General features: G+C 53.6%; 48 protein-coding genes and 3 pseudogenes. 27 read left to right on the plus strand and 24 right to left on the minus strand.

Features of this window, described 5'->3' with window-relative positions:
* Nucleotides 1–901: 901 nt before the first annotated feature.
* Nucleotides 902–2,104: a hypothetical protein gene (locus YA0848_RS10380; RefSeq protein ID WP_156115285.1), complete on the plus strand. Its 1,203-nt coding sequence runs from the start codon at nucleotides 902–904 to the stop codon at nucleotides 2,102–2,104.
* Complete coding sequence (locus tag YA0848_RS10385) at nucleotides 2,105–2,518, plus strand: hypothetical protein (protein ID WP_052392130.1); 414 nt, start codon at nucleotides 2,105–2,107, stop codon at nucleotides 2,516–2,518.
* A gap of 187 nt (nucleotides 2,519–2,705) precedes the next feature.
* On the opposite strand, the gene YA0848_RS10390 is transcribed toward YA0848_RS10385, so the two are convergent.
* Nucleotides 2,706–2,987, minus strand: coding sequence for a helix-turn-helix domain-containing protein (locus YA0848_RS10390; RefSeq protein WP_041476950.1), 282 nt, complete (start codon nucleotides 2,985–2,987; stop codon nucleotides 2,706–2,708).
* Nucleotides 2,988–3,071: 84 nt separating this feature from the next.
* Here YA0848_RS10390 and YA0848_RS10395 point away from each other — a divergent pair, with 84 nt between their 5' ends.
* From YA0848_RS10395 to YA0848_RS10415, 5 genes are all read left to right on the plus strand, one after another.
* A complete protein-coding gene (locus tag YA0848_RS10395) occupies nucleotides 3,072–3,518 on the plus strand; it encodes a hypothetical protein (protein WP_198731269.1) in 447 nt (148 codons plus the stop codon).
* A 103-nt stretch (nucleotides 3,519–3,621) separates the two neighbouring features.
* Complete coding sequence (gene istA / locus YA0848_RS10400; protein ID WP_198731296.1) at nucleotides 3,622–5,121, plus strand: IS21 family transposase; 1,500 nt, start codon at nucleotides 3,622–3,624, stop codon at nucleotides 5,119–5,121.
* Nucleotides 5,114–5,917 carry an IS21-like element ISPst3 family helper ATPase IstB gene (istB, locus tag YA0848_RS10405; protein WP_198731270.1) on the plus strand — a complete coding sequence of 268 codons (804 nt, stop codon included), beginning with the start codon at nucleotides 5,114–5,116 and terminating at the stop codon, nucleotides 5,915–5,917. The genes istA (YA0848_RS10400) and istB overlap by 8 nt, the downstream gene beginning before the upstream one ends.
* Nucleotides 5,918–6,573: 656 nt before the next feature.
* Complete coding sequence (locus YA0848_RS10410; protein WP_198731271.1) at nucleotides 6,574–6,921, plus strand: hypothetical protein; 348 nt, start codon at nucleotides 6,574–6,576, stop codon at nucleotides 6,919–6,921.
* Between the two features lie 3 nt (nucleotides 6,922–6,924).
* Entirely contained in the window at nucleotides 6,925–8,967 is a 2,043-nt protein-coding gene (locus tag YA0848_RS10415; protein WP_198731272.1) for a DUF3883 domain-containing protein, read from the plus strand.
* 780 nt (nucleotides 8,968–9,747) lie between these two features.
* Here YA0848_RS10415 and YA0848_RS10420 read toward each other — a convergent pair.
* Nucleotides 9,748–11,130: an IS1380 family transposase gene (locus tag YA0848_RS10420; RefSeq protein ID WP_034018616.1), complete on the minus strand. Its 1,383-nt coding sequence runs from the start codon at nucleotides 11,128–11,130 to the stop codon at nucleotides 9,748–9,750.
* 200 nt (nucleotides 11,131–11,330) lie between these two features.
* Here YA0848_RS10420 and YA0848_RS10425 point away from each other — a divergent pair, with 200 nt between their 5' ends.
* The 4 genes from YA0848_RS10425 to YA0848_RS10440 all read left to right on the plus strand — a co-directional run bounded on the left by YA0848_RS10425 (nucleotide 11,331) and on the right by YA0848_RS10440 (nucleotide 14,774).
* Nucleotides 11,331–12,056 carry a hypothetical protein gene (locus YA0848_RS10425; protein ID WP_198731273.1) on the plus strand — a complete coding sequence of 242 codons (726 nt, stop codon included), beginning with the start codon at nucleotides 11,331–11,333 and terminating at the stop codon, nucleotides 12,054–12,056.
* Nucleotides 12,057–12,317: 261 nt separating this feature from the next.
* Nucleotides 12,318–13,673, plus strand: coding sequence for a Fic family protein (locus YA0848_RS10430; RefSeq protein WP_041476653.1), 1,356 nt, complete (start codon nucleotides 12,318–12,320; stop codon nucleotides 13,671–13,673).
* 61 nt (nucleotides 13,674–13,734) lie between these two features.
* A complete protein-coding gene (locus YA0848_RS10435) occupies nucleotides 13,735–14,538 on the plus strand; it encodes an inositol monophosphatase family protein (RefSeq protein WP_041476671.1) in 804 nt (267 codons plus the stop codon).
* Nucleotides 14,535–14,774: an AbrB/MazE/SpoVT family DNA-binding domain-containing protein gene (locus tag YA0848_RS10440; protein WP_041476652.1), complete on the plus strand. Its 240-nt coding sequence runs from the start codon at nucleotides 14,535–14,537 to the stop codon at nucleotides 14,772–14,774. Before YA0848_RS10435 ends, YA0848_RS10440 begins: the two co-directional genes overlap by 4 nt.
* 371 nt (nucleotides 14,775–15,145) lie before the next feature.
* Here YA0848_RS10440 and tnpC (YA0848_RS10445) read toward each other — a convergent pair.
* A pseudogene (tnpC, locus tag YA0848_RS10445) lies at nucleotides 15,146–16,263 on the minus strand (IS66 family transposase); the annotation flags it as partial.
* Nucleotides 16,264–16,468: 205 nt separating this feature from the next.
* Between tnpC (YA0848_RS10445) and istA (YA0848_RS10450) the strand changes: the two are divergent.
* Both istA (YA0848_RS10450) and YA0848_RS10455 read left to right on the plus strand, forming a co-directional pair.
* Nucleotides 16,469–17,215: pseudogene (gene istA, locus YA0848_RS10450) on the plus strand (IS21-like element ISPpu23 family transposase); the annotation flags it as partial.
* Between the two features lie 174 nt (nucleotides 17,216–17,389).
* Nucleotides 17,390–18,268 (plus strand): 3'-5' exonuclease, encoded by an 879-nt coding sequence (locus YA0848_RS10455; protein ID WP_198731274.1) that lies wholly within the window; start codon nucleotides 17,390–17,392, stop codon nucleotides 18,266–18,268.
* Here the strand turns inward: YA0848_RS10455 and YA0848_RS10460 are convergent.
* The 5 genes from YA0848_RS10460 to YA0848_RS10480 form a co-directional block, all read right to left on the minus strand.
* On the minus strand, nucleotides 18,259–18,630 hold the full coding sequence (locus YA0848_RS10460) for a hypothetical protein (protein WP_198731275.1): 372 nt from the start codon (nucleotides 18,628–18,630) through the stop codon (nucleotides 18,259–18,261). The two genes, YA0848_RS10455 and YA0848_RS10460, sit on opposite strands and share 10 nt — an antisense overlap.
* 450 nt (nucleotides 18,631–19,080) lie before the next feature.
* Nucleotides 19,081–19,977, minus strand: coding sequence for a DsbA family protein (locus YA0848_RS10465; RefSeq protein WP_198731276.1), 897 nt, complete (start codon nucleotides 19,975–19,977; stop codon nucleotides 19,081–19,083).
* 94 nt (nucleotides 19,978–20,071) lie between these two features.
* Nucleotides 20,072–20,647, minus strand: coding sequence for a hypothetical protein (locus YA0848_RS10470; RefSeq protein WP_198731277.1), 576 nt, complete (start codon nucleotides 20,645–20,647; stop codon nucleotides 20,072–20,074).
* Nucleotides 20,648–20,688: 41 nt separating this feature from the next.
* On the minus strand, nucleotides 20,689–21,342 hold the full coding sequence (locus YA0848_RS10475; protein ID WP_198731278.1) for a hypothetical protein: 654 nt from the start codon (nucleotides 21,340–21,342) through the stop codon (nucleotides 20,689–20,691).
* 107 nt (nucleotides 21,343–21,449) lie between these two features.
* Nucleotides 21,450–21,854: a TraR/DksA family transcriptional regulator gene (locus YA0848_RS10480; RefSeq protein ID WP_198731279.1), complete on the minus strand. Its 405-nt coding sequence runs from the start codon at nucleotides 21,852–21,854 to the stop codon at nucleotides 21,450–21,452.
* Between the two features lie 217 nt (nucleotides 21,855–22,071).
* Here YA0848_RS10480 and YA0848_RS10485 point away from each other — a divergent pair.
* Both YA0848_RS10485 and YA0848_RS35975 read left to right on the plus strand, forming a co-directional pair.
* A pseudogene (locus YA0848_RS10485) lies at nucleotides 22,072–22,995 on the plus strand (recombination-associated protein RdgC); the annotation flags it as partial.
* Nucleotides 22,996–23,055: 60 nt separating this feature from the next.
* Complete coding sequence (locus YA0848_RS35975; RefSeq protein ID WP_269837040.1) at nucleotides 23,056–23,247, plus strand: DNA translocase FtsK; 192 nt, start codon at nucleotides 23,056–23,058, stop codon at nucleotides 23,245–23,247.
* Nucleotides 23,248–23,295: 48 nt separating this feature from the next.
* Here the strand turns inward: YA0848_RS35975 and YA0848_RS10490 are convergent, their stop codons facing one another.
* Entirely contained in the window at nucleotides 23,296–23,778 is a 483-nt protein-coding gene (locus YA0848_RS10490; protein WP_198731280.1) for a thermonuclease family protein, read from the minus strand.
* A gap of 64 nt (nucleotides 23,779–23,842) precedes the next feature.
* Nucleotides 23,843–25,015: a hypothetical protein gene (locus YA0848_RS10495; protein WP_198731281.1), complete on the minus strand. Its 1,173-nt coding sequence runs from the start codon at nucleotides 25,013–25,015 to the stop codon at nucleotides 23,843–23,845.
* A gap of 168 nt (nucleotides 25,016–25,183) precedes the next feature.
* Between YA0848_RS10495 and YA0848_RS10500 the strand changes: the two genes are divergently transcribed.
* Nucleotides 25,184–26,271, plus strand: a protein-coding gene (locus tag YA0848_RS10500) for an IS3 family transposase (RefSeq protein ID WP_198731282.1) whose coding sequence is annotated in 2 segments (ribosomal slippage) — nucleotides 25,184–25,436 and nucleotides 25,436–26,271 — 1,089 coding nt in all. Because the reading frame shifts where the segments join, the coding sequence is not laid out codon by codon here.
* Nucleotides 26,272–26,607: 336 nt separating this feature from the next.
* Here YA0848_RS10500 and YA0848_RS10505 read toward each other — a convergent pair.
* Both YA0848_RS10505 and YA0848_RS10510 read right to left on the minus strand, forming a co-directional pair.
* Nucleotides 26,608–26,922 (minus strand): hypothetical protein, encoded by a 315-nt coding sequence (locus YA0848_RS10505; protein ID WP_198731283.1) that lies wholly within the window; start codon nucleotides 26,920–26,922, stop codon nucleotides 26,608–26,610.
* A gap of 206 nt (nucleotides 26,923–27,128) precedes the next feature.
* Nucleotides 27,129–28,040, minus strand: a complete 912-nt coding sequence (locus YA0848_RS10510; RefSeq protein WP_198731284.1) for a hypothetical protein — start codon at nucleotides 28,038–28,040, stop codon at nucleotides 27,129–27,131.
* A gap of 62 nt (nucleotides 28,041–28,102) precedes the next feature.
* Here YA0848_RS10510 and YA0848_RS10515 point away from each other — a divergent pair, with 62 nt between their 5' ends.
* Nucleotides 28,103–29,089 (plus strand): hypothetical protein, encoded by a 987-nt coding sequence (locus YA0848_RS10515; RefSeq protein ID WP_198731285.1) that lies wholly within the window; start codon nucleotides 28,103–28,105, stop codon nucleotides 29,087–29,089.
* A 441-nt stretch (nucleotides 29,090–29,530) separates the two neighbouring features.
* Here the strand turns inward: YA0848_RS10515 and YA0848_RS10520 are convergent, their stop codons facing one another.
* Together YA0848_RS10520 and YA0848_RS10525 are read right to left on the minus strand one after the other, a co-directional pair.
* Nucleotides 29,531–30,100 (minus strand): hypothetical protein, encoded by a 570-nt coding sequence (locus YA0848_RS10520; RefSeq protein ID WP_198731286.1) that lies wholly within the window; start codon nucleotides 30,098–30,100, stop codon nucleotides 29,531–29,533.
* 290 nt (nucleotides 30,101–30,390) lie between these two features.
* The gene (locus YA0848_RS10525; protein ID WP_198731287.1) at nucleotides 30,391–31,251 is read right to left on the minus strand and encodes a SprT-like domain-containing protein; all 861 of its coding nucleotides are present in this window, start codon (nucleotides 31,249–31,251) and stop codon (nucleotides 30,391–30,393) included.
* A gap of 139 nt (nucleotides 31,252–31,390) precedes the next feature.
* Between YA0848_RS10525 and YA0848_RS10530 the strand changes: the two genes are divergently transcribed.
* Together YA0848_RS10530 and mvaT are read left to right on the plus strand one after the other, a co-directional pair.
* Nucleotides 31,391–32,059 (plus strand): hypothetical protein, encoded by a 669-nt coding sequence (locus YA0848_RS10530; protein WP_198731288.1) that lies wholly within the window; start codon nucleotides 31,391–31,393, stop codon nucleotides 32,057–32,059.
* Nucleotides 32,060–32,116: 57 nt separating this feature from the next.
* Nucleotides 32,117–32,485, plus strand: coding sequence for a histone-like nucleoid-structuring protein MvaT (mvaT, locus tag YA0848_RS10535; protein ID WP_198731289.1), 369 nt, complete (start codon nucleotides 32,117–32,119; stop codon nucleotides 32,483–32,485).
* 667 nt (nucleotides 32,486–33,152) lie between these two features.
* Here mvaT and YA0848_RS10540 read toward each other — a convergent pair.
* Both YA0848_RS10540 and YA0848_RS10545 read right to left on the minus strand, forming a co-directional pair.
* Nucleotides 33,153–33,959, minus strand: a complete 807-nt coding sequence (locus tag YA0848_RS10540; protein ID WP_198731290.1) for a hypothetical protein — start codon at nucleotides 33,957–33,959, stop codon at nucleotides 33,153–33,155.
* A 200-nt stretch (nucleotides 33,960–34,159) separates the two neighbouring features.
* Nucleotides 34,160–34,384: a hypothetical protein gene (locus tag YA0848_RS10545; RefSeq protein ID WP_232925089.1), complete on the minus strand. Its 225-nt coding sequence runs from the start codon at nucleotides 34,382–34,384 to the stop codon at nucleotides 34,160–34,162.
* A 195-nt stretch (nucleotides 34,385–34,579) separates the two neighbouring features.
* Here YA0848_RS10545 and YA0848_RS10550 point away from each other — a divergent pair, with 195 nt between their 5' ends.
* On the plus strand, nucleotides 34,580–34,849 hold the full coding sequence (locus YA0848_RS10550) for a hypothetical protein (RefSeq protein WP_198731291.1): 270 nt from the start codon (nucleotides 34,580–34,582) through the stop codon (nucleotides 34,847–34,849).
* Between the two features lie 5 nt (nucleotides 34,850–34,854).
* Entirely contained in the window at nucleotides 34,855–35,388 is a 534-nt protein-coding gene (locus YA0848_RS10555; protein WP_198731292.1) for a hypothetical protein, read from the plus strand.
* Nucleotides 35,389–35,533: 145 nt separating this feature from the next.
* Here the strand turns inward: YA0848_RS10555 and YA0848_RS10560 are convergent, their stop codons facing one another.
* Nucleotides 35,534–35,824 (minus strand): hypothetical protein, encoded by a 291-nt coding sequence (locus tag YA0848_RS10560; RefSeq protein ID WP_198731293.1) that lies wholly within the window; start codon nucleotides 35,822–35,824, stop codon nucleotides 35,534–35,536.
* 95 nt (nucleotides 35,825–35,919) lie between these two features.
* Between YA0848_RS10560 and YA0848_RS10565 the strand changes: the two genes are divergently transcribed.
* Nucleotides 35,920–36,654 carry a hypothetical protein gene (locus tag YA0848_RS10565; protein WP_198731294.1) on the plus strand — a complete coding sequence of 245 codons (735 nt, stop codon included), beginning with the start codon at nucleotides 35,920–35,922 and terminating at the stop codon, nucleotides 36,652–36,654.
* Here the strand turns inward: YA0848_RS10565 and YA0848_RS10570 are convergent.
* The 3 genes from YA0848_RS10570 to sppA form a co-directional block, all read right to left on the minus strand.
* Nucleotides 36,611–38,128: a helicase HerA-like domain-containing protein gene (locus YA0848_RS10570; RefSeq protein ID WP_198731295.1), complete on the minus strand. Its 1,518-nt coding sequence runs from the start codon at nucleotides 38,126–38,128 to the stop codon at nucleotides 36,611–36,613. The genes YA0848_RS10565 and YA0848_RS10570 overlap by 44 nt on opposite strands.
* A 128-nt stretch (nucleotides 38,129–38,256) precedes the next feature.
* Nucleotides 38,257–38,715, minus strand: coding sequence for a hypothetical protein (locus YA0848_RS10575; RefSeq protein WP_065085831.1), 459 nt, complete (start codon nucleotides 38,713–38,715; stop codon nucleotides 38,257–38,259).
* Nucleotides 38,716–38,778: 63 nt separating this feature from the next.
* Nucleotides 38,779–39,714: a signal peptide peptidase SppA gene (gene sppA / locus YA0848_RS10580; RefSeq protein WP_065085832.1), complete on the minus strand. Its 936-nt coding sequence runs from the start codon at nucleotides 39,712–39,714 to the stop codon at nucleotides 38,779–38,781.
* Between the two features lie 194 nt (nucleotides 39,715–39,908).
* On the opposite strand from sppA, the gene YA0848_RS36650 reads away from it, so the two are divergent.
* The 5 genes from YA0848_RS36650 to tnpC (YA0848_RS10605) all read left to right on the plus strand — a co-directional run bounded on the left by YA0848_RS36650 (nucleotide 39,909) and on the right by tnpC (YA0848_RS10605) (nucleotide 47,990).
* Nucleotides 39,909–40,565 carry a 3'-5' exonuclease gene (locus YA0848_RS36650; protein WP_065327856.1) on the plus strand — a complete coding sequence of 219 codons (657 nt, stop codon included), beginning with the start codon at nucleotides 39,909–39,911 and terminating at the stop codon, nucleotides 40,563–40,565.
* 57 nt (nucleotides 40,566–40,622) lie between these two features.
* Nucleotides 40,623–41,006 carry a hypothetical protein gene (locus tag YA0848_RS10590; protein ID WP_065085833.1) on the plus strand — a complete coding sequence of 128 codons (384 nt, stop codon included), beginning with the start codon at nucleotides 40,623–40,625 and terminating at the stop codon, nucleotides 41,004–41,006.
* Between the two features lie 527 nt (nucleotides 41,007–41,533).
* A complete protein-coding gene (locus YA0848_RS10595; RefSeq protein WP_065085834.1) occupies nucleotides 41,534–44,083 on the plus strand; it encodes an autotransporter family protein in 2,550 nt (849 codons plus the stop codon).
* Between the two features lie 533 nt (nucleotides 44,084–44,616).
* Nucleotides 44,617–47,631 carry a Tn3 family transposase gene (locus YA0848_RS10600; RefSeq protein ID WP_003111042.1) on the plus strand — a complete coding sequence of 1,005 codons (3,015 nt, stop codon included), beginning with the start codon at nucleotides 44,617–44,619 and terminating at the stop codon, nucleotides 47,629–47,631.
* Nucleotides 47,628–47,990, plus strand: coding sequence for a Tn3 family transposase post-transcriptional regulator TnpC (gene tnpC, locus YA0848_RS10605; RefSeq protein ID WP_003111043.1), 363 nt, complete (start codon nucleotides 47,628–47,630; stop codon nucleotides 47,988–47,990). Before YA0848_RS10600 ends, tnpC (YA0848_RS10605) begins: the two co-directional genes overlap by 4 nt.
* A 179-nt stretch (nucleotides 47,991–48,169) precedes the next feature.
* Here the strand turns inward: tnpC (YA0848_RS10605) and YA0848_RS10610 are convergent, their stop codons facing one another.
* The 4 genes from YA0848_RS10610 to YA0848_RS10625 all read right to left on the minus strand — a co-directional run.
* Nucleotides 48,170–48,634 (minus strand): GNAT family N-acetyltransferase, encoded by a 465-nt coding sequence (locus YA0848_RS10610; protein WP_003120171.1) that lies wholly within the window; start codon nucleotides 48,632–48,634, stop codon nucleotides 48,170–48,172.
* Between the two features lie 7 nt (nucleotides 48,635–48,641).
* Nucleotides 48,642–49,547: an EamA family transporter gene (locus YA0848_RS10615; RefSeq protein WP_003120172.1), complete on the minus strand. Its 906-nt coding sequence runs from the start codon at nucleotides 49,545–49,547 to the stop codon at nucleotides 48,642–48,644.
* Nucleotides 49,544–50,272, minus strand: a complete 729-nt coding sequence (locus tag YA0848_RS10620) for a hypothetical protein (protein WP_003111046.1) — start codon at nucleotides 50,270–50,272, stop codon at nucleotides 49,544–49,546. Before YA0848_RS10620 ends, YA0848_RS10615 begins: the two co-directional genes overlap by 4 nt.
* A gap of 15 nt (nucleotides 50,273–50,287) precedes the next feature.
* Nucleotides 50,288–51,744 (minus strand): saccharopine dehydrogenase NADP-binding domain-containing protein (locus YA0848_RS10625; RefSeq protein WP_332874075.1); only part of this gene is annotated, 1,457 nt, incomplete at its 5' end.

A 51,744-nucleotide genomic window follows, 5' to 3' on the forward strand; every position in this document is an offset into this window, starting at 1 on the left:
CCATGGCTATGCGGCATGATGCTCCAGCTTCAATTCAATAACCGTGTTGCACTCAGCTCCTGAAACCGCCGGGCATCCACTACGACTTCTTGGTTCAATCCGGTTATATTTCATGAAAGCTTCTGTAAGACTTAGCATTGCTCTTAATAGCAGCGCCATGCCGGATGTCTTTCGACAGTCCGATGGTGCGTTCGAATTCCCAAGCGACGATTTTGTAATAAGCCGCGACTCTTCAGGGAATGTCGTATCTCGCTTCGGGAACGTTATCTGGAACCTCACGTCTTACTCGAACACTGGACCATGCACGTTCAACTGGACCTCATGGAGCGATGAGGATTCAGAACTAAAGAGCTCGATAGATCTAGAACTAAAGCGCCTGTGCTTCGGGATTCTATATTTCTCAAGAAAGCGTGTAACTGCAGGTACGCTACGGTCTACCGTTAGTGATTTAAGGCGACTGGCAAGTATTGCGTTAGATTCCGGTTGCACACTCTCTAATTCCTCGGAATCTCTGAAGTTTCAACAAAGGTTGAAATCATCTCTATCTGCTAGTAAACGCTCCGCACTTGAAGATCTACACTCAACTTATGTCAAGCTGTTAGACATTCAATATAGGCATCCGAAGCTTTGCTTCTCCTTCACATCCACTCCCTTGAAAATAGTACTTAGCCTATTAGAAATAACACCCAAGTCCGGCAAGCAAGTCCCTATAGTTCCGACCAGACTTTACTCAAAACTAATAGCTAACCTCATCAAGGTCATCAACGATTTTCTAGCGTCATCAGCAGCAATTCACGAAATTTTCCATACTCGACACAGTAAGGACCCATCTTATGGACTAAACAAGATAACCGCACGAAGCAATGGCAGTCTTCACTGTGGCTCTAAGAGCTTTGAAGATGTGGCCAAGGAGTTGTCGCTAGAATCATATTTCTCAAGCAATAACATTGTGGATAACCGGAATCTCATTTCCCACTTATCAACTATTCAACTTGCCTGCAAATGGTACATCCATATTTTTAGCGGGATGCGTGACACTGAATGCAGGACCCTTCCCCTTGACGCTCTTGAAACGATAGACTCCCCTTCAGGGTTAGTTCATATTCTAAATGGCTACACATCAAAACTTACTGGTGATGGTCAAAAACGAACCTATTGGATTACCTCCCAAGAGGTCGTACCCGCACTTAAATGCGCGCAAGCTATAGCAGAAATAAATTATATTCGACATGACGTAACGCTATCAGATCGCAAGCGATTACCTCTTTTCCCCGCAGTCCGTTTTGATATCGGGATGGAGCACCCAGGATATGGAATTCCGCTTGCGAAGCTAGCTGCCGCCTTGACACCAATCCTTCTGAATCGCTTGGATGTTCTGATTGAAGAACGTGACATCGAAGAACTGGAACTATTTGACGGCTTCAGAGATTGGCGATCTGAAGATAAATTTGGCCTCGGAAAGGCATGGCCATTCACTTCACATCAGGCCCGCCGTTCGCTAGCTGTATACGCGGCTCGATCAGGTCTAGTCTCAATCGGAGCACTCTCCCTACAACTGAAGCACTTAACCATAGCCATGACAAGCTACTACATGAATAATGCCTCGTTCGCAGAGAACTTTGTTTGCACTGACAGTCAAAAAGAGCTCGTTGCAGAGCTGAATACACAACGAAAGATTGCCGAGTTCATTGCCTACGACAACAATGTCATAAATACAAAATCAACTCTGTTCGGTGGAGAGGGCACAAGAATTCAGCGCATAAAGGACAGAACGGAAGTAAGTATTGAGCTAGACCGAAAGCACACTCAGAGAAAATTCTTTAATGGCGAGATGTCTTATAGACCGACCATTATCGGTGGCTGCTCACTAAACGCACCATGTTCAAAAATCTCTTTTACCAATGTATTAACCTGCACAGGGTGCGCTCACAGCATACTAGATGAAAGCAGCATTCCTCGCATCGAGAACGCCCTGCATTCTTTAGAAAGAAAGAAGATTCTTTTTTCGTCGAACAGCGCAAGCTATCAGCAACTAGAGAATGAAGAGTCAGCGCTTAGAGATTTCCTCATGCGTAGTAAGAATTCTATTTCGAGGAAGAGCTGAATGTCTGTTATCACGGAATACCGAGCAGCGCTACAACGCTTGATCGCGGGAAATCCCACCATCGTCCCTAGAGAAAGCAAGATAAACAATGACTCGGTGGCACTCGAGGCTGGCCGAAAACGAGGCTCCATCAAGAAATCTCGCGGCGAGTTCTTGCCTCTAATTAGAGAGATAAGAGAGGCAGCGGAAGATTCTGCCAAGGGCCGGACCGTTAACAAACACGATGAAGCCATCACAAGGATCGATTCGTTAAAGCTCGAACTCTCGCAACTCAAGCAAGAACATGAAGCATTACTTGTAAAGTATCTATCACTACTTCATTACAACCATCAGCTTCAGCAAGAAAACAAAAGGCTAGGCGGTTCTGAAAATCTCATCGGCGAAAGTATAAAACTTGGCAAGGAGCGCTCGTAGGTGACGAGTATGTGGATACGCACTTTTCCATAGCCAGCCGTGACAAAGCCGCATTCAGATCGGGCCGGTTTCAGCCCTAACAAGCACAAGGGACGGCACCGGAATTATGGACATCGCACTGTCGCTGGGTAGGTTTACTGTGTGCCCCTCGGCCGTTGCACTGACAACAGCCTTCAGCCCCCGAATGCTAGAGGCCAATTTCGCTCAGCTCGCTACGGATTCTCGCAAGTACCTCGTCCGACTCTGCTGCAGACTCACTCGAGAGATAGCCAGCAAGAATGACGCTGACGGGGTGTACACCGAGCACAGCCGACATCTGCTCAATCTTGTCCAGCGACGCGCTCCACCGACCGGCTTCGAGATTGCTGATGTAGGGCTGGCTCGGCCCCATGCTCTCCTGAGAAATGTTTCGTTTCAGTCGGTACGACTTGATCGCCGCGCCAAGGGCTCGCTTGAGTTCCGATCGCATTTCAACAGCTCGCAAAAGGAACGATGAAGCCGTTTCAATGCACTTTGATCTATACTATGAATAGTATATTTAGAGGCCCGCCCCATGTTCCTGACCCACCAGCACGCGAAAATCGACAAAGCCGGACTCTTTGGAGACGACCCCACGGCATGTAGCTTCGTGGAGCACAATATTCATCGTCCCTGGTTCTACGTCGCTACAAAGGAATCGTCAGAGGACTTCGACGTTCATCCGATGCTGATGCTGAGTAATGAACGTCTTCTCCAGTCACTCGTGTCAGAGCAAGGACACGGCCTCCTGATGGAAGGGGTGCTATTGGTCACCCCTGATCACGTGAACCAATCGGGGCGATGGATGATGGAGCCGCTCGAATCGATCGAGCGCTTTGAGTCCGCAGAAGGTGTTGCTTACGCTTACCTGGTTCAAGGCGATGTAACCTACATCTATGGCGATGCGGAAATCACAAAGCAGCAGGGCGCACAACGGGAAACGCTATTCAGCAGCACGGTGATGTCGGGTTGTTGCCGCTGACCGAAAACTGACCCAGTAGAGGCTGTTCTGCCGACTGAAAACTGACCCAGGTGTTCAACTGCTTCTGCTCAATTATTGAGCAGGAGAACACAGGGTGATCAGTATGGAAATGATGGGCAAAATTCGGCGGATGTATTTCCGCGACAAGCTGTCGCTGCATGAGATAACCAAGCGTACCGGGTTGGCGCGCAACACCATCCGCAAGTGGGTCAGGGAACCGGAGGCCAAGCAGCCGGTGTACCAGCGACGCGTGGTTTTCAACAAACTCAGCCCTTTTCACGCCACGCTGGAGCAGGCGCTAAAAGCCGATTCGCTGCGGCCCAAGCAACAGCGGCGCAGTGCCAAGGCGCTGTTGGCGCAAATCAAAGCCGAAGGTTATGACGGTGGCTACAGCCAGCTCACCGCGTTTATCCGTGCCTGGCGAGGGGGACAGGGCAAGGCGTCGCAGGCCTTTGTGCCGCTGACTTTTGCTCTTGGCGAGGCGTTTCAGTTTGACTGGAGCGAGGAAGGCTTGCTGGTCGGCGGCATTTACCGGCGTATGCAGGTGGCACATCTGAAGCTGTGTGCCAGCCGTGCGTTCTGGCTTGTGGCGTATCCGAGCCAGGGCCATGAGATGTTATTTGACGCCCATACACGCTCGTTCGGCGCCTTGGGCGGCGTGCCGCGCCGGGGCATCTACGACAACATGAAGACCGCCGTCGACAAGGTCAATAAGGGCAAAGGCCGGGCGGTGAATGCACGCTTTGCGGTGATGTGCGCGCATTACCTGTTCGATCCGGACTTCTGCAACGTCGCCGCTGGTTGGGAAAAGGGCATCGTTGAAAAGAACGTGCAAGACAGCCGCAGGCGTATCTGGCTAGACGCCCAGGACTGCCAGTTTCACTCCTTCGAGGAACTCAATGCCTGGCTGGGCCAGCGCTGCCGCGCGCTTTGGAACGAGCTGACGCACCCTCAATACAGCGGGCTGAGTGTAGCCGAAGTACTGGAGTTGGAGCGCGCTGAACTGATGCCTGTGCCAGCGCCATTCGACGGTTACGTCGAGCGGCCTGCGCGGGTCTCCAGCACCTGCCTGGTCAGCGTCGGGCGCAACCGCTACTCGGTGCCATGTGAGTACGCGGGTAAGTGGGTCAGCAGCCGTTTGTATCCGACGCGAATCGAGGTGGTGGCTGACGACGCGCTGATCGCCAGCCATGTCCGCTTGCTGGATCGCGACCAGGTCAGCTATGACTGGCAGCACTACCTCCCGCTGATCGAACGCAAGCCCGGTGCGCTGCGCAACGGCGCGCCCTTTGCTGATCTGCCGGCGCCGCTGCGTCAGCTTAAGCACGGTCTGGGGCGTCATGCCGGCGGTGACCGGATCATGGCGCAAGTTCTGGCTGCCGTACCGGTCGCCAGGCTCGATGCGGTGCTGGTGGCTGTTGAGCTGGTACTGGAAAGCGGCAGCCTGAGCGCCGAACACATCCTCAATGTCGTGGCGCGCCTGGCCGCGACCGAACCACCACCCAGCGTCGAAACCCACTTGTCGCTCAAGGAAGCCCCCGTCGCTAACACGGCGCGCTACGACCGCCTGCGTGGCCAGACCGAGGAGATCGGTCATGCGTGATTTGATGGCGGAACTCAAGGAGCTGCGCCTGCACGGCATGGCCACGGCCTGGGCGGAGTTAACTGCACAGGGTGAGTCGAACACAGCCTCGTCCAAGTGGCTGCTCGAACACCTGCTGGAACAAGAGCACACAGATCGCGCCATGCGCTCGGTGAGCCACCAGATGAACATGGCCAAGCTGCCGATGCACCGCGATCTGGCCAGCTTCGACTTCAGCGCCTCCAGCGCCGACGCTCGCTTGATCAGCAAGCTGGCCAATCTGAGCTTTACCGACACCGCGCAGAACGTGGTGCTGATCGGTGGGCCAGGCACCGGTAAAACCCACCTGGCCACCGCACTGGCCGTGTCCGGCATCACCCGGCATGGCAAGCGCGTGCGCTTCTACTCCACGGTCGATCTGGTCAATCTGCTGGAGCGCGAAAAACACGACGGCAAAGCCGGGCGGATCGCCCAGGCACTGCTGCGCATGGATCTGGTCATCCTCGACGAACTGGGTTATCTGCCGTTCAGCCAGGCTGGCGGTGCGTTGCTGTTTCACCTGCTGTCCAAGCTGTACGAACACACCAGCGTGGTGATCACCACCAACCTGAGCTTCGCCGAATGGTCGAGCGTGTTCGGCGACGCCAAGATGACCACCGCCCTGCTGGATCGGCTGACCCACCACTGCCACATCGTCGAAACCGGTAACGAGTTCTATCGCCTGCAACACAGTAGCTTGGCGGCCCAGGCCAAGATCAAATCACGGGAGCGAAAGCGTAAGGGCGGCCAGGAACCGGAGGACGATGAGCCGTTCTGATTTCATGGCGACGACGGCCTGCTACATGGCTGCGTGTGGCAGGTCTTAAACAACTGAACTGGGCTAGCGAAGGAGTGGGGGCAACAGCAGCTGCGCTGGTAGACTTATCCACAGTTGCTGGTAACAAAATCAGCAATCCGCCCTGGGTCAAATTTCAATCGGCAGGGTGGGTCAATTTTCCATCAGCGCCAACACACGTGACCGCACTTGGAGCTTAGGACACAAGCCTTCTCGCGAGGGAATCATTAGCGCTGTTCCTGTCCGGACTACCGCAGCGCCTGAACCGGAGACTCGCAGCGGCGACGCAATAATCGGCAATCGGAACAGCAAGGTTTATCACCTAGCCGAGGGATGCCCAGCTATAACAAAGTGTCGCCTAATAACGCGGTGCTTTTCCGTTCTGAGACCGAAGCTGCAGCAGCCGGCTATCGAAAGGCTGGCAATTGCCGATGAAAATTGTCATTCCGCTGGTGGCTGCGAGGAGACCGAATCGGAGTCGTAAGGGCCATAGCCGCTAACGGCCAGAAGCTGCCGGTGGACAGCTTCTTGATAAATGCGTAGGTTCTAATTCGGTCACTGACGCCCTAAAGTTGTATACGTTCAAGCCCCACCAAACGCAAGAGAAACTAACCCCATATGCCTGGCAAGGAGTTTTCATGGCAAAACTAGATTTGACTTCAAAAATCGAACGACTGGAAGCATTTGAAGAGCGTTTGATGGTTAGCTTTAAGAGCCTTTCGGCATTCATGGATGCTGACGAAGATGAGGATGATGACTACATAATGGTCGATGTGCGAGGTGAAATTCACGCGGCAACTGGCACAAAAATAAAAAATGATATTACTTTGGTCATTGCCATTTATGATACATCTGATCGTGTAATTGGCACCTCTGAGTCCACCTATTACTCAGATGATTTTTTCGGTTTCGACACTTTCTCGGAAAGCGTGCACATCTCAGTGAAAAATATCGCCAAAATCCGGATCTACCCAAAAAAGGCTTAAGGCATGCTTGAGGAAATTCGGCGTTCTTTGCTAGGTGAAGCCAGACTGTCACCTAAGTTACTATCTGATCTTGCAGGTCTTGAAAATTACGTAGCAGAGAGCTATGACTCAAGATCATTTATTGAGCTGCTTCAAAACGCAGATGATGCAGGCTCGTCGAGTTTTCTCGTAAAGAGATTTCAACAGTACTTGATCATTGCCAATAACGGCCACGTATTTTCTAAGTCAGACCTAGAGGCAATCTGCCGCAGCGCGGCTTCAACGAAGCAACGCGGAAATAGTATTGGTTACAGAGGAATTGGATTTAAGTCTGTCGTGGGGTTGGCGCAGGAAGTACATATTATCAGCGGGAAATTAGAAGCAACTTTCTCTAAAAAGCTGACACTAAATGACATCCCTCAAGCGGACAAGGTTCCCTTGCTGCGCATTCCGCACCCTATTGATCCAGCAATACGAAGTGAAACGCTGGAAGAGATTGAGCGCTTGATGCTTCAAGGCTACAGCACTTTCTTTATCTTCAACGGACTGGCGGCTGAGTCGATTGATCATGAGTTTATAAGTTTTGACCAATCTTCCTTACTATTCCTAAAAAATATAGGCAAGGTTACCCTCGAAGGCAGAAGAACTGATGAATTCAAGATATCTAGAGATGCATGGGATGATATTTTTTTACTATCGACCTTGAGTAGTTCATCAAGCTTATCAAATTGGATTGTTGCGACCGAAAACTGCGTATCAGTTGCCTTTTATCAAGACCCACAATCAGAAAAAATTGAAGTTCTTTCTGAGAGCGATGCTACTGTGCATGCCTTTCTACCAACCCATGAAGCTACCGGGCTTGGTATCAAAGTCAACGGAGATATTAGCACCGACCCATCTCGCACTAGGGTGGTTTTCGATCAACGGACAGCAGATGGTATAGCCCATATAGCAAAGTTAGTTGCGCGCATTATTAACTATATATTGCATGATGCCCCCCTACCAGACTCTAAAGGAATGCTTGCAGCTCTTCTACCACTTGACGACCCGCGACTACACAAACTCCAAAGAAAATCATTTAAATCAGAGTTCATTTCTGCAATTCAAGCAGAGTGTGAGAAATTTATTCCGGGCTTTTCCTTAAGACCTTCTTGGTTAAACCCCAATGACTTTCAAAAAATTAGCGAAAAAAGCGCGATTATAGCAGCGCCAAAAATCATCAGCGACGTCGATGGTGCCGCCAACTTTATGCGCTATTTGGGCGCAAAAGAAGCCGGACTCAAAGATCTATCAAACTCTCTACAAAACACCGAAATCACTATAAATGGCTGCTCGGAAATTGTTGCTGAATTAATTAGACTTTGTGATACAAAACAGATTGAGCCAATATCAATCGATACAAAATGGCCTATTTTTATTGCAAATGGAGCAAGCATTTCAATTGATCATGCCAAACTAAACGACCTGATGATAGATGCCGACTTCGTGGACTTAGTTGGAGAACGCAGCACTGGCGTAGGCGGTCTAACAAGGCTCATCAAATCTGTAGCAGGTAATGAAACTGCCCTAAGAATCCTCCCCACTACTCCTGCCCCAAATACACGACCAGAGCAAATAGAAAAATCTGGAATCTTACAATCGATTGCAGCCTTCCCCTCTGTGAATGGCAAAAAATCCAACACTCTCAACTTAAAGAAGTGGCGCGGCGCAGAAGAGCAACTAAGAAATATCTTTGAGGCTGAGGGATGGACTGCAATCGATGTAAGCCGTCAAAACATTGGTTACGATATAGAGTGCGAAAACATCGAGGGAAAGAAGCTTTTTATCGAAGTAAAACTTATAGAAACGCCAACTCAGCCTTTCATAATGACAAGTAATGAAGAAGCTGTTGCCCGCCAAAAAGGGGACTGTTACCTGATCGCAATTGTCAAGCAATCAGGCGACAGCATCGAAGTGTCATTCATTCCAAATCCGACAAAGAATCTTGAGTTGGTTCGACAGTGCCGACAATGGGTTTGGGAATGCAGCAATTACCCTTACAATCCAGAAATATATTGTCTGCAATAAGATTACAGATGGTGATTTCACAGCGTGCCAGAAGCTGACTACTAGCGACCGGATCTGCCTATCGTAATGGTTGGATAGCAAGCAAATCTCTACTCTCCTAGCATGGATTGCTTTGCAACTATTTATGCTAAGGCATCTTTTGGCACATATATTTTTCATCGCAGAACAATTTAATGGTACTGCATGTAGTTGAAATGCAACTCATGGAGGCTACAGGGACTTCAAATCCGCTTAGGCGTTGATAACGCCAAGCATATTACAAATGGTCATCTAGGCTGCCTCGCTGAAGACTGGTGGATGTAAACAACGGTAGTCAGACGGGCCAGATACTATCGAGATAAGATTCTGCGCGTCCAAACCCTACAAGGCTGTATGGAATCATGATGACTGAATGGTTGAATACCCTCCGCTATCTGGGCATAAACCGTGCTCTATTCAAGCTGATCGAGAATCCCTCGGTCACTGTTGAGCCTGGTAGCTTCCTCTTCCCCATACTCAACACCGCAGCGCAGAACGGAGTTCCTAGCGTAGAATATTCAAAACTCCTAATGCTGGATGTTGCGTGTGCTGAGTGGGTTCGTCGTGGGCTGCCGCCAAATCTAGCCCGCATTTCTCACAGCCCTGCGCATTGGGCCGTTTTGACGGACGCAGGTCGTCGCAGGTGGCGCAGGCTGCCGACAGCGCTGATTTCGGGCAAGCGCCTGCGAGCGCGCTTGAACAAGGCGCTTGCGGCAGGGTGGACGGGGTGTGATGTGGAGGGGGACGGTGGGTGTGCGGCTGTCAGCGCGCCGCGGCGCTCAAGACATCGAAGGCGTGATCGAACACCTCCTGCTGCGGGAAGGCCGAACTCATGGCCACTTTGACCCGGCGCACGCTCACGGTGATGACCGCGCCGATCTTGAGCAGCTTCAGGCGGATGCTACCGGCCGTGGCCTGGGCCAGTTCGGTCCCCGACAGCGCCAGCCTGCGCAGGCTTTCGAGCAGCACGTAGGCGAACGAGGACAGCCACAGCCGCAGCTGGTTGCTGCGCAGCGTCGCGGTGGAGGTGCGGTCGGCGAACAGGTCGAGCTGACACTCCTTGATGCGGTTCTCCATCTCGCCGCGCGCGCAGTAGAGATCCTCATACAGCGCCTTGTCCGGCCAGTCCCCGACCGCAAGCGTGGTCACCACGAAGCGTGGGTTGGTCTTGCCCGGCAAGGCCTCGGCCTTGGCCACCACCCGGCGCTCGGCGCTCCAGCTTTTCCTCGTGCGGTAGTGCAGTTCCTGGAACACCCGTGCCGGGACTCCCGTCGCTTCGCACTGCGCCTGGGCCTGCCGCAGGCTCGGGCCGATGGCCCGGGTCAGGCGCGCGTTGCGCGCCAGTCCGAAGACATAATCGACCGACTGTGCTTCGCACCAAGTCATCAGGTCATCCCGGCAGAACCCCGAGTCGGCGCGCAGCACGATGCGCGTGTCTGGCCAGCGGGCGCGAATCTGCTTGACGATGCGTTGCACCTCTTCCAGCGCCCCGGCGGCGCCATCGACGTTGGCCGGGCGCAACTTGGCGCACAGCAGGTGACGGCCGCAGAAGATGTACAGCGGCAGGTAACAGTAACCCCCGTAGTAGCCGTGAAAGAACCGGCCCTCCTGCTGCCCATGCAGCGGATCGTCGGTGGCATCCAGATCCAGGATGATCTCCTCTGGCGGCCTGCGGTGGGCGTCCAGAAACAGATCGACGAACAGATCCTCGATCATGCCGGCCTGCGGCCGGATCTTGTGATAGCGCGAACTGCCCTGCGCCTGGAAGCGCTCCAGCCGGTTGAGCGTGCTCTTGCCGGCCAAGGGCGCACAGCGCGCACGTCCGGACTGCAGCTTGCCGATCACCGCGCCCAGCAGCGGGTCGTGGCGCAGTTGCTCGTGATCGTTGAGATCCTCGTAGCCCAGCGCGATGCCCATCACCCGCTGCGCCACCAGCGTGCGCAGCGGAAACTCCACCGCCTCGGGCATCCGATCGTCCTGGAAACAGCCGGCCAGGCGATCGAACAACCCCACCGCTTCATCGGTTTGTTTGAGCAGCAACGCGCCGCCATCCGAACTCACCCGACCGCCATCAAATCCGGCTACCACCGCGCGCCGCCCCACCCCTGAAAACGTGTACTGCTTCGGATTACACTGTGTCTGCATCGGGCCGCTCTCCGTTGTCGCGCTAAATCGTTCTTTGCACAACAATTTTCGCGCATCCGACGGCCCGGTGCATCTCTTCCTGTGAGAAATGCGGGCTAGACCTCCAGATACTTTGTAAACCTGGTGTCGCACCGGACACAGCATCAGCTAAATTATCCGAAGTCATTGCTGGAGGCCTGCTAGGCGCCGTATTCCCTGCGATGGAGCGCATACCGGAAAGGAGGAAAGCCAAAACTCCAGATTTTCGACTTGGCGAAAGCATCTTCGCGGAAGTCTATTGCCCTCAGGAATCAGCCACAGAAGCTAACAAACATAGCGAATGGCTGAAACAGAACATCGGCCCAATCAAACTCTTCATTAGTTACCCCGTAACCGGCTCTAGTCCGCTAGCGTTGAAGTATACAAGCAACGTTGTGATTGATAGGGCTGTTAGCGGCAAGCGTGATAAAAACCAATTTGAGGAGGGGAACGAGAACCTGCTTTGGCTTGACCTGCTAAATGGATTTGGGGTCAATAGCCGGGATACTAAGCCGTATACAAGCGTGCACAAGGGGGAAAGTACATTTGTAGGGAGCTTTGGTATTTGGCATAGCTTATACGGCCAGCAGGGAAGCGCTTTCGTATATGAGCGTACAGATCTCAGGTATCTTGAGCAGCGGAACATCTATAGACAGAGACGGGAAGGACTTTTCAGATTCCGCCCTGAAGTCTCTGGAGCCTTGATAGTTGTAGAGGACGGAATTATTTTATTTGAGAACCCATGGGCATCCACTCCTCTATCGGAAACGGCACGGAAGAGTCTGAAACGATTGACGCGATTTAAGCCTGATAAGTCTTGGTTCGTAACGCCGGGATACCATTTGCAAGATAGGGTGGACGCCGTCCTTGCAGAAATCGATTGGCTTTATGCTGATCCGGAAGCGTAGATCCAATTGCCCAACTCGAAGCGAGGGGCTGCTTTTGGCCGGTAGCGGACCATCTGGAGTGGGCTTTGGGTTCGTTGGTCATGGACGTACCAATATCCAGGGCCCCAGCACATCTGAACTACTACCCCTCGCTCAGCCCCCTCGGCCCTCGCTATGGCGCAGATCGCCTAGAACTGCGCCAAATTCGCCACTCCAATTGGCGCAGTTCAGAAAACTGCGCCATAATTGCGCCAACAGCATTCAAACGGCGCCACCTAAGCTATGCCCTCCTCCACAGACATACTCAACAGTATCCAGGCATCTGGGAACGGTCTGACGCTGACTGAGCTATTGGCCAAACACCCCGACATTGCTCGGAGAACAGCGCAGCGACTGATTGCAAAGCTGATAGCAAGCGGTCAGATCTCAGCGCAGGGTGAAGGTAGAGCACGGCGCTATTTCGGAACTGCTATCCAAGCAGAAACCAGCACCCTGGACACTGATAGCTTTCCGTCCTTTATCCCGCTGTCGGCAGACAGCCGGGACATCCTCGCTTACATCAACCAACCACCTGAAGCGCGCAAGCCCGTAGGCTACCAGCGCGACTTTCTTGACACCTACCAGCCGAACGCAACGAGCTACCTGCCAGAATCACTGCGGCGCCAACTGCACAGAATGGGCAAAACCACAGATGCCTTGGAGCCTGCAGGCACGTACAGCCGCGCAGTCCTGAATCGCCTGCTGATTGATTTATCGTGGGCATCGAGTCACCTGGAGGGGAACACCTACTCGCGACTCGATACGCGACAGCTGATTGAGCATGGAAAGGCCGCACAAGGTAAAGCAGCCATCGAAACACAGATGATCTTGAACCATAAAACGGCAATCGAGCTGTTGGTCGAGAACATTGAAAGTGCAGAGTTCAACCGCTACACATTGATGAACCTGCACAGCGCCTTGGCCGAGAACCTGCTCCCAAATCCTGCAGATGAAGGCCGCATCCGGCAGCATGCCGTCGACATTGGGAAAAGCACCTATCGCCCTCTCTCAACACCACAACAGATTGAGGACACCTTGGAGGTTCTGCTTAGCAAGGCCAATCAGATTACTGATCCGTTCGAGCAGTCGTTCTTCATGATGGTGCACCTGCCCTACCTGCAGCCCTTTGCCGACATCAACAAGCGCACCTCCAGACTGGCAGCGAACCTGCCACTGTTTCGCGCCAACCTATGTCCGCTGACATTTCTGGATGTACCCGAACAGGCCTACAGCCGCGCCACGTTGGGCGTATACGAAATGACCCGGGTAGAGCTGCTGCGCGACCTGTACCTCTGGGCCTATGAACGCTCAACGCAGGAGTACCTGGCAATCAAGCAAGACCTTGCTGAACCAGACCCACTTAGACTGACCTGGCGGGACTTCATCAAATCGACCATTCGAGAGGTCGTCACTCATCCTGAGCTTGATCCACTGACCTGCATTCAACACGCAGTAGCTGAGCATGTTTCAGACACTGAGCAGCCAGAAGTACAAGCCCTGATCGTTGAAGAGCTCCGACGACTGCACGAAGGGGTGCTGGCGCGTTACGGATTACGGCCATCCGAGTTCACCCTCTGGAAATCGCGCCATGGGAATTGATGATCTCACACCCAACCATTCACGCCCTCAGACAGAAAGCGAACACTCAATATTAAACCCTATGGATTACGAAAGCCTTCTTGCACAGGTCGTCCAACTAGTCGAAGACGCTGGCCTGCTGCTCATTACTGAATGGCAGCGCCCAGAAGGACCTCGCGGCTCAGGCGATAAAGCAGATGTCGATGTTGAAATTGAATCACTGCTAAAGCCGCGGTTACTGCAGCTGCTCGACTGTGATTTCTGGGGTGAGGAAACAGGCCATAGGCTCACAGGAGCCAGGTATTGCTGGGTTGTTGACCCCAATGATGGGACTGCAGACTTCCTGAAAGGCCACAAAGGCTCTGCAATATCTGTCGGCTTGCTTGAGGATGCCCAACCGGTGCTTGGCGTGGTCTATGCACCTGTTTTGCTGGATGGTGATTCCGACTGCGTCGCATGGGCAAAAGGGGCACCGTGTGTGCTTCGCAATGGGAGCCCCATTAAAGCGACACTCACCCAAAAAGAATGGAATCAAGACAGCAGAGTTATGGTCAGCACTGCGGCAACGAACAAGCCCGAAATCAATTCTGAATTGTGCTCACCAGGTTGCTTTGTGGCGATGCCCAGCATCGCCTATCGGTTGGCACGAGTCGCAGCAGGTGATGGGGATGCAGGCGTATCGCTTGTGCCGGTTTCAGCACACGATGTGGCTGCAGGTCATGCGCTGCTAATTGGCGCAGGGGGCGTGCTGATTGACCAGGATGGGAACAGCATCACTTATGTCACTGAAGCCGACATGCAGACAGTATCTCGGAGATGCTTTGGCGGTACGCGAGAAGCCTGCCAGTCACTGGCAAGCCGAAATTGGAGCAAGGTATTTACATGAAAACGCTAAAAGTCGTGATCGAGGATTGGGATGGTGATGGCGCCATTCGCATTCCCGATGAGGTCCTCCAAGAGCTCGGTGTAGATGTTGGTGACTCCCTTTATCTAGTCGAGGAATACGTTGGCTCAACGCGGTGCCTAGTGCTGAGCAAAACTGAACGCACTCCAGACCGCGTTGATGAACTGGTCGGACACTGGGATACCTTCGGAAAAGTGCAGAATGTTACGGATGATTGAGCAGGCAACCAGGCAGAACTGGCTGCCCTGCCTGTCGCATGACGTCATGAGCAAAGCGTTTAGAGGACTAATCGGGGCAACCACCTGAACCAAAACGCTTTGATCAATCCAGTCAGTTCAACTCCCCAGAAAGGATTTGAACGCAAAAAACCCTCCCTGTACCGCGCTAAGCCTTTGAAGTGAAGATCGATTTGGATGCGCTCTTGACGGAAGGCTCAAGGTTCCTACGCCTCTCACGATTGGTACCCCGCACCTTGCGATGCCTCGTTCCATTGTCGAAGGCGCTCTTGATTCAGCCTTCTAGATTCACCCGGTGACACGGGTGGTTCCCACCAAGGGGAACAACTTCATTAAGCGACTTCGTGTCGCACTTCGACCCAATTGTTGTCGATGGGCACGGCGCCGTCCTCGAGGTATCGAGTCAGTGCCGCCCACCGTTTGAGGCTGTAATCCAGGGCTTTGGCGATGGCCGAGCCCTCTGGCACGCGGTCGTGCTGGGCCAGCATCCAGGTATGCAGTGTTTCGAGGATGGGAGCCGCTTTTTCCTGCCGTATTCGCCAGCGACCTTCATCGCTCATGTCGCGTGCCTGCCGTTCGATCTCGTACAGGCCGGCAATTGAGTGCAGCACCCGCTCGGCCAGTTGGCTCTTGTTCGTGGCGTGCAGATCGAAGAACTTGCGCCGGGCGTGGGCCATGCAGCCGATTTCGGTAATGCCTTGCTCGAAGCTGGCCTTGTAGCCGGCGAAGTCGTCGCAGACCAGCTTGCCGCTCCATTGGCCGAGGAAGTTACGGGCATGTTCGCCAGCACGGCTGGGGCTGAAGTCGTAGACCACGGCCCTAAGGTCGGCGAAGGGTGTGGTGCTGTAGGCCCAGACGTAAGCCCGGTGGGTTTTCTTCTCGCCGGGCGCGAGCATCTGTACCGGGGTTTCGTCGGCATGGATCACGCCTTGGGCCAGCACTGCTTCGCGCAAGGCATCGACCAGGGGCTGAAGCTGCACGCCGGTTTGCCCGCCCCATTGCGCCAGCGTCGAGCGGGCGATGACCAGGCCAGCACGGCCGAAGATTTTTTCCTGTCGGTACAGCGGCAGGTGGTCAGCGAACTTGGCCACCATCACGTGGGCCAACAGGCCGGCGGTGGGGATGCCCTTGTCGATTACCTGGGCCGGTACCGGCGCCTGGATCAGCGTTTCGCACTGGCGGCAGGCCCATTTTCCACGCACATGCTGCTCGACCGTGAACACGCCCGGCGTGTAATCCAGCTTTTCGCTGACGTCTTCGCCGACGCGCTGGAGCTGGCAGCCGCAGGCGCACTGGGTGTTTCCGGTTCGTGACGGATCACGGTACGCGGGAACTGTGGCGGCAGCGGTGCACGCTTGGGCTGTTTGCGTGGCTCGGTCGATGCAACTGGTGGATTCAACGCCTTCAGCTCGGCCTCGATGGCCGCGATATCGGTGTCGAGCAGGTCGTCGAGCAGGCTGCCCTGGCCTGGGTGCGGATTCCACGGTCATCTGGCCACCCATTCCATGAGCATCTGACCACCTATTCCACGGTGATCTGGCCACCCATTCCACGCGTATCCGACCACTGATTCCACGGTCATCCGGCCACTCAACCGGGCAGGCAGTAACGCAGGATTTCTTCACTACCATCGACCTCTTTTTCGAAGCAGAGAGGTCGTCGTGGAGCGTTTGTCCATGCGTAAGATTCGCGAAGTACTTCGTCTCAAGTTCGAGGTCGGGCTATCGGCTCGCCAGATTGCCGTCAGCGTGCAGATCGGTCGTGTCACTGTCGGCGATTACCTCAACCGCTTTGCCGCCAGCGGTCTAGCCTGGCCCTGTTCGTTGTCCGATTCCGAGCTGGAACAGCAACTGTTCCCACTGGCCCCTGCGGTGCCCAGCGAGCAGCGGCCGCTGCCTGATTGGTCTTGGGTGCATGCCGAGCTGCGTCGCCCCGGCGTGACCTTGGCGCTGCTCTGGCAGGAGTACCGCCTGAGCCAGCCGAAAGGCTTTCAGTACAGCTGGTTCTGCGAGCACTACCGAGCCTGGCAGGGCAAGCTGGACGTGGTGATGCGCCAGGAACATCGCGTTGGCGAGAAGTTGTTCGTCGACTACGCCGGGCAGACGGTGCCGGTGATCGACCGCTATAGCGGCGAGATCCGCCAGGCGCAGGTGTTCGTCGCGGTGCTTGGTGCATCCAGCTACACCTTCGCCGAAGCCACCTGGTCGCAGCAGTTACCTGACTGGCTGGGCTCCCATGCCCGCTGCTTCGCCTTCCTCGGCGGCGTGCCGGAGATCGTGGTGCCGGACAACCTGCGAAGCGCGGTGAGTAAGAGCCATCGCTACGAGCCGGACATCAACCCGAGCTACCGCGATCTGGCCGAGCACTATGGCGTGGCGGTGGTGCCGGCGCGGGCGCGTAAGCCGCGCGACAAGGCTAAGGCATGGATTTGGTGCTACCCGACGAGCCAAGCCTGCGGCGCGTGGCCGGCGGAGATGTAGATCTGTCCATATAGTCCTCATTTGCATGGACACGAAGAATTTTTCTAGACCTCCGGAAACCGAGGGTTTCCGCCCTGTCCATCAGTTCGAACTTACGACTGGCCGGACACGAACCCAGTGGGCATTTCTCTACTTCTTCTACAAACGACTCAGATCATCGTCGTAGGTGATCCTCACCAGAGCATTTTCCAGTTTAGAAACGCTGTGAATGCTCTTGACCATGAGTTTTTCTCGGATGCGGTCACCATGCACCTTACGACTTCGTTCCGCTTTGGTCCTGCTTCAGCCCATGTCGCCAACCTTCTCCTCGCGCTCAAGGGGGAGACCACACAGGTCGTTGGGGGCGGGGCTCGAACACAGATAAAAACTGCCTTGCCCGCTGATACAAAAAAGGCGACCTACATCAACAGAACCGTCATGGGTGTTATTGAGACCGCCCTCTTCTTCGCCACGGCTGGGAAAAAGATCTATTGGGTTGGCGAGAGCAAGTCGTACCAGATTGACGACATTGCGGATCTGTACTGGCTGGCGACCGGAGAGACAGACAAGATCAAGAATTCTCGGATCACCAACGAATACCAAACATTCGACCATTACACCCAGGTCGCGGAAGACACAAAAGATATCGAAATGAACCGAGCACTCAGAATCGTCAATGGGTATGACGACCTGATGGCCAAGCTCGATCAGCTGCGGAAAATGACTGTCAAGGATGAGTCCGAAGCTGATGTCGTCGTCACCACCGCTCACCGCTGCAAAGGCTTGGAGTGGGACAATATTCAGCTGATGGAAGACTTCCCCGATCCGCTCGACCCGGAGATGAAGCGCGAGGAATCAGACGCAGAAATCAACCTGCTGTACGTGGCGGTCACCCGCGGGAAACTTTTGACCGCCGTGAACTCAATCGTGATATCGCTGATGAGGGAAAGTCAGCGAAGGGCTGTTGCTGCAGAAAAAGAGGCTGCAAGGGCTGCAACCCTGGAGTCTTACGCCTGACTCCGCTGCCCGCCAAACCGAAGATTAAGGTCTTTCAGCGTCGCCCCATACCCCAGCTCCGACATCTCGCAGATTACCTCTCGCACGGGGTACAACTCAGCCAAATAGAGGCGATCGCCAACATGGACAATTTCAAAGCCCCGGCGGTGATACTCGGCATCCAGTTCACGCCAACTACCTACAACCTTTGTTAAGGCCAGGAGCTCAATCCTTCTGACATCGCTCAGATCGCCGACAGATCGAGATTTTCGAGTAGCCTTTACTCCATCCATATTGAGGGTGCCGGCCACCAAGGGCGCACGCCTGAGACTTACAAGCCGCCGAAATTTCCCAATCATGGTGTTTAAAGCTTGGTTGCGCATAAGGGCCACCTCCAATAGCAATGCTACTGAAGGAAGCCAAACCAATAGGCTCAATTGGTGCCTTAGACAGGGGAGCGCTGACTTTTGGCTTGGAAGTCAAACCAGGCCTCGAGGGACCCAGAGAGTGCGTTAAGAGGGTCCTTCTGCTGCTCGTGCTCACCCACCAATCGCAACAACTCGGTGGCTACTAGATCCCCACCAACGCTCCTGCTGCACTCGGGGCAGATAGTGTTCCGGGTTAGGATGCCGGGGTGCCGCGGATTGCGTCGGGTCAGATTGAACTCAGCGTATGCGCGCGCGTAGAGACTCAGGGCTTCAGACGGGATGGCGCGAATATGAACGGTACCGGCGGTAGCCATAATGCAGTTATGAGACATGTGGATTCCTTGCATAAAGACCCCTCCACAATAATGGAAGGGCCAAATATGCAACCCCCTCAGGTATTCAGCCTCACTCAGCCGCCTTCGAGGGTTCTTTCTCTTGTTCGGCGGCTGCTGGAGGATTGCCCAGAAGCTGCTTGCTGATCACGCTCCCTGGATCGACCGGCTCGCCATTCTCTTTGGCCTTAGCCTGGGCATCCTTGACCTTGGACTCGGAAATCATCCGTTTCATCGCGTCAATGAAGTCTTTGGTCGGGCGATTTCCTTTGATGAATTCCTTCTCACCGGTCAGGTTGTCGATCAAAACGGTGGCCGGCGTGCCAGTTGCACCGATCTTGGCACCCAGCTTGGCCTGGTCTTCGATGTGACCCTTGTATCGCTCGCTCGCCATACACTCTTGATACTTCCCGGTGTCTGCGCCGAGTTTCCGCACAGTCTCATCAAGGTCAGATACGCCGGCGCCGTTACCCCCGGACTTTTGGAAAACCTCGTCCAACATCACCCAGAAGCCGCGGTTGCCAAATTGGTCGGCATAACACTCCGCTGCGTGCGCTTCAGTGGTCGCTGCAGGGTTGTGGAAACTCAATGGCATATGCCGGAACTGCCAGTTGACTGCACCATTGGAGCGGTCAACGATTTCTTTCAGGGTGCCGTGAAGGCCCTTGCAGTATGGGCATTCCAGATCACTGAATTCTGCCAGGGTAAAGCGAGCAGTAAGGCCCCCGTACACCCGAGCATTGCCGGGCACCTCATCAGGGGCCTCTTTGAAGTCAGCGAATCGAGACGTTCTGTACTCCTCGATTTGAGCTTTTTCTTTCGTGGCAACGGCCTCATTCACTGCCGAGTTGATTGCCTTGTCGAAAGATTCCGTCGAGGTGTAGAAAGCCAGACCAGCAACGGTGATGACTTGAGAGATGGCGACGCTCAGCAGGATGGAAGCGCCATTTGCTTTGATGAACTGTTTCATTGTGGGTCCGACGGTCCTTGGTAAACAACAATGGCCAAAGCGTAATCCCTTGGCCATCGTGTATGCCTCGAGTCGGCACCCTAAACTGGGTCAGTTAGAAGTCTCTTCCCGCTACTGCTTTCAGGCAACCAGGCATTCCTTCGAGGTGGTCGAAGTGATGCATCTGGAATGCCTGGCGAGGAAGACTGCGCGTCTCCAAAAGCTCGCCGCGGGATGCAAGCAAACAAGCCAAGACGGGACCGCAGTCGGCTCCCCCCGAAGTATCTTCGAGGCGATCTCGGAGCACCAAGTCGCAAAGTTCAGGCGAAGTACCTTCGTATTGACTGACCAAACTTGAAGAAGCGCCAATTAAGGAGAGCTTCGTCAAGATCGGTGTGCGAGATGACAATGCCCTCATCTCATCCTCCAGCCGTTGCCCATACCGGCCCAGAATCTCGCAAAGAGACTCAAGCTGCTCAGAAAGCAGCCTTGCCTCGCGGACGTATGAGTTGTACTGAAAAACATCTCTTCTGGGCAGTCCACGGCCAGCACCGATCGCATCGAGCTTGCCGAGCTTGCGCTCAACTCGGCGCAAAGCCGCCTTGGAGGCCAGGTAGCGTGCGTAGGCGGCACGAGCTTCCTTACGCAGCATCAGAAACACCGAATAACCTGGACGGAAATTAGCGTTCACAACGAGTCTCATCGCCATAGTTTGAGGCTCTAATCTACCCATTAAATGTTGGCGGAAATCGCAAGTTTGTCCCGGAGATGGGGTACGTTAGCTGAATGAACTCCAGACCATCGTGCGGATTTTGCGGATGCTCTCGAATTAGTACGCGCAGAAGTAGCCACACGCTGATCCTTCTTCAGCCAGTACGCATAGGGAGATGCGTCCGGAAGAGGCCCACAAAGTGTGTCGGTTGTCCTGAGCAGAATTTCGCACTCGCGAATGAGCCACGCAGCTGTACCAAACTCTTCGCGATGGTCTAGCCAGTATTTCGAGCTCTGAATCGAAAACAGAAGCCTGATGGCATAGTGCACTGCCTTTGGAATGGCAGTATCTGACTGCTCAGAAGCAGCCATAACGCAGAAAAGCTTGCTTGCGAGCTTGGCTCGAACGCCTAACCCGAACTTCACTTGCGAAGGCGTGCCCAGCAAATCTGGAAGCCGCTGAGCTCTTGATAAACTCAGTGGGTCAGATACTTGCCCAAGGGCGCAGAGATCAAGCACCGTTCTGATCTCTGCCTTGCAATCCTCACACAGGGTACGCCCTGCCTGAAGCTCCTGCTGTAGGCGCTGCTTTTGATTGGTGTAGGCGAAGCTGTAGGCATCTCCATGTCCACAGACACGAAGCATTCGTTTGTCGTACTCAGATCCGTATTTCATCTCGGTAGGCTCGCAAGCTGAACAACACCAGCCTGACAGAACCTTGAAAAGTGCAACCCCTATAGCAAAAGGCCCGGAATAATCCGGGCCAAAATACAAAGCTGGTGTTAAGCCGTACGTGCAAGATGAAGCTGATGCCGCTCACGCCGGTTCTGTTCATCGACGGTGTACATCGCGGTTGGACACACAAGCAGCCGCTCCAGGCCGATCGGTTCACCGGTGAGCACCGAGAATCCGTACGAAGACTCCATCTCGTTCAGAGCTACCTTGACCTCCTGTATAGCCGCTGCATCACGCTGCAGCGAGCGACCCAGAAACATGCGCTGTTCCTCCACACCGGCTTGATCTGCTGGGTCTGCAGCATTCTCAAGCGATTCAAGCTGAACCTTGCCATCGCGGTAGTGAACATGCAGCTCATCGAGCCGCGCCAGCAGCAGGTTACGGAAGAACGCCAATTGCACGTCATTCATGTAGTCGTCCGCCGGCATCGCGAGCAACTCTTCCTTCGTCATACACCCTCCCAGCCCGGAAATAGAACACATGGGGCCTGGTCCAGTGCCTTCCCCTTGAGTTCAGTATCTACGGAACAGCTGCAGGCCAGAGGGATGTTTGCCCCCTCCGGCGGTACCAACTGCTTCCGTAATACCGGTACAGATTGGTGACTTGCATATCCAGCAATCCATGAATGATAGGAGGAACCCCAACCATCATCTGCATCAAGGAGCCATCATGCAGTTCAAGAACCTCATCGCCTATCGGCTGACCCAACCCCTTCAACTAGACCAGGATGCGCTCGAGAAAGCCTTGGCCACTAAAGGCTTTCGTCCCTGCGAGAGCCAAGAAGCCAGCACCTTAGGATTCGTAAGTGCATTGCCGTCTAATAAGGCCGAAGAGACCAGCGAAACGCCTGCTCTTAGCCTGTGGGCTGAAAACTGCGTCCTGCTGTGCCTCATGACCGAAACGAAAATCCTTCCCTCGGCTGCCATCAACCAAAAAGTGAAGGACAAGGTAACCGAAATCGAGAAAAGTCAGTTGCGCAAGGTCTACCGTAAAGAGAAGGATCAGATCAAAGACGAAGTGCTATTGGAGTATTTGCCGAAGGCGCTTTCCAAGCGATCAACTACGTACGCGGCTATCGATCTGAAAGCCAACCTGGTGTATGTCGACGCCAACACCCACAAACAAGCCGAAGCACTACTGAGCACTCTCCGGGAGGCCATCGGCAGCCTCCCCGTTCGACCGGTTTCGGTGAAGATATCGCCTTCGGCAACACTCACCGATTGGCTCAAAAACCAGCAGACAACTAACGGCTTCTTCATCCTCAGTGACTGTGAGATGCGAACCATTGCTGACGAAGTCTCAGTCGCTCGCTTCACCAACGAGGACCTCAGCAGTGAAGAGGTTCTCAACCATATTCGAGCCGGGAAGATGGTGACGAAACTCAGCCTGGCTTTTGAGGACAAGCTCAGTTTCACCCTGATGGACAACATGCAGATTAAGGCGTTTCGCCTTGAGGATCTCCTGCTCGATCAAGCAAGCAAAGACGGTGGCGATGACTCGGTATCTCAGTACAGCGCGACATTCGTGATGTCGATTCTCACACTGCGTAATTTCCTGCCGAATCTGTTCGAGGCGCTTGGCGGGGAAGAAGTACATACTTCGATTGATGATGCAGCCGACAAGATCCAGCCAGTCGAAACGGCCGAAGAGGAGTTGATTCGAGCGGCTGAGCAGTTTGTCGTTGATACCCAGCGAGCGTCAATTTCCGCAATCCAGCGCAAGTTTAAAATCGGATACAACCAGGCCGCTCGCCTTGTTGAGAGCTTGGAGGCCAAAGGGGTGGTCTCTGCAATGAACCAGCAGGGTGCTCGTACCGTCCTCGCACCTGCAGGCGCTGCGGCTTAGCAGTACAAGGGGGCTACCCCAGCCCCCTTCTCTTCTGGCCCTTTGGCTCTACTTTCGGGCCGCCCGCCGCCACTCCCATGGAGGCATGCGCTCCGACTCAGGCAATGCCCACAATCCAACCCGCGCCTCCCGTGCCGCACTCTCCAGCGCCAGCAAGCCGCGATCCTTGCTGTACTGGCGGTACACCCAAGCTGCACCGCTGCTGACGAGGTGGGCGTTAATATCCTCATCACCAACAAATGCCCGCGCTACGGTCCGTCCATATCGATCAGTGTTCTTCACCTTCAAGGTCACATCTTTTCCGAACGCAATTTGACTTAGCGCTTGTCGCGCTCGAGTTCCATAAGGTTGCTTTGATTCTGGCGTGTCGAGCTCGGCCAGCCGCACCTTGACCTGGCGCTTTGCACTGGTTAAGCAGGTGAAGGTGTCTCCATCACTTATGCCGACGACCATGCAGCTTATTTCTTCAGCAGTTGCGAACGGGGCGACCAACACGAAACAGAGGCCCGTGGCGATCAAAACACTGCGCATAGATGTCCCTCCAGCAGATTGGCGAATTTGAAAGTTTTGAGATGCATGAGCCAAACGGGTAACTCTATGGGGCCTTTTTCTTTCGGGCTCTTTTGGCCAACTTTTTGTCGCGCTTAGTCAGCCTGCGCCTTACAGGCTGATCCTGATCACGCTGCGCCCTTAGCCTACGCTTCCTGCTCTTATCCAAGACGCCACCAGGTTGAAGATCGAAGGATCTTCTGAAAGGGACAGGTGAGCCAAAGTACGGGACGAGAAAAGTGGTTTGAGATCTCTGCAGTGGGGTGCCGCTTGGCAGCCATAGAGGGGTTACAGCGCGTGCCAGCAGGTCAAGCGCATGCGGGCGCACTGCTGACGCTGACTCCACCTGCGCAAGAGTCACACCAAAGAGTCTTTCCAGCCGAGCGATGTAGCTCGCATTACGTCTTTTCAGAAGTAACGCTTCGGCCTCAGCGATTTGGCGATCGAGATCAGCAACAGCCCTGTAACGCTCAGCCAAAGCCTCCTCCAGGAGCTTTATCTGCTCGAGGCTTTCAGAACCTAACTGCACCTCTTCAGTTAGCTGTAGCTGGAGGCTCTCAAGACTGGCTTGAAGAGACGCCAACTGCTCGGCGAGTACATCGACTTCGGCTTTCACCACTGGATCTGCAACAGGCTTCCACTGCCGCTGGATTGTGATCGTCCCAGTGCTGGCGCGACCATCAGGCCCCGCCACGGAGTAGCTCAGAACAGTTTTACCCGACCATTGGGACGAAGGTGAAAACACAAGTGTATTGCCGAACACACCTGCAGCACCTTCCGCAGGAGTCGGTGTGCTTACAAGAGCAAATTCGTATTCGGCTGATGGTAAACCCCTATCCACTCGCAGCTCGAACTCCTGGATATCAGTATCCGGATCCATCTCCAGAACGATGCTCGAGGCCTTAACCGTGGGCGCATTTTCGTAGCAAACCTCGTAAAGCTTTGCTACTCCATTGCGCTTGGAGTATGCGGCCTTCTCGACACCTCGCTGATAAACCACCGACCCCACACGAATCTGGTGAAAACGTTCAGGATCCGTGCCGGACGCAGCAAGCTTTCCCCGAAGGATTAGGCTAGCTCCGTCAATGTCGGTTTTGAAGCAACGGCTGCAGTCGGCCATGTCAGGAGTAGGTTCAAATTCACAAACCACGGCTGCACCGACTGGCCCACTAACCAGTGCTGTCGCGATTGATAAAGCCAGCCAGTGCCTATTCAACATGGGTGATGTGTCCGCCGAGGATGCGTCATCTTATCCATGAGGAAGCACTCGCAAAGTCCAGTTGGTACCCATTTGAGGGGCAAAAGAAAAGGCCGACCGGTAATCCCCCCCGAAATCAGTACTCGTCGGAAGTAGAATTTTCTCCTAATTGGATCAAGGAAATTTTGCGTGAAGACATCGCGTTTTTCGGACAGCCAGATCATCGCCATCCTCAAGCAGGCCGAAGCCGGCAGCCCAGTCCCTGAGCTTTGCCGCGAGCATGGAATCAGCTCGGTGACCTTCTACAAGTGGCGCGCCAAGTTCGGCGGCATGGATGCTTCATTGATGGCCCGGCTGCGCGAGCTGGAAGATGAGAACCGCCGCCTCAAGAAGATGTACGCCGAGGAGCGCCTTAAGGCCGAGATCATCCAGGAAGCGATGGCAAAAAAGTGGTGAGGCCATCTCGGCGGCGAGAGATGGCGCAGCATGCAGTTCGCTCGGGTCGAGCCAGCATCAAGCAGGCGTGCCAGGCCTTCGGGGTTAGCGTCACCTGCTATCGCTATCAAACACGGTTGTCCTCGGTGAATGCCGAGATCGCCGACCATCTGATCCGACTTACGCACAATCAGCGCAACTGGGGTTTTGGTCTGTGCTTTCTGTATCTGCGCAACGTCAAAGGCCACCGGTGGAATCACAAGCGGGTGTACCGGATCTACCGGGAGCTGGAGCTGAACCTACGGATCAAGCCGCGCAAACGCATCGTGCGAGAAAAGCCCGAGCCACTGGCGGTGCCGGAGGCGATCAACCACTGCTGGTCGATGGACTTCATGCACGACCAACTGGCCGACGGTCGTAGCTTCCGTCTGTTTAACCTGATCGACGACTTCAACCGCGAAGCCCTGGCCATGGATATCGACCTGTCACTGCCGGCAGAACGTGTGGTTCGTGCGCTGGATCAAGTGATCGAATGGCGTGGCAAACCCCGATCGATCCGCAGTGACAACGGCCCGGAGTACATCAGCAGCAAGCTCGTGCTGTGGGCAGAAAAGCATGGCATCCGCCTGGAGCATATTCAGCCTGGCAATCCGCAACAGAACGCCTACGTCGAGCGGTACAACCGCACCGTGCGTTACGACTGGCTGGGGCATAACCTGTTCGAGTCCATCGCTGAGGTACAAGAACACGCTACGCGATGGATCTGGACATACAATCACGAACGGCCAAATATGGCCCTGGGAGGCATCACCCCCAAACAGAAGTTGGCTCTCGTGGCCTGACTACTACTTCTGGCGAGTACTAAAAATGGGGGGATTACCGACCCAAATGGGCCGGCCTTTCTCTACTGCAAGTTTGCTCTGCCCTGCTGAAGCTGATGAACTTCCCTCAGCGTTCTCACAACCTCGACTGTCTGCGGCGAGCCAGAATCACAACTGGACTCAATGCAGTCAGCAAAAGCAGCGAAGGTATAGCGCCAAGACTGCAAGTCATGGCGCTTCAACAGGAAGCCATAGTTTCGAAGTCCCACCAGAATGGTTTCTGCTTGCTCCGCAGTTGCGAAGTACTGATCCACACCGATGGATTGATGGCTGACTACGATAGGACCTCTCATCAGGCTACCCCATCACCAGGTCTTGGCTGGTTTTCATCACCCCGAGTCGGACTAGGTAACCCTTGAGCCCATCCAGATCACGTTCATGAGCCATAACACAAGGCTTCTCGACCGTGCCGTCGATCTCAAAGACAGTCTTTCCATACGCATCCCGCACATCTGCATAGAACTCACCCACCTCATCCAGGTTGATGTGGTAGGTCAGGAACGAGCCAAGGGCAGGCCCCTCAGCAGTGGTAGGCATGGTTGCGAAAAACCCCTCATAGCTAGCTGTCTTGCTGGCAAGGTAGGGATGAGAGGTTGCGTTGTTGAATTGCATGGTTCTCTCCAGATAAGGCTGAGACCATGCCCCGACTGGGGATAGGTCCCAGTTGGGTTTCGCGACGAATGTCGCTGTGACGACCACCAGTAGGTGGCCTATAGAAGGATGCTGGTGATCCAGCTACCTAGCCCCTCTCGCATGGGAGGGGCTAAAGAAGCTCCACAATACACCTGTGGAGGACGGTCGCTCAAGTTTGCGGCCTATCAGTAAACCCCTACTGGCTCCGCATTCTTCACCTTGCGGAAGTCATCACTTCCATTGAGCCGGTAAGAGATCGTCTGCCGCTTCGCTGAGCGGATTGCCTGGCCGATATCAGCAACGGTGGCTTTCGAAGCCTGGAGATCACCGAATCGCTTTACCTGGACGGCAAACACGTAAGCCTTGAAAGCGCCTTTGTCTTGCGGAGCGTATCCCTCAGCTGCATGGTTATACATGCGCCCTACCAGCAGAGAAACCGGCTGTTTTCCAGATGTCGGGACATCGACACTGCCGGAAATGGTGATTAGATCCTGGCCCTGCTTTACGACAGCATCTGGGCCAAGCGCTTTGGCCAGGTCCTCCGCAACACTATCGACGCATTCAACATAGGCTTTTCTGATATCGGGCTGCTCAGAAACTGCCCGATAGCAAATTGCTGCTCCAACCAGGGTTCGCGGATCTGGACTGGTGTCAGTGCCGGCGATCATCAACGCTGCGCCCGCAGCACCCACGGCACCAGCCCCCAATCCGGTACCGGAGAGCGCATTGCCGCTGACCGCAGAAAAGTCGGTATTGGTTGGACCAGATTTTTCAGGCCGCTTCGAGACGGCAGGAGCAATGTAATGCTGGGTGATTCCCATTTCGGACGTAGTGAAAAGGAAATTCGAGAAGTCACCTGGCTTCACTGCCTGAAAATCGGGCATACCGAACAGCGCAAGCACACGGGTGGTTTCGCTACCTTCCTTCAATTCCAGAGGGCTCGCGTTCGCAAACCGCATGGTCGACTGGGTCGTTTGAAACTGATAACTGCGACCTGCCTCAGTGAACTCGGTGCTGTCAGGCATTGGCAGCGAACTGCAACCCGTGAGAATGCCAGAGAGGGCCAATACAGAGGTTGCTGATACTAGGTGCTTCATGAGATGTGGATCCTGTGCTTTTGACGTGCACCCAGATTAACCGGGTTTCTCAGAATGCAAGCATGATCGCAGAGAGGCCATTCAGATTCGAGCTATTCGCCCCACATCCTAGGCCGGATAACCCCCCAACCGGCCCACAACCTCAAACGCGGACCGTCGGCGCCTACACCGCGCAATCAGGCACATCTACGATCTATAAAGTCGCCATCCTCCCCGCCGGCGACTCGAGCGCTTACACCGGTACAGACATCGACTCTGCCTGGGCGGTCATCGATCACAAATCTAAATCGATCCTGTTCGGCCCCCAGGATGGCATCCAGGTCTCCGAGGACAGCGCAGGGATTGGCCCGTATGTCCTTGGGCAGTTGATTCGGCTGATACGCACAAAAGAAGACCCAGGCTCTTATCGAATCATTGAGCTTCCATTTCCTTCACAACCGGTCGAACCAGAAGCGTTCACCAAATGGGAAGTTAGATCTCGCAAGGCAGCTGCCATTTTGGAAAACCATGGTTTTCATGTCAGCAAAACGGCTGCCGGCCTGGTCGCGAACGCGCAGCGCTTTAGCTCCCTGACCGAGCGATGGAACTCAGACAAAATCTCATTCCTGCCGGCCTCCCGGCTGGCATCCTTGTTTAACGAAACAGTGGCAGGTCAAGAGGAGATCAGGGCAAGGACTAAAGCCATGGAGGCGCACGTTCAAGAGCTGCAGCGCCAGCTAGACAGGCATGGTTCTACAGCTGCCGAGGTGGTGGCTTTGAAGGCGAAGGAAAAGACCCAACAAGAAACGATCGATCAACTTACGGAGCAGGTCTCTAACCTGCGGCCCCTGCAGGGCCAACTAGATGCTCTGAAAGAGACGATCGCTTCAAGCCCCAGCGACGCACCTATTTTACCTCCCGCAACCATCCACGATGAAATTCTGAATTCATCTGTTCCGCCATTAGTTCAGGTTCACCGACATCATTTAGGCACGGTGGAGCGCGTTGTTCTGGCGATCATTGGACTGTCCATCGCGGGGGCCGCGATCACACCGGCGCTGCCGGGCTAAGATATTACCGCCAGCATTGATTCGCCGTGCGATCGCTCGAGAGTTACCGTAAGACTTCCGTTCTTGAGGGTCACTTTAAAACCGTCAGCTTCCTGATTTTCCAGCGCCCGGCTCGGAGCGGATAGAGCGAAAAAAGCCCTAAGCTCGTCTCGAATCATGGCTAGCGTTTGAAGTGCTCTCACCTCCCCCATTGCAGCAACACCCATAAGCAAATACTGCCCCACAACGGGGCGCGGAGAAGCATCGCTGTGGTACGACCGCTCCCCATAAACGACTCGCCCCGAGAAGCTACGCCCGGTCCTTGGGCAAGTGACAGCCTGGGATGAAAATTTCTGAAAGTCCGAGGCTGCTGAGCTCAGAAGAACCTTCGTATACATACGAGCCTCTTCAACGGACTCAACAAATACTTCGTCCAATACGCTTTGGCTTGAAGCCTGGGAATCAAGCATTTTTAGATTCGTCCCACTCGTCGCACAGATCAGCCAGGTCCTGTTCGTTCTGAAGCTTGTTCAGCCGCCCATCCTCCGAAAGCCAGCTTGCAAAGTCCTGCACTGCATCTCTTCGCAGCCCAATTACGTCAACAGTGGGGGCTTGTGAGGTTGCTGGTTCAGTAATCGAAAAGCCTTCGTCAGCAGCAGGGCCGCGCACATAGGGCTCAATAGCCGCGTAGACGAGCTTACCTGCGAGCTCTGCCTTCTGGCGGAGGTCCGACTGCAGTGACAGCGACTGAACAATCCTCGAAGTGATTTCAGCCTTGAGAGGCTCATCAAGGCTTAGCGGAGATCCCGAATCTTGGGGGGCTTGCTGCGCACTCAGAGTCTGAGGGAGCAGAGCAAGTGCGCCAATAACCAACAAGCCGTATGCATCTCCGAGATCGTTAGACCGGCACCGGAAAATTGGCTCTTCGCCAGCCATCAAAAACTTCTTGCCTTCATCCTCGATTTTGACCTTCAAATCCAGCGTTGGCACAGCTTTAGATAGAGCAAAGAGATCAATAGCTTGTTCAGACATGGGGAAAGCCTCAGCAACTAGTACGGCTTAAGCTTCTCACAGCCCTGAAAACTGCAAGTCCCCTTTTATGCCGCTACCAAGGGTTTCCCGATTCGATAAAACGCTCACCGCACATGACACCACTATCCGCTCCATCTAGCTCCCGCAGGGTTGTGTCCGGCAGCAACCCAAATTGCAGCCGCGCCGAACCATCACTGCAGGTCAGTAGGTTGCCGGCATCATCTACAGGAGAAAACAAGTCAAGCTGCACACCACGCCGCCTACGCTTTCTACCCTGCACCTGCTCAACTTCAGCCTTCATAGCCTGGATGCCTCAGTACACGCACAACTGCCGATCGCTCCCGGAGTTTTTTCGCCGCCAGTAGTGATCTCTCGTCACCTGGGCATGCAAAGAAAACTGCGTGTGACACGGCCCCAGGTAAGCTTTCACCAATCATCTCGGCCGACACCACACTTTCATCGAGCTTTAGGGCTGAGATCAGGGATCGAATCCCCTTACCACGGACACCTTCGTATCTGACGGATACCCTACCCACTGAAAATCCCTTCACGAGATCTCGTAGCATTTTCGCATGCTCAGCACTGAAGGGTTGGCCCTTGGAGACAACGAGCAAATGTTCCATCACACGAGACTCGACATGAAGCTTTTCTTCGTGGCTATACACCAAGGGACCTAAGCACTGCTTGCACTTGTAGGTCCTACGCTTCGTCGCAAGCTTGGTATGCATGCGCTTGGACAACCGAAACAGCTTGGGACAAGTGCAGGTGTAAACGAAAGGTCTCGGAGAGACTGATGAAGTGTCGATGCTATGACACCTATCAGGGCGCAGCCCAAACACATCACGCATCACGGACTGCCACTCGCGTCCATGAGGTGCAATCTTTAGCCCATAAACCTGGAAGGCCACAAGGTGTGAGACCTCATGGGGAATCGTCTGATTGATCACATGATTCGGGTCCTTCTGAAGCAGGCTGCGGTTGATCCTGATCTTGTAGGATGCCCTCTTCCTGCTATAGACCAACTGCCCCGCTGCCTTCCCTCCTAGATCGAAAAGCACGTCGTCGAGTGTGAACGATTTCGAAAAGTGCCTTTCCGCGATGCATAAAGACTCACGAACCTTGTCCGTGGCCTGACGAACCAAATCGACCATACGCCCTCCTCACCCTACAAGGATGAGGTAGTGCTCCGGCCTCTAGTCAGGAATTGGTACCCTCAGTAGGATCAGATGGACTCAATGAGCATTGATTCCAGTCTCATAATGGATTTCAGAAACCAACTGGAATACAGATATGACCCCCAAATTACTTCTCATGTTAACTATTGGCTATGCCATTGCGCTGGGACTCTTTTTTGGCTGGAGAAAAAACCTGAAACACCTGGCGCTATGGGGGTTGATTGGTGCAACCCTTATTGAAGTAGGCGCAACAGCCTTCGGCTTTAATAAAGGAATCTCTGACACCTTGTTAAAGCAATTAATGATCGTTTTCGGAATTGGCTTTCCAGTTTTTCTTACCGCAAGACACGCCTCTATCTGGAAAGGTATATGCAAGGAACAAGCGCAGGTGAGAAAACTTAAAAAATCTCCGTCCACCTTTATCTTCCAAGCTATCGGGCTCACCAATCTGTGGCTTCCTGCCTTAGGCCTGATTATCACCGGCTTAATCATGCTCTATGCGCGGACGCGAGCCGCCAACCATATGCCTCAGCTCACTGATAGCGCTCGCTTCCAAGCAAATATTTCTTTAATGCTTATCTTCGGCTATATACTTTCTGCGATGCCAATCGGCGTTTACATTACTTCGGTAATTTTGTTCTACGGAGCCGGGAAGATACTGGTCGGCTTTGCGGTTTTTGCGTCCGGTTACGAGTATCGTTATTACACTGGGAAAAGCTTGATCTCTAAGCTTCAAGCTCGTCTTAAGCGGAGGCGCCAAGCCATGCTGAATCAAGGTTTGTAATTTTTCAAACCACCCTGATACTATCTTTCTTACTCACAAAGCCAAACGAGGCCAGGCATGTCCCTTATCAATGAGTACCGCGCCACTGAGGAAGCCATTAAGGAGCTTCAAGGTCGCTTGAAGAACCTTGAAAACAACGATCAGCTCAAGAAGGAGCTCGAGTTCAGCGAAAAGCTCCGCGAGCTCATGGGCCAGTACGGGAAATCTCTCCGCGACATCATTGCCATCCTGGATCCAGAAAGCGCGCGGAAACCCCGCCTTGCTGTCACCTCGGCAGGCGGTAAACGCAACCGGAAAGTCAAACGTTACACCAACCCACACAGCAACGAAGTCATCGAGACCAAAGGCGGCAATCACAAGACGCTGAAGGAATGGAAGGCCGAGTGGGGTGCAGACACAGTCGAAAGCTGGGCAGAAATCATCTAAGCCTAGCGCCCATGAAAACCCCGCTACGGTGGGGTTTTTCTTTTCTGGTGGCAGTTGCGTCCTGCTTTCGCCGCTGGCATGATGCGGTCTCTTTCATCAGCTCTTCTGATCCGGCTCACGCCGTAGCTGCTTGCCAGCACCCATCTTTTTGCAGGAATCTTCCTGCTCGTGGCGACTCTCCTTGGGTCATCCCGAACGAAAACACCTTTCTCACACCCTCGCTTCGTTGACTAACGAAAGCCAGGCTCTCATGAGTGCCTCGACTGCTCGACAGCTGATGGCAATTGAAGCTACTCCGCCCAGCAGCAAGCGTTCAGCAAACGAGCGCACTTCTATGCCGGCGACAATGAATACGATACGTCCAGACGGTGGCCCGCCATAGAGGGTGTCATGTGCGAATGACCTGCTCACATCAGTATGAGTGATCAGCGTGGCCCGCAGTCGGTGCCTCCGGAGCTTGCTCCGAAATAACAACTGCAGTGCAGAGATGGCTTGTTGGGTCTGTGTCACCGAGTAAACCTTATGATCGAAAGGTACGAGCAGCCCACCTCCTCCCTGCATTGCAGGGGTCTCCCGTAAAGGGCAGGCCAGGCTCTCACATTTGCTTCAAAACTCAATCGCAAGAGTTGCTCAATAAAAAACCCGGCTTCGGCCGGGTTTTTTAATTTCAGTCAGAAATATCTCGACTCGCCTGGGCCAGCAGGCAGGCATAGAAAAGCCACCCTAAAATACTTCCAATCAGAAGCCAAAGCGCATAGTGGTAGACTGCGGCGTTCATGTGTTTCGCAGAGAACTGGAGCGCAACCCCTCCAAGCACCAAGAGCCGAAATGGGCCAAGCACAAATTTCTCTTTCTTGGAGAGCAACGCCTGCTTGTTTTTTGCCTGGGCCCAGGTCAAATGCCCTGCCATCATTCGGCCAACCAAGTGAGGCTCAAACCTGCCTCCCATGATGACCATGAACGGCATGAAACCAAGCTGCTGCTCTATGGCAGTCGTGTACAGGATGACAAGAAGATACTTCTTCTCGCTTGTGAAGAGATCGGCTGGAATGCTAAGCCGAGGCAACGCTCCACTCCCCCAGGCCGCCAGATCTGCCTTGAGCATGATCGCCACAGCAACCGTGTTCAGCAGCAAGGCAATCACAAGCGCAAAAGGCGTGGCCATGTGGAAGCAGGACCGCCACGGCGAGCCTTGCCCAACACTGCAACCCACAATCCTATCGAGAGGCAGTAGCCCGGCTCGCGACATGCATATCGCAAGTACGATGAAGATCAGGGGGCTGGAAAGGGAGAAAACATGAAATACCGTCTGACCTAGCACCAGCAGCAATCCCACCGAGAGAACTGCAAAGCTGAAGGTCACAGCCAGGTATAAGGGCAGCACATTCAGGAAGAGCGGCCAAGCGCCTGCAAACCAACCCCCCCATAATCCCCAATGAATTCTCTGGGTGTCCAAAATTTCCGTCGCCGACATCGCTGACTTCTCTTGTCAAAAGGTAGCTTGAGGCTACCACCGCTTCCAAAACCGCAAGGGGGAGCAGGTTTACACATTTCGTGAAAACAGGAAAATACGAATCGACCGCGGGTCCGTGGTAATGCAGCCCCACAGGCAAGAGAAAATCCTTCGACGAAGGCACTTCGACTTCAACAGCTCCAGCAGGAAGAGTCTTGAACCTAAGGCTTACTGAAGAGCTTCATGGATTCGAGCTCGACAAGTGAAAGGCGCCGGCGGAGCACGTCAAGCAAAACCTCGGCATCAGACAAAGCGTCTACTGGATCTCGCTTCATCGAAGAGCTGATCGCGTCTCGCAGCCAGTAGCTGGTACCAGGAGAGGTGAGGAGGTCCTCAACCCCAATTACTTCAACAACATCACCCCCAGGCGCTTCGTAGTCCGACACGGCCAACCTCCTTTTTGTCTGCATGACATCCTAAGGCCGGGATTATTCGCCCACTCCTCAATCCGCACCCAATAGAGGATCTTGAGGAAGGCATTGAAATTGGACTTTCGCGTTCCACGAAATGGGACGGATCCAAACCCCGTTGCCATTCAGCTGGAATAGAGTCGGTGCACATGGTTTATCAGGTAGCCCGACATGAACACCACCACCTTCCCTCGGCTCAATAAACAGAAGCTCGTCCTGATTGCAGGGCTAGCCTGCGCAGTTGCCCTCGGCACGATCATCATCGCCAACGGTCACGGCTTGGTGAATCCGATCGCCATTGCGAGCAAGGGCTGCAAGATGATTAGCAAATCCATGACAGCTGGCGACATTGACGCCATTCTGGCGGGCACATCTCTTCACCTGGACAACCCCGACGGCGGCTACTGCTTCAACCCTCCTACAGTCGCTTCCTCGAAGTAACGCTGATGCAGGTAACGTTCCTTTCCAGAAGGGATGCAGAGGACGCCTTGCCCTCCGATGGACACCATCTGATTTCCATATCAGACGGCCCAGAGGACCAAGCAGCAATAGACGAAAGCAGATGGGCAAGCGTCAGCTACCACTACTTCATCGACGCCGGCTTCGACGAGGACACGATTGCTCTGTTTGGAGGGGATGGCGGCGACTTTGAGACGAGGTTTAGGGACTACTTTCTGGAGGACCGGGCAGAGGTCATGCGCCAGAGGATCGCGGCCATCTTCGATCTGCGACAACCGATCGTAGTTAATTGCCAGGCAGGTAAATCAAGAAGCGCTGCCGTCGCAAAGTTCATCAGCACTCACTATGGCTATCAACTGGATAAACCGACTCCAGAGGCCAATATGTGCGTTTATAGAATGCTCGCCAGGGATGGGGTTCTGATCCGGACATACCGTAGCGCAACAGCATTGGAAACCCACTCAGACCAACACGCTAGCGACTCGATCCTGGGTTCAATAAAGCGCTTCTTTGGCTTCTAGCCCGCGCCGCACCTAGGGGTTGCATATTTCAGAACTACTGGAAACTAGGTTCGTGCTTGCCGCATCGGCAAGAGTTCGACCAGGACCAGGCGAAAATGAATACAACCCCCGCAGCTTCATTCCACGACAGCAGCTCTAGCCGAGCTCACTCCCGATCCCCGCCAATTAAATCTGGACCAAGCGAATTTGGTCGCTGAGAAACACAGAGTTGTATGCCTTTTTGATCATCAACTAAGGCGACAACTTCAGGCGCCTTCTCTCCATTTCGAACCCACCAGAAACAGCCCTTATAGTCCTCAAGCACAGCCCCCTTTGCTATTGGGAGCGCGATTGAAGCAAAGCGGGCGACTAGCGCATCACTGGCTGCCGGGTCTGCGAATGCAGTGAAAGGTAAAGCTGCAGTTAAACCGAATAACAGAGCCTGAATACGTTGCATGGGAAACTCCTCCTGCACCCATCTTCATGTGTCCTGGGTTTCGGTTGTAGCTGATTCGCCCCTACGAGAGGGGCAAACTGTGAGGTACCGAAGGGATGGATGCTCATCACATCACCGGCATAACAGTAAGCGTCCTTCAAGAGCTCAGGCTGGCAAACACCCAGGATTCGCGTGCTCTGAGAGACTTTATTCTCAACATTTCAAATCCAGAGGTTTACGACTTCGCCATCCAACGCTTCAGTGAAATGACGGACCCTAGCTTCAACATCGCGCTAGGGCTTCTTCGTGCGCTACGCGAGGGCGGGATATCCCAGGATGGGCTTAGTCAGGTGGCGCTCGAAATTGAAAGCTCAGGCGACCAAAGCGACGCTTGCCTAGAGATGATTGGAACCACTTCAATACGCGTGGTTGTATCCAGGCAGCATGTTGCAAGAGTAAGCATAAAGCGCATGGGGCTAGAGAGAGCGAAGAAGAGGGCACGCTGGATACGTGACAACTATCTCTTTGAGATAAAGGGCAGTGCAAAGATTCGCAAAGCCCCTACGATCAGAAGGGGCCGGGTTAAGCGGATAAGCCTCATCTCGGACATAGCCACCAACAAGCTGATCTTCCTGGTCAGGTACCAAGGCGACTCCGACAGACCAACTACGAAGCAATTCTCAATTTTGGAGATGGGCTTTGAGGACGCATTTCGTGCAGCATTAGCCAAGGCAAGAGAAGAGTTTCCGGATCTTGACCCTTTAATGCCTAATCCTTACAAACCCACCCTCGAAGAGTACTCACACTTTAAGTCACTCGTTCCTGATCTACCGAGCCCTGAGAAGAACTAATAATTGTCCAATACCAGTCATTTTTAGTCTCTCCTTTGGTCTTAAGTTGCACGAGCATTGTCTGTGTGGCCCGCACCCACGCTAGCGCCTCCTCTGCGAGGCGCATTTTGGTTGCCGACTGTTTCCAGAAACCCTCATCAATCCCCAGCACGATCTTAGTCCCCACTGAAGCGATGAAATCACTAGTAAAGTGAGTTGGCGATTGCGACGCACAGAATAATGCAACTCCGAACTTTCGAGCCTCCTTCGCGATTGTATTGATGATCGAGTCTGGGTCGTCATCGGAATAGATGTGTGCCTCGTCGAGGACAATTACGTCGACTATGTTTTCCTGCACGCCTCGCTCAACGGCCGCTTGGAAAAGTTCTTCTAGCTTGAATAGAACAAAAAGCTTTCTCTCCTCCATGCTGAGCGCGTTAATGTCGTACCTCCATACAGCGGCGCCAGGATCAAACGGAGGTGTGTTCGGTTTAAATATCCCGATGGCATCAAGGTTCTGAAGTCTATCCACTACAGACTTTAAAACATCCGTAGAGTCGTACTTCATCAAGCTGGCAATTTCTTTACCTGTCGTAATTGAATCTGCATAGGTCGTAAAGGTATCGATTGCCTTACGCTTTGCCTTATCAAGATCTGCCTTTGCGGAAGCATCCTCAAACGTTGTATTTCCCTTTCGGAGTTCGGTAATTACTTTCTTTCTGTAGGAGGCCGCTGCTTTACACGCAATCTCCAAGTTGGTTACTGCCTCGGCCCCGGTCCCAAGAAAGCTCATCTGTAGAACATTCTTGGCGAAGCGAAGCACATCTTGAATAGTTGGATGGGTGCGCGCAATGAGCTTCGGCGGCCACCGGGTAATCGCTCCAACATAATCGTCAGGCGCTATGTACCAACAGTACAACGGAGCCCCGCTCCACTTTGCGCCAAGGGTTTTCGCCTCATCTTTTTCCCCACGTGGCACATCGATATACAGCCTGTCAGAACCATCTGTGAGGAGAACAGCGGTCTCCTCTTCTACCACCCAAGTGGTTGGGTCTTTTAAACTAAAACCAAACTGTTCATAAACATCCAACAGGAGGTTCCTCAAACAGGCCTCTTGTTTTGGGCCCATTTGCCTCATGACCTTGTTCATGGTGCTCATGAAAGACTGGATGCGTTTGCGGACCCCGCCAAAGTCACGGTCAGGGTTGACTCGCAAAGGATTAAATCCGAAATTCGTTTGTTCAGAGAACCGAACAGAGCTTGAGCCTGGAATTTCGATATCGCCATGCACATCGAACACATGGACGCGAGGGACACAGTCAGCCGTTTGGAGCATGTGGCTGATTGCTTTACGAAGTTGGGTTGTCTTGCCAGCCCCGCTCATACCTACCAACAAGGTATGGCCATTTACCAGGGCGTCAGAATCCCAGATCACTGGGACCTTTTCTTTCCTTTGCTTCCAATCCGCGGCATTAAAGCCAAAATGAATTTTCATGCCTAACCGTCAGTACCCTGAAGACAGAAGGAAGCGCAATGTGCTTCACCTAATGCCTTTAAGGTAACTGTCGGCCGGAGTGGTCTGGGGGCTATCCGCTCCCTAAGCCGGTCCTAACTAGGATCGATCTAAGCTACCCGCCGTAGCCCATGGGTCATTCGAGCCGTTCTTACACGGGCCTGACCGATATCTTCACCTGTTTCTGCGACATGCTGCAGAACCTTGCTAAAGGTTGACATCCCAGCAAGAAAATCGAACGTCAGGACCCTCTGATCTCGGGATCTCTGCGCCAGGCAATGCTCAAATATGTCGTGCAGCGCACCACAGATCAGCGGGGAGCAGCTGTTTAGCCAGGAGTCCGCGCCTGCCTTGTCAGCGCCGACTAGCTCCCCAATGGAATCAAGGAAACTCTCGGCGGCAAGCAGAATCGCAGTGCAGATCCGCTCCGCACTCACGACCCCATCCGGCCTCTCCCACCTTTCGACTACGGCAGATACTTCGGCTGGATTGAGAGCCGGCATTTCATGGGAAATAGCTGCACGGAGCACATGGAACAGGAGGGAGAGATCGGATGTGGTTTTCAGCATAAGGGGCGTCCTAAACTTTAGTCACTCCAAGGTACTGCATTTCCCGAAAGAGCAAGCTGCTGGTCACAGCTCTACTTTGAGCCCATCCAGGCCGAGACTCATCGAAAGCTCTTTTGCTGCCGAAGCCCCCATCCGCTTAGCGAAGCGGTCAAATGGGCTGTCCTTGGCGGTGAAGTCAACCAGCTTGCTGACGCCCACAATTTCACGCGCCACGTAATCGACATCACCAAGTCGGTCGATCAGGCCCAATTCCAGCGCTTGCTCACCTGACCAAATGAGACCAGAAAAAAGTTCAGGGTGATCCTGAGCCTTCAAACGCTCACCTCGGCCAGCCTTGACCGCGTTGATGAATTGCTTGTGGGTTGTCTGCAGAACGCTGCCCCAAAATTGCGTTTCTTCATCGCTTTGCGGCTGAAACGGATCCAGGAAGGCCTTGTGCTCACCCGAAACATAAGACCGTCGCTCCACGCCCAACTTGTTCATCAGGTCCACATAGCCAAAGGACGCGGCAGTGACGCCGATAGATCCTACAAGGCTCGCTTTGTCAGCAACGATCTCGTCGGCCGCACTTGCAATGTAGTAGGCACCTGAAGCACCCAAATCCGTAATCACGGCGTAGACCTTTACCTCTGAATGCAGGGCCCGCTGCCGCTTCAACTCGTCGTACACGTAGCCGGCCTGGACCGGGCTGCCGCCTGGGCTGTTGATCTTCAGTACAACAGCTTTGGTACGCTTGTCATCGAAAGCCTTTGCCAGGCTCTTCTTGATGCTTTCGGCGCTGGCGGACTCACCATCGGCAATCGGCCCGTTGATGTCGACCCTGGCAGTGAACTCTGTAGCACTATCCAAGTCGCCTGCTGCGAAACGTTCTGCTACCAGGGCAGCCGCAAACAGCAAGAAGGCCCCACCCCACATCAGCATCTTGTTTCGTCGCGACGCTCTCCGCTCTCGGATGAGATCTCGCACCAGGTGCTCAAGAGTTTCTTCAGCCCGACTCATTACTACCTCTTCTCTGGGTGTCTGTGATGAACCCGATTTTCTGGCTAACAGAAATTTCCAGGCAGCCAATCAGACCCAAAGAGTGGGAACCGCTCCCCCAGGAGGTAGCGGATTCCCCGTAATTCGCGACGGTCACTTTGTACGATTCTGCAAAAACCACCACGAAGGTACTTCGTGCATCCGGAATGAACCCAATGAACGGTCCCTCTAGGCTACCCACCCCAACCAAGGTTGCTGAGTGCTTTCCAGCGATTGCGGAATTGGCTGCACTCATCAACCTTCCTGTTTGGGTTATCGACCTTGAATCGACAGGATTTGGTGCTCATAGGTCCTTGGGAATCGTAGAGTTCGCCAGCATCCAGATTCCACCCGACGGCCAATCAACTGCCTTTAGCACGCTTGTAAACCCAGAGGTTCCTATTCACTGGGCAGCGACAAAAGTGCATGGAATTGACGAACCGGCCGTGAAGGGCGCCCCAACCTTTCTTGGGATCGCTAACGGACTGCGAAAGGGGCTTAGCACCACTCTCGTCTGCGGATTTAACTCGCGACCTTATGATCTGAAGGTGATACAGGGAAATGCCGAGCGATATGGCTTGGATCCGCTGATAGCTGTGAACCAGCTTGACGTAAGGGACATTTGGGTAGGGCTTCACGGCAAAAAGGGAACCCTTGGGCAAGCGGCGGACAAGTACCAGGTACAGTCAGGACCAGCTCATCGAGCACATGGCGACGTGCTCACGACTGCCCGATTGCTCGACGCCATTCTCACGAGGATGGGGCCCGAATTCGCGCGGCAATATCTGACCAGAACTGAGCCAGAGGAGACTTGCATTTTAACGACTAGCTGAAAGTATTTTCTCATATGCGCGCAACTCCATACCTATGAAATCAACAAGGTCTCCGCGATGAACAATCTCGAAATTCCTCCCTTCCCACCAGTTGAAGCGACATGGGTTCCGATCTATGCGGAGCTGATCCCTTGCTCAGGGGAGCGCATCACTCTCGGCGTAGCGGCATGGGCGAAAGGTGACTTTAAGCATGCACTGGCAATCTCTGGCCAGAAAGCCGACCTCATACTGGGTGAAGCTACGAGCCTTCTGAGCGAGAACTTCAATAGAGTCTGTGAGCTTCTTGCAGATGCAGTTGCTTTACCCTTCCAGCTGCAGGAGACGTACCTCGGGCTATTTGTGGGGCACCCGAGGCATGGGCTGGGTGATTCACTGGATGACGTCCTTGACCAGGCGCTTTCGCTGAGCAGCTCTTTCTACCAAGGGCACCTCCGGGAGTAGGGTTTGCCAGCTTTCTTCCAGCAGCCCGTCCCGCCTCACTCGAAATAAAAAAAAGCCCGCGTGCTCAAGAGCCGCGGGCTTTTTTCATTTCCGGTAAACCAGGCGATCGATCAGATAGGTCAGAGTACATGCGCTGACGACAATTCCAACCACGACGCAAGTGGTGAACACCGGCTCGTACCTTAAAGAATTCATGTACATGGCAACGAAGTATAGAAACATGGAGACTCCTTAGCGATTGGAGGACTCCATGCCCCATAGGGGTTAGGAGCCCCTGTGGGTTTAGGTTGCTTTAATCGGACAAGCCCAGGTCAAGCTGACCTGCCTCCGAAGAGGAATTGAGCATAGATCGTAGCATTGCGGTGGCGCCTATCGAAGCCCTCTCTTAAAAAGCCGACTCCATGATCCCAATTCTGGATCGGACACCCCCCTTGCACTTTTGGAAACCCTCATACGATGGACTCACCTCAAACGAGGCGGCTCCAACACTTATTGAGCCCACATCCAAAAGTAGAAAGGGAACGTACATGCAGAAGACAGTCCAGAAATCCTTGCTCGCGCTGGCCATCTCGGCGGCAGCTATCAGCGCGCAGGCCGCCGACATCGACATGACCGGCCAGACTCAGGCTCTGGAGTACGGGCAAGAACAAGTCGACGGCTTCACCCTGACCGGCACCAGCACTCTGGACAGCGACATCGCTGAGTTCAGTGGCTCGGAGATCTGGGGCGACGTCGTCAACGCCGCCAACCTCGTAAGCGTCAGCGACTACAGCACCGGGTTTGATCTCAACAGTGAGACTGTGCTCTTCGGCAACCTCACCAACCTGGGCACCCTGGATATCAGCGGCAAGCGCTCTATCGCTTACGAGATTGATGGCTCTACCATCAATGGCGGCCTCAACAACCGCGGCACAATCAACGTCAGCGGTGCTTTCGACGAACTGGACCAAAAGGGACCAATCGGCTATCTCATCGACACCAGCGCCGTCCTGGGCGACGTACGAAACGACGGCACCATCCAAGTTCAAGGTGCGGAAGGTCGCGGCATCAATGTGGACGATAGCCAGCTTGGTGGGTACGTAATCAACTCCGGCACCATCGCGGCAACCGGCGCCGGCGCTATGGGCATCTACGTTGAAGAGTCGGAAGTTTCTTCGATCGTGAACCATGGCACCATTCAAGCCAATGGCGAGTCTTCCCGCGGCGTCCGTGTAACCGACTCCCTGATCAACACACTGATCAACAGCGGCACCATTCAGGCCACCGGGGATGCCTCTATTGCAGTCGACATCGACGGCCGGACCCAGCTGACCGAGCTTCAACTGCCATCGCAGCAAAATGGCGTGGTTAACTCCGGAACCATCGACGGCGCCAAGTACGGCATCAAAATCACTGACGCGCAACAAGCCAGCTCTCTGGTGATCAACCAAAACGGTGGCGTCATTCGCGGCGGCGAAGCTGCAATCAAAGGCTCCGGCGAGAACATCACGCTGGATTGGCGTGGCGGAGACATCGATGGGGACATCCTGGATGTCGGGACGGTGAACGTACTCGGCTATGCCGGCTTCCGCGGAAACAGCATTCGTGCGGTGAGCGCCACCCCGTCTGTAGGCGGTACTGTTAACGTCGGCTCCCAGTCCTACCTGGCTTTCGACAAAGAGCACGTGAACATCGACGGCAATATCGATGTGGCCGCCGGCGGCTCCCTCCAGTTCTACATCACGCCGACCACCAATCCGGATCAAGGTGTTCTGACCGTAAGTAAAACAGCTCGTTTTGGCGAAGGCTCCAACATCAACCTGGCGGCACGCCCTATTGACTTCGCGCCTGGTGCAGAAGGTCAGCGCTATGTACTGGTAGATGCCGGTAGCCTGGAAGACGAAGGCGTGCGGGTGAACTCGCTTTCGTACCTGCTCGAGGTCAAAGGCTTCCAGCAAGAGGGGAACCAACTGGTTGCGGTCCTGGGCATGCTCGAGCAAGAGCAGATCGAGGAAATCATCGAGCAAAGTGGTGCCGATGCGAACAGCCAAGCGTCCTTCCTGTCGCTGGTCAGCATCCTGTCGAAAATGGATGTAAACGACCCCGTGTACCAGGCCTTCGTATATGCCAGCCCAGAAGAGCGTGCTGCACTTGCCAAACAACTGCTTCCTGAGATCAATGGCGGTAGCACCCAAGCTGCACTCTCCGGCCAAAACGTAGTGGCCAGTGCGATCGGTAATCGCACCAGCTCCCTGCGCAGCGGCATGTCCTCCGGTGAAGCTTTCGCAGAGACCGGCGCCTGGGTTCAGATCCTGAACAACAACTCTGATCAGAACGAGCGCGGTGGAGTCGAAGGTTTCGATGCAGACACCAACGGTATCGCTATCGGTGTTGACGGCAAGGTAAACGATGCAACCACCGTAGGCCTCGCCTACAGCTACCTGACTACTAACGTGAAGTCGGACAGCGGTAACAAGGTGGATGTGGATGGTAATGCGTTGACCCTGTACGGCAGCTGGGAACAAGGTCGCTTCTTCGTCGACGGCAGCCTCACCTACTCGATCAACGACAACGACTCCAAGCGCAACATTGTTGGCACCACCGCCAAAGGCAGCTATGACAGCGATATGCTGGGTGTGAACCTTCTCGCCGGCTACGGAATCCAGGTCGATCGCAATCTGCTTGTCGAACCGCGCGTAGCAGCCCGCTACAGCAATATCTCGATCGACTCTTACTCCGAAAAAGGATCTTCGGCGGCCCTCACCATCCAGGATCAGCGCTACGAAGTCGCCGAAGTAGGCGCTGGCTTCCGTATCGCCAGCGATCTGCAACTGGGCAACGGCACACTGACACCTGAGCTGAAGGCAATGGCATACCACGACTTTGCTGCTGACCGCTCTCAAAGCACCAGCGCATTCGTACAGGGCGGCCTGCCCTTCGTAGTCTCTGGCGCCAACCCGGTTCGTGACAGCTACGAGCTGGGTCTGGGGGCTGACTACAAACTGGGCGCCGTCACTGTCGGTGCAAGCTATGAGCGTCTGACCAAGTCCGGGTTCGACTCCGACACTTTCATCGGCAAAGTTCGCTACGACTTCTGACCAACCAAACCTTTAACCCGGCTTCGGCCGGGTTTTTTTTGCCTGAATTTACGATTGAAGAAGACTTGCATAATTACGAGATGAGCGATGCTTCTACTAAGAATACGGATCCTGCCGGGCGACAAGACACATGATCAAAAACGCAATTCTCTGGCTCTTTTTCCCACTCGTGGGTGTCACTGGCTGCACAAACCATACCCAGCTTCTCTACTCAGACGCAGCTCAGCAAGGGCGCCTGCCTTTAGTCATCGACACAGGGAGATTTCTCATACAGACAGTGATCCCAGGTAACACGGACTCAGACAGTCTCCGCGTGTACCTCGAGGGGGACGGCAAAGCTTGGGCAACTAGAACACAGCCAAGCACCGACCCTACACCGACGGTTCCACTAGTTTCGGGGTCATGCCGAGATAAGGGGAAAATTCATTCATTTGGAATGTAAGCCATTGCTCTGAAAGGCTTTCTATCCGGCAAGCGCTGGCTTGCACCTCATGGTCTATCTTTTCCGTCTGGTTCAAGGAAAGGAGTGACACATGGCATCCCTCGAACGTACCGCCTACCCTGTTTTGTCGCGCTCCTATTCGAGGGCCGAGCTTCAGCGTGAATTCAGCTTCTCCGAGGAAGAAGTCACGTGGGTCAAAAGTCGCTCTAATGCAGCATTCCGACTGAATCTCGCTGTTCTGTTCAAGACTTTTCAGGTACTCCGATACTTTCCAGAAATCGCTGAAGTGCCGGAGCCAGTTGTCGATTTCATCCGCACACAAATAGGTCTACGCAGCAAGGTTGCGCTATCACCCTACAAGTGGATGCAGCTTTACCGCCATATGAGTGCCGTTCGGGAAAAACTTGGGGTTCGACCGTTCTACGGCTCGGATGGTCAAGACATAGCATCCACGCATGCACAGTTGATGGCTCCCCTCCTCGAACAGCGCGCTGACATTATTAATGCGATCATTGACGAGTTGCTGCGCCAAAACTACGAGCTGCCCGCCTATTCGACCTTGAATGACCTAGCAGAAGCCGCTCGTGCAGAAGCACAAGAGAAAATCTTCAACCTTGTGGTAGCCAGAGCTCCAATCAAGGTGATCTATAAGCTAAGGGATCTTCTCGACACGGACTTCGGGCGTCGGCAGAGTGACTTCAACACACTCAAACAGGCACCCAAGAAACCCTCGCGCAAGCATCTGGAGGTACTGATCGACCACCTAGCCTGGCTAGAGAGTTTCGGGAAACTGGATGCCATTTTTGATGGGATCGTCGATACGAAAATTCGCCACTTTGCTGCCCAAGCTGCGGCGTCGGATGTATCTGAACTGAAGGACTGCTCGCTGCCGAAGCGTTACACGCTGATGCTTGCTTTGATCTACCGTATGCGGGTGCGAACCCGAGATCACCTGGCCGAGATGTTCATCCGAAGAATCTCCACGATCCACAAACGCGCCAAGGAGGAGCTGGAGCAAATCCAGGCACGTCAACGTCAGAAGTTGGAACAACTGGCGGCCACCTTGGACGGCGTGGTGCAGATTCTGGTTCAAGAGCCGGATGACCAGGAGGCTGGTAGCCTGATTCGAGAATACCTCTCCCCCGATGGCAACATGGATCGGTTGCGAGAGGTTTGTGCTGAAGTTCAGGCCACAGGAGGTAATAACTACTTGCCGCTGATCTGGAGGCACTTCAAGTCCCATCGTTCACTGCTGTTTCGCCTCAGCCACCTTCTCCAGTTGGAGCCCACCACCCAGGATCGCTCACTTATCCAGGCGCTTCAGCTCATTCAGGACAGTGAGAATCTGCACCGTGAATGGATCGATGAGCATGTCGACTTGTCGTTTGCATCAGATCGCTGGGTGAAGATCGTGCGTCGCCCTACCAGTGAAGGGCCGCCTACCAACCGACGTTATCTGGAGGTCTGCGTGTTCTCCTACCTGGCCAGTGAACTGCGCTCGGGTGATCTGTGCGTGCAGGGATCGGAATCCTTCGCCGACTACCGTAAACAGTTGCTGCCTTGGGAAGAGTGTCTCCAGCGGCTACCGGCATACTGCGAGAAGGTGGGCCTTCCTACCACAGCGAAGGAGTTTGTCGCCTCGCTCAAGAGCCAGTTGGAGGAAACCGCGCAACAGTTAGATGACAAGTTCCCTTCCTGTCGAGGGGATGTGTCGATCAACGATGCAGGCGAGCCGGTACTGCGGCGGGTGATGGCACGGGACATCCCGCCTTCAGCCATCTCGCTACAGACGGCGCTTATGCAGCGTATGCCAGCCAGGCACGTGCTGGACATTATGGCCAACATTGAGCACTGGATTCAGTTCACGCGGCATTTCGGACCGATGTCCGGCAACGAGCCAAAGCTCAAAGAGCCGGCCGAGCGCTACCTGATGACGATCTTCGCCATGGGCTGCAATCTCGGTCCCAGCCAGGCCGCGCGGCATCTGGCCGGTAATGTCACACCGCATATGCTGTCCTATACCAATCGCCGCCACCTCTCGCTGGAGAAACTGGACAAGGCTAATCGCGAGTTGGTGGAGCTCTATCTGCAACTTGACCTGCCCAAGCTTTGGGGCGATGGCAAAGCAGTGGCCGCAGACGGTACCCAGTTCGACTTCTATGACGACAACCTACTGGCCGGCTACCACTTCCGCTATCGCAAGATGGGGGCCGTGGCGTACCGACACGTGGCCAACAACTACATTGCAGTGTTCCAGCACTTCATCCCGCCAGGCATCTGGGAGGCGATCTATGTGATAGAGGGACTGCTCAAAGTCAGCCTTAGCGTCGAGCCCGATACGGTCTACTCCGACACCCAGGGCCAGTCGGCCACAGTATTCGCCTTCACTCATCTCCTGGGTATCAATCTGATGCCGCGTATCCGCAACTGGCGCGACCTAGTGATGTGCCGACCGGATCGAGGCGTATCGTACAAGCACATAAACCGACTGTTCACCGACACTGCCGACTGGCACCTGATCGAAACTCACTGGCAGGATCTGATGCAGATTGCGCTGTCGATCCAGGCCGGCAAGATTTCCTCGCCCATGCTGCTACGTAAACTTGGCTCTTACAGCCGGCGCAACAAGCTCTACCTCGCAGCACAGACGCTGGGCAGTGTTATCCGCACGATTTTCCTGCTCAATTGGATTGGCAGCCGAGAGCTGCGCCAGGAAGTCACTGCGAACACCAACAAGATCGAGTCCTACAACGGCTTCTCCAAGTGGCTCTCTTTTGGCGGCGATGTAATTGCCGAAAACGATCCGGACGAGCAGCAGAAACGTCTGCGTTACAACGACATGGTGGCTTCGTCGGTGATTCTGCAGAACACCGTGGACATGATGCGCATCTTGCAAAAACTAGCCCGCGAAGGGTGGCAGTTTACCGATGAGGACGTGTCCTTTCTTAGCCCCTACCTGACCAGTAACGTCAAGCGTTTCGGCGAGTTCAACCTTAAGCTCAACCGACCGCCGGAGCCCTGGATCAAGGATTCGGTATTCCAACAGGCTGCCGGCTCGTTGCGAGTCAACTCGACCAGTAAGGCCGCGGCCGAGGAGGCAATATGATCGAGATTGCGTCAGCGTCTTTTCGAGTCACACCCTACGGTGAGGTGGACATCGCAGCACTGGACAGAATGCGAGCCGGATTCGATACATCCCAACTTCTACGGCTAGTTGAAGGTCTGGATGCATGCCTCTCGGAAATGGGTGGTATCACCGCCTTGCGTGACGAACTGCTGAAATTGCACGCAATGGCACTGACTATCGTCGAGGGGACTGCCCCGGCTGCGCCCACCGAGAACGCGTGTATCTGGGCTGAAGCAGAATCTGTGCAGTTGGGCCTAGAAGCGCTGGCGACGTGGATTCGCTCCGCTCAGGGCTTCCTAACTCCCTTGACCAGTCTTGAGCCTGAGCATCAGCAGTAGCTCGTTAAACCGTATCAAGCCGAGCCGGAATCAGCCCGGCTTGATCAGTGACCTAGCGATTCGGTAGCCGCTGAGCGATCACGACAAAGAAACGCCGGCATTGCCCGAACGTCGACCAGTTCAGCAGCCAATTTGACAAGGGGCTGCGTAATCATAGGCACCACTCAAAATGTATATCTTTACTTGAGACTATGACTCATCATAACGAATCGCTCGCGAAATTCGAAACCTGACTTCTTATAAAGGCTTACTGCTTTAGGATTATTTTCGTCCACTTCTAGATGAACTATTGCGGCACCTTGAGACTTCAAGAAGGACTTGACCTTTTCTAGAATCTCACTGCCAAATCCCTGTCCTCGGCACTGTTCATCGATATAAAATTCATCAATCCAGACCTCAATCCCCCTGAACTCGATACTGTAACAATTGCAAGTAGCAATATATCCAATCTGCTTGCTGCCAAGACAAATAATCCAAACGTTGCCCTTTTCTGAAGATGACAAGAGAGGGCGAAGTGCAGCCAGCCTGTCTTCGTCAGTCATCTCAATACCATCGTATAGGTGGTATTTTTTCATTAGCTCCACGAGTAAGAGCTCATCATCTATTGAGGCTGAGATCAACTTGATATTTGAATTTTTGCTCATGGCATCTTCAGATCTTGGTCATCATTATTACGCCGGCAACGATTACGACTATGGCGCTCATGCGCTTATATGCGTCCGACGAGCTAAAGTTTTCGCTGAGTATCTTTGGGTCAACTATTGCTAGCCAATGACTTAAGGCTAGCACATATACCGGGTGAAGACTGACCAAAACCGAGACCACCGCAACGTTTCCACCAGCAGATAATGCGCCAATAAAAAGCGCGTATCCACCGGCGTCGAAGAGATTGCTCAGCGCATACACCGCCCAGCCCTTTGGTGGCATTTCGGAGACATCCTTTGCGATGGAATGGCGCCATTTCGGAACCAGCAGCATCAGAGTCCCGCCAAGACCGTAGCCTGCATAGTTAAACATAAGAACCGAGGGCAGGCTGTGACTCAGGAGCAGGTGATCGTATAGTAGCGTAGCCACCGCCCCAAAAACTGCTGAACCTATTAGAAGCAATACTGCTGATAAACTTATCGAGCCTGGTCTCCCTTTGCCGATTGCCACAGCAAAGTAAACCCCGACAAAAACCAAGGCAATGCCGAGCAGCTCAATCCCTGTTGGCGAATAGCCAAGCAAGAGGATCGATACGACAAGCACCAGCAAAGGAGTTAACTGATGAAGCGCAATCGCAGTAGAGATATCGACCGACTTCAGCGGCATTGCGTATAGGAAATACATTCCAAAAATGCATAATCCTGACAGCAGGTTCAGAAGCGCTGAGGTTGTGTCAAAGTCAGATGGTGTAAAGAGAAGAAAAATCAGCGCAGAATAAAGAAGATTTCCAATGCTCAGGAGAAATATAAATGTAGTCCAGTGATTCGCATGATGGATCACTGCCAGCTTGTCCAGGATATTTGAAAGGCTCCACAGCAGTGGAGCCATAAGTGCCATAACTAACCAGGTCATTTTCCTCGAAGTACCTCTAATATGGTATCGCGACTATCCTTCAATAAAACATGAGAAAAGTCGTCGGTGTCATGGTCAAATATAAAGGTTCGCTGATAGTCGAAGCTCTCTGAAGTTTCGAATTCCACGATCTTGTCTAGAATCGCCTCAACCTCATCAAAGCGATGAGAGTGATTAAGGCGAAGAATTTTCATTGCATTACCGTAATGGGCTGCCTCATCACGGGCAGCATATCTAATCCAGGTTGAAAGAGACTCGTTTTCAAACGAGTCAAAGAAGCTTACATCTTGCTTGTAGGCTCTTGTGCTGGTCACTTCATCAAATGCGATAGAGAGAAGAATTGTGAATTCATCCTTCATGAAGTCTTCGATATGAGAAAAGTCCGGAGAGTTCGATCTAATCTCGCGATCAATCATGTCTTCCGGCATGGAGTAAAGTACGCTATTAATCTTTCTCAGTCCGCGATAATGATTTTGCTCATCGAGATGCCACAGGCATACGAACTCGATAAATTCATTGCTAAATTGAATGTCGCGACGGCCAAACAAGTAGCGCAAGAAGTTTATTGAATCAAATTCAGAGCTCATGTCATGCCAAAAGAAAGGCCGACGCTCCTCGAGCTTTGAGGGATTCGACTTTATCTGTTCAATTGACAAACCCTTCAGCAACTCCAGGGATGACCATTCGTAGCTTTTAAGACCAATACCCGACTTAACATTTGACACTTGAACGCTCCTTGTTCAGAGGACAAAATTTGAGAACAGCCAGGGAGAGTCGCTATCTATGGCCGAAAAGGTGCCTGGGTTGTTTTTGGTAGGATTCCAGTCCGAATAAACCCCTTTTAGTTCGCCTAGATACTGTGAAATATAAGATAGTGCCACTTCATGATCCATGTCTTCGGCTTCAATTATTCCTGCCGACGGATGGCTCAGGATCCATAAGTAACCGGAAAGAACTCCGGCTGCTACCTGTAACGTTGTTGCAGTGTTGAGAGTGGCAAGTTCCTTGGCCTTTTCGATGCTTAAGATAGATCCATACCAATAACTAGATTTTTCGTGCCCCATAAGAAGAACACCGAGGTAATCAGAACCCGACAAGATATCACCAGGACGAAGTACTTTTGTCTTTTCTGGAGTCATGCAATCATTGCCGAACCATTCATGTACAGAGAGAATTGCTTCATCGCTTGGGCGATAGGCATAATGGACAGTTGGTCTATATGTCTCATCGGCAGTTCTGAGCGTCAAAAAGTCAGCAATTGAAATTGCCTCGTGATGAGTTACCAAATAACCTAAGCTAGGGCCGTTGAATGGCGTCCATGTCTTAACTCTAACAGAGGCCCCTGGCTTCTCAATATAGATTGCTGCTCCGCATCCATCTGTATGCATTGACGCATCCGTGGGTAGACTTCGCTCGTGACTTCCCCAGCCCAACTCTGCCGGTTGTTGCGACTCACTTATGAACCCATGCACTGACCAAGTATTTACGAACTCACCCCTCTCCCTAGATTTCTGAGAAATTTGCGAGTCGTACTCTGCGACATGGATTACTTTGACACCCAATCTTTGGCTTAGGATAGCCCACTGCTCTTTATTAGAGGGCTTTTTACAATCACCCAATATCTCTTCCGCTAAATCTAAAAGAGCACGTTTAACGAAGTGGGATACCAACCCAGGATTCGCGCCATGCGCCACGAGAGCCGTCACCCCTGAGCCTAGCCTCTTTTTCAGAGACAGCATTTGTTCTCTTAAGTGATAGTTAGTTCGCTTATGCAGTGGTATGGTTGGGTCATCATATCCGCCCTTCCACGGCTCAATGCATGTGTCTAAATAAAGAGCCCCTGCGGAGCGGCATAATTCTATCAGGGCAAGACTTGAGACATCGGTTGATAGATTTATTAGAACCGTCCCTTCACCAAGAATCGGCACAAGAATGTCGCGATAGTTGATTTGATCAATTGCAGAGTTGATAAATTTTAAGCCAAAACTGTTAGCAAAGTACTCAATAAGCGGTGGTGTTTTTGGATCGATCGCGTAGATTTCTAAAGTAGATAAGTCGTGAACCTTAGAAAGGAGAGGAAGGAAGGACTGGGCAATCGTTCCTAGTCCCACAAAGACAATTCGCTGGGGGGGATTAATTGAAAAACCCATAAAAGAAACGTAAAGGAGATTTATGAAATAATTTTTACATATGCAGG

The sequence above is a fragment of the Pseudomonas sp. S4_EA_1b genome (assembly GCF_016307435.1).
Classification (GTDB): domain Bacteria; phylum Pseudomonadota; class Gammaproteobacteria; order Pseudomonadales; family Pseudomonadaceae; genus Aquipseudomonas; species Aquipseudomonas rhodesiae.

Excerpts from the sequence above, each read along its gene's own strand:
- YA0848_RS10385 (WP_052392130.1), top strand. The coding sequence starts at position 2,105 with ATGTCTGTTATCACGGAATACCGAGCAGCGCTACAACGCTTGATCGCG.
- YA0848_RS10390 (WP_041476950.1), bottom strand. The coding sequence starts at position 2,987 with ATGCGATCGGAACTCAAGCGAGCCCTTGGCGCGGCGATCAAGTCGTAC.
- YA0848_RS10395 (WP_198731269.1), top strand. The coding sequence starts at position 3,072 with ATGTTCCTGACCCACCAGCACGCGAAAATCGACAAAGCCGGACTCTTT.
- istA (WP_198731296.1), top strand. The coding sequence starts at position 3,622 with ATGGAAATGATGGGCAAAATTCGGCGGATGTATTTCCGCGACAAGCTG.
- istB (WP_198731270.1), top strand. The coding sequence starts at position 5,114 with ATGCGTGATTTGATGGCGGAACTCAAGGAGCTGCGCCTGCACGGCATG.
- YA0848_RS10410 (WP_198731271.1), top strand. The coding sequence starts at position 6,574 with ATGGCAAAACTAGATTTGACTTCAAAAATCGAACGACTGGAAGCATTT.
- YA0848_RS10415 (WP_198731272.1), top strand. The coding sequence starts at position 6,925 with ATGCTTGAGGAAATTCGGCGTTCTTTGCTAGGTGAAGCCAGACTGTCA.
- YA0848_RS10420 (WP_034018616.1), bottom strand. The coding sequence starts at position 11,130 with ATGCAGACACAGTGTAATCCGAAGCAGTACACGTTTTCAGGGGTGGGG.
- YA0848_RS10425 (WP_198731273.1), top strand. The coding sequence starts at position 11,331 with ATGGAGCGCATACCGGAAAGGAGGAAAGCCAAAACTCCAGATTTTCGA.
- YA0848_RS10430 (WP_041476653.1), top strand. The coding sequence starts at position 12,318 with ATGCCCTCCTCCACAGACATACTCAACAGTATCCAGGCATCTGGGAAC.
- YA0848_RS10435 (WP_041476671.1), top strand. The coding sequence starts at position 13,735 with ATGGATTACGAAAGCCTTCTTGCACAGGTCGTCCAACTAGTCGAAGAC.
- YA0848_RS10440 (WP_041476652.1), top strand. The coding sequence starts at position 14,535 with ATGAAAACGCTAAAAGTCGTGATCGAGGATTGGGATGGTGATGGCGCC.
- YA0848_RS10460 (WP_198731275.1), bottom strand. The coding sequence starts at position 18,630 with ATGCGCAACCAAGCTTTAAACACCATGATTGGGAAATTTCGGCGGCTT.
- YA0848_RS10465 (WP_198731276.1), bottom strand. The coding sequence starts at position 19,977 with ATGAAACAGTTCATCAAAGCAAATGGCGCTTCCATCCTGCTGAGCGTC.
- YA0848_RS10475 (WP_198731278.1), bottom strand. The coding sequence starts at position 21,342 with ATGAAATACGGATCTGAGTACGACAAACGAATGCTTCGTGTCTGTGGA.
- YA0848_RS10480 (WP_198731279.1), bottom strand. The coding sequence starts at position 21,854 with ATGACGAAGGAAGAGTTGCTCGCGATGCCGGCGGACGACTACATGAAT.
- YA0848_RS10490 (WP_198731280.1), bottom strand. The coding sequence starts at position 23,778 with ATGCGCAGTGTTTTGATCGCCACGGGCCTCTGTTTCGTGTTGGTCGCC.
- YA0848_RS10495 (WP_198731281.1), bottom strand. The coding sequence starts at position 25,015 with ATGTTGAATAGGCACTGGCTGGCTTTATCAATCGCGACAGCACTGGTT.
- YA0848_RS10505 (WP_198731283.1), bottom strand. The coding sequence starts at position 26,922 with ATGCAATTCAACAACGCAACCTCTCATCCCTACCTTGCCAGCAAGACA.
- YA0848_RS10510 (WP_198731284.1), bottom strand. The coding sequence starts at position 28,040 with ATGAAGCACCTAGTATCAGCAACCTCTGTATTGGCCCTCTCTGGCATT.
- YA0848_RS10515 (WP_198731285.1), top strand. The coding sequence starts at position 28,103 with ATGATCGCAGAGAGGCCATTCAGATTCGAGCTATTCGCCCCACATCCT.
- YA0848_RS10520 (WP_198731286.1), bottom strand. The coding sequence starts at position 30,100 with ATGTCTGAACAAGCTATTGATCTCTTTGCTCTATCTAAAGCTGTGCCA.
- YA0848_RS10525 (WP_198731287.1), bottom strand. The coding sequence starts at position 31,251 with ATGGTCGATTTGGTTCGTCAGGCCACGGACAAGGTTCGTGAGTCTTTA.
- YA0848_RS10530 (WP_198731288.1), top strand. The coding sequence starts at position 31,391 with ATGACCCCCAAATTACTTCTCATGTTAACTATTGGCTATGCCATTGCG.
- mvaT (WP_198731289.1), top strand. The coding sequence starts at position 32,117 with ATGTCCCTTATCAATGAGTACCGCGCCACTGAGGAAGCCATTAAGGAG.
- YA0848_RS10540 (WP_198731290.1), bottom strand. The coding sequence starts at position 33,959 with ATGTCGGCGACGGAAATTTTGGACACCCAGAGAATTCATTGGGGATTA.
- YA0848_RS10550 (WP_198731291.1), top strand. The coding sequence starts at position 34,580 with ATGAACACCACCACCTTCCCTCGGCTCAATAAACAGAAGCTCGTCCTG.
- YA0848_RS10555 (WP_198731292.1), top strand. The coding sequence starts at position 34,855 with ATGCAGGTAACGTTCCTTTCCAGAAGGGATGCAGAGGACGCCTTGCCC.
- YA0848_RS10560 (WP_198731293.1), bottom strand. The coding sequence starts at position 35,824 with ATGCAACGTATTCAGGCTCTGTTATTCGGTTTAACTGCAGCTTTACCT.
- YA0848_RS10565 (WP_198731294.1), top strand. The coding sequence starts at position 35,920 with ATGGATGCTCATCACATCACCGGCATAACAGTAAGCGTCCTTCAAGAG.
- YA0848_RS10570 (WP_198731295.1), bottom strand. The coding sequence starts at position 38,128 with ATGAAAATTCATTTTGGCTTTAATGCCGCGGATTGGAAGCAAAGGAAA.
- YA0848_RS10575 (WP_065085831.1), bottom strand. The coding sequence starts at position 38,715 with ATGCTGAAAACCACATCCGATCTCTCCCTCCTGTTCCATGTGCTCCGT.
- sppA (WP_065085832.1), bottom strand. The coding sequence starts at position 39,714 with ATGAGTCGGGCTGAAGAAACTCTTGAGCACCTGGTGCGAGATCTCATC.
- YA0848_RS36650 (WP_065327856.1), top strand. The coding sequence starts at position 39,909 with ATGAACGGTCCCTCTAGGCTACCCACCCCAACCAAGGTTGCTGAGTGC.
- YA0848_RS10590 (WP_065085833.1), top strand. The coding sequence starts at position 40,623 with ATGAACAATCTCGAAATTCCTCCCTTCCCACCAGTTGAAGCGACATGG.
- YA0848_RS10595 (WP_065085834.1), top strand. The coding sequence starts at position 41,534 with ATGCAGAAGACAGTCCAGAAATCCTTGCTCGCGCTGGCCATCTCGGCG.
- YA0848_RS10600 (WP_003111042.1), top strand. The coding sequence starts at position 44,617 with ATGGCATCCCTCGAACGTACCGCCTACCCTGTTTTGTCGCGCTCCTAT.
- tnpC (WP_003111043.1), top strand. The coding sequence starts at position 47,628 with ATGATCGAGATTGCGTCAGCGTCTTTTCGAGTCACACCCTACGGTGAG.
- YA0848_RS10610 (WP_003120171.1), bottom strand. The coding sequence starts at position 48,634 with ATGAGCAAAAATTCAAATATCAAGTTGATCTCAGCCTCAATAGATGAT.
- YA0848_RS10615 (WP_003120172.1), bottom strand. The coding sequence starts at position 49,547 with ATGACCTGGTTAGTTATGGCACTTATGGCTCCACTGCTGTGGAGCCTT.